Annotated in this window: 50 protein-coding genes and 2 tRNA genes (2 of these 52 running past the window's edge); 15 read left to right on the top strand and 37 right to left on the bottom strand. The window is 66.5% G+C overall.

Annotation, left to right across the window (positions count from 1 at the left end):
• On the bottom strand, positions 1-309 hold the 5' portion of the coding sequence (locus tag F3J15_RS10645; protein WP_166890564.1) for a putative glycolipid-binding domain-containing protein. The gene continues 276 nt to the left of window position 1, outside the view; the window shows 309 of its 585 coding nt (coding positions 1-309); it begins with the start codon at positions 307-309; its stop codon lies beyond the left edge, outside the window.
• A gap of 174 nt (positions 310-483) precedes the next feature.
• Between F3J15_RS10645 and F3J15_RS10640 the strand changes: the two genes are divergently transcribed.
• A complete protein-coding gene (locus F3J15_RS10640) occupies positions 484-1392 on the top strand; it encodes a LysR family transcriptional regulator (RefSeq protein WP_166890561.1) in 909 nt (302 codons plus the stop codon).
• A gap of 21 nt (positions 1393-1413) precedes the next feature.
• Here F3J15_RS10640 and F3J15_RS10635 read toward each other — a convergent pair whose 3' ends face one another.
• From F3J15_RS10635 to F3J15_RS10620, 4 genes are all read right to left on the bottom strand, one after another.
• Positions 1414-2034 carry an amino acid permease gene (locus tag F3J15_RS10635; RefSeq protein ID WP_345891567.1) on the bottom strand — a complete coding sequence of 207 codons (621 nt, stop codon included), beginning with the start codon at positions 2032-2034 and terminating at the stop codon, positions 1414-1416.
• A 41-nt stretch (positions 2035-2075) separates the two neighbouring features.
• Positions 2076-3233, bottom strand: coding sequence for an iron-containing alcohol dehydrogenase (locus F3J15_RS10630; protein ID WP_166890559.1), 1158 nt, complete (start codon positions 3231-3233; stop codon positions 2076-2078).
• The gene (locus F3J15_RS10625; RefSeq protein ID WP_166890557.1) at positions 3230-3565 is read right to left on the bottom strand and encodes a putative quinol monooxygenase; all 336 of its coding nucleotides are present in this window, start codon (positions 3563-3565) and stop codon (positions 3230-3232) included. The genes F3J15_RS10630 and F3J15_RS10625 overlap by 4 nt, the downstream gene beginning before the upstream one ends.
• Positions 3566-3772: 207 nt before the next feature.
• On the bottom strand, positions 3773-4489 hold the full coding sequence (locus F3J15_RS10620; RefSeq protein ID WP_166890554.1) for an SDR family oxidoreductase: 717 nt from the start codon (positions 4487-4489) through the stop codon (positions 3773-3775).
• Positions 4490-4622: 133 nt separating this feature from the next.
• Here F3J15_RS10620 and F3J15_RS10615 point away from each other — a divergent pair, with 133 nt between their 5' ends.
• The gene (locus F3J15_RS10615; protein ID WP_166890596.1) at positions 4623-5600 is read left to right on the top strand and encodes a LysR family transcriptional regulator; all 978 of its coding nucleotides are present in this window, start codon (positions 4623-4625) and stop codon (positions 5598-5600) included.
• A gap of 6 nt (positions 5601-5606) precedes the next feature.
• Here F3J15_RS10615 and F3J15_RS10610 read toward each other — a convergent pair whose 3' ends face one another.
• Positions 5607-6344: an SDR family oxidoreductase gene (locus F3J15_RS10610; RefSeq protein ID WP_166890552.1), complete on the bottom strand. Its 738-nt coding sequence runs from the start codon at positions 6342-6344 to the stop codon at positions 5607-5609.
• A gap of 103 nt (positions 6345-6447) precedes the next feature.
• Here F3J15_RS10610 and F3J15_RS10605 point away from each other — a divergent pair, with 103 nt between their 5' ends.
• The gene (locus F3J15_RS10605) at positions 6448-7404 is read left to right on the top strand and encodes a LysR family transcriptional regulator (protein ID WP_166890549.1); all 957 of its coding nucleotides are present in this window, start codon (positions 6448-6450) and stop codon (positions 7402-7404) included.
• Positions 7405-7546: 142 nt separating this feature from the next.
• Positions 7547-8935 (top strand): nucleobase:cation symporter-2 family protein, encoded by a 1389-nt coding sequence (locus F3J15_RS10600; protein WP_069251178.1) that lies wholly within the window; start codon positions 7547-7549, stop codon positions 8933-8935.
• Between the two features lie 131 nt (positions 8936-9066).
• On the opposite strand, the gene F3J15_RS10595 is transcribed toward F3J15_RS10600, so the two are convergent.
• Positions 9067-10029 (bottom strand): LysR family transcriptional regulator, encoded by a 963-nt coding sequence (locus F3J15_RS10595; protein WP_240159061.1) that lies wholly within the window; start codon positions 10027-10029, stop codon positions 9067-9069.
• A 53-nt stretch (positions 10030-10082) separates the two neighbouring features.
• Here F3J15_RS10595 and F3J15_RS10590 point away from each other — a divergent pair, with 53 nt between their 5' ends.
• From F3J15_RS10590 to F3J15_RS10580, 3 genes are all read left to right on the top strand, one after another.
• A complete protein-coding gene (locus F3J15_RS10590) occupies positions 10083-10802 on the top strand; it encodes an SDR family oxidoreductase (RefSeq protein WP_166890546.1) in 720 nt (239 codons plus the stop codon).
• Between the two features lie 158 nt (positions 10803-10960).
• Complete coding sequence (locus F3J15_RS10585; protein ID WP_166890543.1) at positions 10961-11368, top strand: VOC family protein; 408 nt, start codon at positions 10961-10963, stop codon at positions 11366-11368.
• A 211-nt stretch (positions 11369-11579) separates the two neighbouring features.
• The gene (locus F3J15_RS10580) at positions 11580-12005 is read left to right on the top strand and encodes an NUDIX hydrolase (protein WP_089447414.1); all 426 of its coding nucleotides are present in this window, start codon (positions 11580-11582) and stop codon (positions 12003-12005) included.
• Between the two features lie 76 nt (positions 12006-12081).
• Here the strand turns inward: F3J15_RS10580 and F3J15_RS10575 are convergent, their stop codons facing one another.
• The 10 genes from F3J15_RS10575 to fdnG all read right to left on the bottom strand — a co-directional run bounded on the left by F3J15_RS10575 (position 12082) and on the right by fdnG (position 23021).
• The gene (locus F3J15_RS10575) at positions 12082-12294 is read right to left on the bottom strand and encodes a hypothetical protein (protein ID WP_166890540.1); all 213 of its coding nucleotides are present in this window, start codon (positions 12292-12294) and stop codon (positions 12082-12084) included.
• Positions 12295-12494: 200 nt separating this feature from the next.
• A tRNA-Sec gene (locus tag F3J15_RS10570) sits at positions 12495-12590 on the bottom strand.
• A gap of 110 nt (positions 12591-12700) precedes the next feature.
• Positions 12701-13456 (bottom strand): Fic family protein, encoded by a 756-nt coding sequence (locus F3J15_RS10565; protein WP_166890537.1) that lies wholly within the window; start codon positions 13454-13456, stop codon positions 12701-12703.
• Between the two features lie 56 nt (positions 13457-13512).
• Positions 13513-13608, bottom strand: a tRNA-Sec gene (locus F3J15_RS10560).
• A gap of 32 nt (positions 13609-13640) precedes the next feature.
• Complete coding sequence (selB, locus tag F3J15_RS10555) at positions 13641-15566, bottom strand: selenocysteine-specific translation elongation factor (protein ID WP_166890534.1); 1926 nt, start codon at positions 15564-15566, stop codon at positions 13641-13643.
• Complete coding sequence (gene selA / locus F3J15_RS10550) at positions 15563-17002, bottom strand: L-seryl-tRNA(Sec) selenium transferase (protein ID WP_069251175.1); 1440 nt, start codon at positions 17000-17002, stop codon at positions 15563-15565. Before selA ends, selB begins: the two co-directional genes overlap by 4 nt.
• A 73-nt stretch (positions 17003-17075) precedes the next feature.
• Positions 17076-18011: a formate dehydrogenase accessory protein FdhE gene (gene fdhE / locus F3J15_RS10545; protein ID WP_174945113.1), complete on the bottom strand. Its 936-nt coding sequence runs from the start codon at positions 18009-18011 to the stop codon at positions 17076-17078.
• A gap of 390 nt (positions 18012-18401) precedes the next feature.
• A complete protein-coding gene (locus tag F3J15_RS10540) occupies positions 18402-19028 on the bottom strand; it encodes a formate dehydrogenase subunit gamma (RefSeq protein WP_021162866.1) in 627 nt (208 codons plus the stop codon).
• Positions 19025-19939, bottom strand: coding sequence for a formate dehydrogenase subunit beta (gene fdxH / locus F3J15_RS10535; RefSeq protein ID WP_166890531.1), 915 nt, complete (start codon positions 19937-19939; stop codon positions 19025-19027). The genes F3J15_RS10540 and fdxH overlap by 4 nt, the downstream gene beginning before the upstream one ends.
• Before the next feature lie 10 nt (positions 19940-19949).
• Complete coding sequence (gene fdnG, locus F3J15_RS10530) at positions 19950-23021, bottom strand: formate dehydrogenase-N subunit alpha (RefSeq protein WP_166890528.1); 3072 nt, start codon at positions 23019-23021, stop codon at positions 19950-19952.
• A gap of 142 nt (positions 23022-23163) precedes the next feature.
• Between fdnG and F3J15_RS10525 the strand changes: the two genes are divergently transcribed.
• The 3 genes from F3J15_RS10525 (at position 23164) to F3J15_RS10515 (ending at position 26556) form a co-directional block, all read left to right on the top strand.
• Positions 23164-24117: a YihY/virulence factor BrkB family protein gene (locus tag F3J15_RS10525; RefSeq protein ID WP_166890525.1), complete on the top strand. Its 954-nt coding sequence runs from the start codon at positions 23164-23166 to the stop codon at positions 24115-24117.
• A gap of 418 nt (positions 24118-24535) precedes the next feature.
• Positions 24536-25693, top strand: coding sequence for a porin (locus F3J15_RS10520; RefSeq protein ID WP_166890522.1), 1158 nt, complete (start codon positions 24536-24538; stop codon positions 25691-25693).
• A 389-nt stretch (positions 25694-26082) separates the two neighbouring features.
• On the top strand, positions 26083-26556 hold the full coding sequence (locus F3J15_RS10515; RefSeq protein ID WP_089447405.1) for a VOC family protein: 474 nt from the start codon (positions 26083-26085) through the stop codon (positions 26554-26556).
• Positions 26557-26704: 148 nt separating this feature from the next.
• On the opposite strand, the gene F3J15_RS10510 is transcribed toward F3J15_RS10515, so the two are convergent.
• Positions 26705-27496: an AadA family aminoglycoside 3''-O-nucleotidyltransferase gene (locus tag F3J15_RS10510; RefSeq protein WP_166890519.1), complete on the bottom strand. Its 792-nt coding sequence runs from the start codon at positions 27494-27496 to the stop codon at positions 26705-26707.
• 281 nt (positions 27497-27777) lie between these two features.
• The gene (locus tag F3J15_RS10505) at positions 27778-28227 is read right to left on the bottom strand and encodes an HU family DNA-binding protein (RefSeq protein WP_011355701.1); all 450 of its coding nucleotides are present in this window, start codon (positions 28225-28227) and stop codon (positions 27778-27780) included.
• A gap of 257 nt (positions 28228-28484) precedes the next feature.
• Between F3J15_RS10505 and F3J15_RS10500 the strand changes: the two genes are divergently transcribed.
• The gene (locus F3J15_RS10500; protein WP_166890515.1) at positions 28485-29603 is read left to right on the top strand and encodes an acyltransferase; all 1119 of its coding nucleotides are present in this window, start codon (positions 28485-28487) and stop codon (positions 29601-29603) included.
• 393 nt (positions 29604-29996) lie between these two features.
• Here the strand turns inward: F3J15_RS10500 and galU are convergent, their stop codons facing one another.
• Complete coding sequence (galU, locus tag F3J15_RS10495; RefSeq protein ID WP_011548079.1) at positions 29997-30884, bottom strand: UTP--glucose-1-phosphate uridylyltransferase GalU; 888 nt, start codon at positions 30882-30884, stop codon at positions 29997-29999.
• A 230-nt stretch (positions 30885-31114) separates the two neighbouring features.
• The gene (locus F3J15_RS10490; protein WP_006479318.1) at positions 31115-31258 is read right to left on the bottom strand and encodes a hypothetical protein; all 144 of its coding nucleotides are present in this window, start codon (positions 31256-31258) and stop codon (positions 31115-31117) included.
• A gap of 217 nt (positions 31259-31475) precedes the next feature.
• Here F3J15_RS10490 and F3J15_RS10485 point away from each other — a divergent pair, with 217 nt between their 5' ends.
• A complete protein-coding gene (locus F3J15_RS10485) occupies positions 31476-32651 on the top strand; it encodes an acyltransferase (protein WP_166890513.1) in 1176 nt (391 codons plus the stop codon).
• Positions 32652-33054: 403 nt separating this feature from the next.
• Here the strand turns inward: F3J15_RS10485 and F3J15_RS10480 are convergent, their stop codons facing one another.
• From F3J15_RS10480 to F3J15_RS10470, 3 genes are read right to left on the bottom strand one after another with little or no spacing between them, the layout of a single operon-like run.
• Positions 33055-35520, bottom strand: coding sequence for a glycosyltransferase family 4 protein (locus tag F3J15_RS10480; protein WP_166890511.1), 2466 nt, complete (start codon positions 35518-35520; stop codon positions 33055-33057).
• Positions 35517-36983 carry a flippase gene (locus F3J15_RS10475; protein WP_166890508.1) on the bottom strand — a complete coding sequence of 489 codons (1467 nt, stop codon included), beginning with the start codon at positions 36981-36983 and terminating at the stop codon, positions 35517-35519. Before F3J15_RS10475 ends, F3J15_RS10480 begins: the two co-directional genes overlap by 4 nt.
• Before the next feature lie 26 nt (positions 36984-37009).
• Positions 37010-39202, bottom strand: coding sequence for a hypothetical protein (locus F3J15_RS10470; RefSeq protein WP_166890594.1), 2193 nt, complete (start codon positions 39200-39202; stop codon positions 37010-37012).
• A gap of 499 nt (positions 39203-39701) precedes the next feature.
• On the opposite strand from F3J15_RS10470, the gene F3J15_RS10465 reads away from it, so the two are divergent.
• Genes F3J15_RS10465 through F3J15_RS10455 form a run of 3 tightly spaced genes read left to right on the top strand, consistent with a single transcriptional unit; the run spans position 39702 to position 42806 of the window.
• On the top strand, positions 39702-40766 hold the full coding sequence (locus tag F3J15_RS10465; protein ID WP_166890506.1) for an acyltransferase: 1065 nt from the start codon (positions 39702-39704) through the stop codon (positions 40764-40766).
• A 35-nt stretch (positions 40767-40801) separates the two neighbouring features.
• On the top strand, positions 40802-41848 hold the full coding sequence (gene gmd, locus F3J15_RS10460) for a GDP-mannose 4,6-dehydratase (protein ID WP_069251160.1): 1047 nt from the start codon (positions 40802-40804) through the stop codon (positions 41846-41848).
• Positions 41835-42806 (top strand): NAD-dependent epimerase/dehydratase family protein, encoded by a 972-nt coding sequence (locus tag F3J15_RS10455; RefSeq protein WP_166890503.1) that lies wholly within the window; start codon positions 41835-41837, stop codon positions 42804-42806. The genes gmd and F3J15_RS10455 overlap by 14 nt, the downstream gene beginning before the upstream one ends.
• A 119-nt stretch (positions 42807-42925) precedes the next feature.
• Here the strand turns inward: F3J15_RS10455 and F3J15_RS10450 are convergent, their stop codons facing one another.
• The 13 genes from F3J15_RS10450 to F3J15_RS10390 form a co-directional block, all read right to left on the bottom strand.
• A complete protein-coding gene (locus tag F3J15_RS10450) occupies positions 42926-44116 on the bottom strand; it encodes an O-succinylhomoserine sulfhydrylase (protein WP_166890500.1) in 1191 nt (396 codons plus the stop codon).
• Between the two features lie 245 nt (positions 44117-44361).
• Positions 44362-45894, bottom strand: coding sequence for an amidophosphoribosyltransferase (gene purF / locus F3J15_RS10445; RefSeq protein ID WP_166890497.1), 1533 nt, complete (start codon positions 45892-45894; stop codon positions 44362-44364).
• Positions 45895-45945: 51 nt separating this feature from the next.
• On the bottom strand, positions 45946-46440 hold the full coding sequence (locus tag F3J15_RS10440; protein ID WP_069251156.1) for a CvpA family protein: 495 nt from the start codon (positions 46438-46440) through the stop codon (positions 45946-45948).
• Between the two features lie 6 nt (positions 46441-46446).
• Positions 46447-47289, bottom strand: a complete 843-nt coding sequence (locus tag F3J15_RS10435) for an SPOR domain-containing protein (protein WP_069251155.1) — start codon at positions 47287-47289, stop codon at positions 46447-46449.
• Between the two features lie 29 nt (positions 47290-47318).
• Positions 47319-48629: a bifunctional tetrahydrofolate synthase/dihydrofolate synthase gene (gene folC, locus F3J15_RS10430; protein WP_089486192.1), complete on the bottom strand. Its 1311-nt coding sequence runs from the start codon at positions 48627-48629 to the stop codon at positions 47319-47321.
• A 100-nt stretch (positions 48630-48729) separates the two neighbouring features.
• Positions 48730-49602, bottom strand: coding sequence for an acetyl-CoA carboxylase, carboxyltransferase subunit beta (accD, locus tag F3J15_RS10425; RefSeq protein WP_069251153.1), 873 nt, complete (start codon positions 49600-49602; stop codon positions 48730-48732).
• A gap of 64 nt (positions 49603-49666) precedes the next feature.
• The gene (trpA, locus tag F3J15_RS10420) at positions 49667-50482 is read right to left on the bottom strand and encodes a tryptophan synthase subunit alpha (protein WP_089442926.1); all 816 of its coding nucleotides are present in this window, start codon (positions 50480-50482) and stop codon (positions 49667-49669) included.
• 41 nt (positions 50483-50523) lie between these two features.
• Positions 50524-51375, bottom strand: a complete 852-nt coding sequence (locus tag F3J15_RS10415; protein ID WP_166890494.1) for a site-specific DNA-methyltransferase — start codon at positions 51373-51375, stop codon at positions 50524-50526.
• Between the two features lie 9 nt (positions 51376-51384).
• The gene (gene trpB / locus F3J15_RS10410) at positions 51385-52578 is read right to left on the bottom strand and encodes a tryptophan synthase subunit beta (RefSeq protein ID WP_166890491.1); all 1194 of its coding nucleotides are present in this window, start codon (positions 52576-52578) and stop codon (positions 51385-51387) included.
• Between the two features lie 55 nt (positions 52579-52633).
• Positions 52634-53335, bottom strand: coding sequence for a phosphoribosylanthranilate isomerase (locus F3J15_RS10405; RefSeq protein ID WP_166890487.1), 702 nt, complete (start codon positions 53333-53335; stop codon positions 52634-52636).
• Positions 53332-54144 carry a tRNA pseudouridine(38-40) synthase TruA gene (truA, locus tag F3J15_RS10400; RefSeq protein ID WP_039358302.1) on the bottom strand — a complete coding sequence of 271 codons (813 nt, stop codon included), beginning with the start codon at positions 54142-54144 and terminating at the stop codon, positions 53332-53334. The genes F3J15_RS10405 and truA overlap by 4 nt, the downstream gene beginning before the upstream one ends.
• Positions 54144-56321: a FimV/HubP family polar landmark protein gene (locus F3J15_RS10395; protein WP_166890484.1), complete on the bottom strand. Its 2178-nt coding sequence runs from the start codon at positions 56319-56321 to the stop codon at positions 54144-54146. Before F3J15_RS10395 ends, truA begins: the two co-directional genes overlap by 1 nt.
• 603 nt (positions 56322-56924) lie before the next feature.
• A protein-coding gene (locus F3J15_RS10390) for a hypothetical protein (protein ID WP_156814624.1) crosses the window boundary here: on the bottom strand, positions 56925-57002 show its end. Its footprint extends 129 nt past the window's final position; 78 of the gene's 207 nt are visible here — the last part of the coding sequence; the start codon falls outside the window, past its right edge — the gene reads right to left on this strand; its stop codon occupies positions 56925-56927.

Below are 57002 nucleotides of genomic sequence, written 5' to 3'. Positions count from 1 at the left end.
GCCCGCGAGCGCCGGGACGTCGACGCCATCGATCGTCCATCGCCCTGCGTCACGGCGGATATCCCACTGCCGCGGCGGCTGCGTGCCGCCCCACTGCGTGATGCGTGCCGAGCGCGTGAGCCAGTCGGCACCGCATGCGATCGCATAATCGATGCGAAACGGCGAGCCGTCGATCGCACCCGACACCGATCCCGACAGGTCGACTCCCGTTCGCGACTCGCCGAGCCGGCACCATTCGGCCGCCTGCCACGTCTGCACGATCTGCCATGCGACGCAGCGCGTGCGCACCGCGTCATCCTGTTGCGTCATGTCTTCGTCTCCAGTCGATCGCACGGAAGCGAATTGTCCTCCATCGCACCGGCGAACACATGCGGCTTCGCCGACCGATGATCAGTATCGGTTCGCCGCGCACCTTCCGGCAGCCCTGCTTTGGTACCATCCGTCGATCGGCATCAACCGGAACCGGACAAGGGGCGCGACTTCATGGATTTGCTGGCGACGATGCGCATCTACGTGAGGGTCGTCGAGCGCGGCACGATGTCCGGCGCGGCGCGCGATCTCGACATGGGCCAGCCGGCCGTCAGCGAGCGCATCGAGCGACTCGAGAAGCATCTCGGCACACGGCTGCTGTTGCGCAGTGCGCGCACCCTCACGTGCACCGAAGAAGGCCGGATCTTCTACGAACGCAGCAAGGAACTGCTCGAAGCGGCCGACGATGCGGTCGCGTCAGTGTCGAAGACGGAAAACGCGCTCGACGGCACGATCCGGCTCGCGGCGCCGCAATGCGTCGGCGAAGTCGTGCTGCCGGGTGTGCTGATGCATGTCCGCACTGCGTATCCGAACCTGCACATCGATCTGGTCCTGAACGACGACATCGTCGATCCGGTCACGGAAGGCGTCGACATCTCGATCCGCGTCGGCGAGCTCGGCGACGGCGGGTTCGTCGCGCATCCGGTCGGCGCGGTCGGCCGCCGGCTCGTCGCCGCGCCGTCGTATCTCGGGCGGCACGGCCCGATCGATTCGACGGCCGATCTCGCGAACCATCCGTTCATCCGCGTGAAAGGCGTCTTCGCCAGCGAACGGCTGCCGCTGCAGCGCGACGGCGACGCGCTCGACTACGCGCGCATCCGCACGATCATGACGACGAGCCACTGGCGCCCGATGTTCGACACGATCGTGGCCGGCGGCGGCATCGGCGTGGTCCAGCAGCCGGCCTGCGCGGAGGCGCTCGCGGCCGGTGCGCTCGTCGAGCTCCTGCCGCAGTACGTGATTCCCGATTTCGCGCTCAACGTGCTGGTGCATGCGCAGCGGCCGCTGCCGCCGCGCGTGCGGGCCGTCGTCGAGCTGCTGAAGCAGGACATCCCGCCGCTGCTGGCCCGCCCTGCCCGATAACGGCGGCGCCCGCCGCCCCCGTCACGCCTGCAGCGACTTCCCCGGCTCCTTCACGTGGGCATCGACTTCCATCTGGTAGAAGCGCGCGCTGACGAAGCCGAACAGCGTCCAGCCGAGGAACACGCACAGGCCGCCGAGCATCAGCGCCTGCTCGCCCGAGCTGAACAGCGCATAGAAGCTGTACGCGGTGGCCACCATCGCGATCACGTTGGTCAGCAGCGCCTTCGCCGGCGGCACCTTCGCGACCCTCTGGATCGTGATCAGCGCGGCCATCGACATCACGTACGGCACGAGGTTCGTGACGACCGCGAGATCGACGATCTTCTGGAACTGGCTGCTCAGCTCCGGGCTGATCGTCATCAGCGCCAGCGCGACCTGCGCGACCAGCAGGATCACCATCCCGACGATCGGCGTGCCGGTGCGCGTCGCACGCGCGAACACCGGCAGGAAGTAGCCGACGTCCGCCGAGCTCTTGAACACCTGCGCGACCGTGAACTGCCAGCCGAGCAGCGAGCCGATGCACGCGATCACCATCAGCGCGGTGACGATCGTGCCGACCGTCGGGGTGAACATCGTCGCGAACGCGAGCGCGTGACGGCGGTCTGGCGGGCGGCCACGCGCCGCTCGCGGTCCTGAGCGCATCGCGGGACATGACGGGCGGCGCGACGCGCCCGCCCGCCGCATCACCACGCCTGCCGGTAGATCTCCAGCGCGTCGGTCTCTGTCACCTCGCGCGTATTGTTCACGAGCAGGCGCGTCTGCAGCATCGCATCCGACGCCATCCTCGGCAGGTCGCCTTCCCCGATGCCGACCTCGCGCAGCGTGCGCGGAATGCCCGTCGCGACGATCAGCCGGTCGATCTCGGCGATCAGCGCGTGCGTGCGCGCTTCATCGCTGCCCGTCGCCGACGGCGCGACGATCGCCGCGAGTTCCGCATACAGCGGCGCGGCGGCCGGCGCGTTGAAACGCAGCACGTGCGGCAGCACGAGCGCATTCGACAGCCCGTGCGGCACATGGAAGATCCCGCCGACCGGATAGGCCAGCGCATGCACGGCCGCGACCGGTGCATTCGCGAACGCCTGCCCCGCGAACATCGCGCCGACCAGCATCGCCTCGCGCGCGTGGCGGTTCTGGCCGTCGTCGCACGCCGTGAGCAGGTTGCGCGACAGCAGCGTCAGCGCGTGCACGGCCAGCATGTCGGATACCGGGTTCTTCAGCCGTGCGGACGTGTAGGCCTCGATCGCATGCACCATCGCGTCGATGCCCGTCGCGGCCGTGGCCGCACGCGGCAGGCCGAGCGTCAGTTCGGCGTCGAGGATCGCGACGTCCGCGAACAGGTGCGGCGACACGACGCCCATCTTGCGCGCCTCGCCGACCGTGACGATCGACACGGCCGTCACTTCGGAGCCGGTGCCGGCCGTCGTCGGCATCTGCACGAGCGGCAGCCGCGCGCTCGTGACCTTGTCGACGCCGTACATGTCGGCCAGCGCCTGCCGCCCCGGCGCGAGCACCGCGATCAGCTTCGCGACGTCCATCGACGATCCGCCGCCCAGGCCGAGCACGATCTCGGCATCGGCCGCGACGGCCCGTTCGGTCGCTTCCAGCACCACGTGCTCGGGCGGATCGGCGATCACGTCGTCGATCACGGTCACTTGCCAGCCGTGCTCGGCAAGGCTCTCCAGCGCGGGCGCGAGCACGCCGCTGCGATGCAGGAACGCGTCGGTGACGACACATAGCCGCACGAGTGCCGGAAAGCGTTCGCGCAACAATGCACCGAGCCGGCGCGCGGCGCCGAATTCGACGACCTGCGTTGGAACGGTACGGAATTGGAACGGGTTCATCGGGTGCCTCCCGGTGGCGTCGCCGTGCCGGCGCCCGGCTGCACCATGTAGCTGGACACTTCGCGGCGATCGAGCAACGGAATGATCGCGCCGAACCCGATCCGCTGGAAATGCGGCGTTTCCCGATGCACATCGAGGCCGTCCGCGTCGCGGTAGCGTTCGAGGATCACGATGTGGTCGGCGTCCTCCGGCGACCGGAAATACGCGTAGTCGAGATTCTTAGGCTCGGCGCGCGTCAGGGGCGCGAGCTCCGCGAGCAATTCGACCACGCGGTCGCCGTTGCCGGGCTTTGCGTAGAAATGCGCGATGACCTGCAGGTAAGGTTCGTTCATGTTGCGCTCCGTGTTCGACCGGGGGCCGTCACGACGGGGACGCACGCAATGCGCGGCGAACCGGAAGGATTCGAACGCGACGGCGCAACGCCGTGTCACTGGCGGGTCGTCGCATTGTATTGAATCAGCGCGGCCTTCGCAGCGCCGCCATCGCGCCACGAAAAACAGGGCGGATCGCCGTTGCCCTCTACTCGCGCGACGCGCCGACTACCACGGCACCGTCTTCCCCAGATAGTCGAGATAGTCGAGCCCGGGGCGCACCCGCTTGGCGATCAGCACGTCGACGAGACTCGGCACGCTTTCCTCGATCGTCAGGCGCGCATCCGGCCCACCGAGTTCCGTGCGAACCCAGCCGGGCGCCATCAGCACCATCGCACGCCGCGTATCGGCCTGACGCGCCGCGAAGCTGCGCATGAACTGATTCAGCGCGGCCTTGCTGCCGCGATAGACCTCGCGCATCCCGCTGACGTTGTTCGCGACGCTGCCCTGCCCCGACGACATCGCGCCGATCAGGCCATCCTCGGTCACGAGATCCTGCAACGTCTCGATCACACGCATCGGCGCCAGCGCATTCGTGATCATCACGCGCACGAACTCGTCGGTCGTCACTTCGCCGATCGTTTCGGTGGGGTCGTTCGTCGTGCCCGCATTCACGAACAGCATGTCGAAGCGCCGGCCCGACAGCCGCTCGCGCAGCGCGGCCAGTTGGGCCGGCTCGCAGATGTCGAGCGTCTCGATGTCGAGCCGGCCGTCGAACCGGTCAGCGAGATCGTGCAGCTTCGTGCGCCCCGATCCTGCGCGCACGGTGCCCGTTACGTGCCAGCCTTTGTCCAGGAACGTCTCGGCCATCGCGAGCCCGAGGCCGCGTGACGCCGCGACGAGCAGAATCGTGGGCCCATTCGCGTTCGATACCGTTGATTGCATGGTTTCCGCCTTTGCCGGGTTTGGTCATGCAGCCACTATAGGTGCGCATCACGACAGGCGCCAGACGCACTGGATTCAACTTATAGTTGCATCCAACGCCATATCAAATCGCACGGAGGCGTATCCTGTCGCCATGGAAGACATCGACCTGAACCTCGTCACCGCGCTCGACGTGCTGCTGTCGGAAGGTAGCGTGACCGGCGCCGCGCGCCGGCTTGGCCTGAGCACATCGGCAATGAGCCGCACGCTCACGCGGCTGCGGATGGCCACCGGCGATCAGTTGCTCGTGCGCGCCGGACGCAAGCTCGTGCCGACGCCGCACGCCGCCGCGTTGCGCGACCGCGTGCATGCGATCGCCAGCGATGCGCGCGCGGTGCTGCGACCGGCGACGGCCGACGTGGACATCGCGACGCACGCATCCACGTTCACCGTCCGCGCGGCCGCCTCGTTCATGGAAATGCTGTCCGGCCCGGTGGTCGCCGCACTCGGCGAAATCGCGCCGCATGTGCGCATCCGCTTCGTCCCGAAGCCCGACCGCGATCCGCAAGCGCTGCGCGACGGCGCCGTCGATCTGGAAATCGGCAAACGCGGCGACGATGCCCCCGAATTGCACACCCGCATGCTGTTTCACGACTGGCATGTCGCGGTGGCACGCGCCGGGCACCCGCTGTTCGCATCGGGCAGGATCACACCCGCGCGCTATGCGGCCTGCCGTCACGTGATCGCGTCTCAGCTCGGCGATTTCGGCGGGCCGGCTGACGACTCGACCGACAAGGCCGGCCCGAACCACACCGTCCAGGTCGTCGTACCGGGCTACCCCGATGCGATGCGCGTTGCGGCCAGTACCGACCTGATCGCGCTCGTGCCGCGCTCGAGCCTCGGCAACGCGTTCTCGCCGGGGCTCACGGAGGCCCTCGGGCTGCGCAGCTTCGAGATCCCGGCGCGCCTGCCCGAGATCCTCGTGTCCGCGCTGTGGCATCCGCGCATGCACGGCGACCCCGTACACCGCCGCCTGCGCGATGCGGTCATCGCCGTCTGCCAGTGCGCGTATCCGGATGCCCGCGCGCCGCGCCCGCCGGCACGCCGCGCCGGCACGCGCGCGGCAAGCTGACGCGGCTCAGACCAGCCGCCCGCCGCCGTCGATGTGCAGGATCTCGCCGTTCATGAAGCTGTTGCCCAGCAGAAACGCGATCGCGTCCCCCACTTCATCGGCGCGCCCGACACGGCCTCCGGGCAATGCCGCCGCCGCGCCCGCGAGGATCGTGTCGCGCGCTTCCGGACCAAACGCGTCGTAAAGCGGCGTCTCGACGAAGCCCGGCGCAACGACGTTCACGCGAATCGGCTTCAGCTCCAGCGCGAGCGACTGCGCCAGCGCCTCGACGCCGCGCACGGCGGCGGCAATGACGGACACGCCCTGGGCGGCCGGACGATCCGACAGTTGCCCGCCGGTCAGCACGATCGAACCGGTCGCGGGCATCAGCGGCAACGCAGCGCGGATCGCGTAGACCGGCCCGGCGATACGCTCCTGCAGCGCGGCGAGCAGGTGATCGGGATCGGTCTCGTTCAGCTTGCCGGCAATGAACCGGCCGGCCGTGACGACCAGGTGATCGACACGCGTGATCGTGTCGAATACGGCCTGCACGGCGTGGCGGTCCGCGATGTCGGCCACCGCGACGCGCGCGCCGCCGATCGCCTGCGCGGCCGATTCGAGTTTCGTGCGGGTCCGGCCGACCAGCGTGACACTGGCGCCTTTCGCCTTCGCGGCGGCCGCGGCCTCGAGTCCGATTCCGGAACTCCCGCCGAATACCACGACGTGCGCACCGTCCAGTGCCGAAGATTGCGTTGCCTCGTTCATGTCGACTCCTCATCAGGGATTGAAGGTTCGCGAACGTTAGGTCATTCTCCATTGCGCAGGAACGTGGGAGACTTGAATAAGGTTCATGCCATAAGGGAATAAGATGGATTCGCTGCGATCCATGCGCGTGTTCGTCCGCGCCATCGAGCTCGGCAATTTCTCGGCGGTCGCGCGCGAGGAAGGCACCGGCCAGCCGACGATCAGCAAGATCGTCGCCGCGTTCGAGAAGGAACTCGGCGTACGCCTGCTCGAACGCTCGACCACGAGCCTCGCGCCCACCGACGAAGGCCGCCGGTTCTACGATCGCTGCAAGCGCGTGATCGACGAATACGCGAGCGCGGTGGCCGAGGTGCGCGGGCAAACGGTGCGGCCGGTCGGCAAGCTGGTCGTCAATGCGCCGCTGGGGCTGGGCGAGCTGAGGCTGAACGCGCTCGTGCTCGAATTCCTCGCTGCGTGGCCGGAGATCGAGGTCGAGCTCCAATTGACCGACCGCGTGATCGATCTGGTCGAAGAAGGTGTCGATGTCGCCATTCGCCTCGGCCAGCTGCTGCCGCCGGATGCCGTGGCGCGCCACATCGCGTCGTCGCCGCGCCTGCTGGTCGCCACGCCGGCGTACGTGGCGCAGGCACCGAAGCTCCGCCGGCCGGACGACCTCGCGAAGCACGAATATGTCGGCTACGCGCGCGCGGACATCGGCAACGAACTGGCCTTCGCGCGCGGCGACGCGCAGGTCGTCGTGCCGGTGCACGGCCGGTATCGCGTGAACAGCTCGATGGCGCTGCGGGAATGCTTTCTTGCCGGAAACGCGGTGGGCAGCGGGCCCGCGTGGCTCGTTCAGGACCTGATCGACAGCGGGCAGCTCGTCCGGTTGCTGCCGAAGTGGGACATGGTGCCGCCGCATGCGCTGCACCTCGTCTATGCGTCGCGCCGGTATCTGCCGCTCCGGACCCGCACGTTCCTGCAGTTCATGGCGCGGCGGATTCCCGAACTGCCCGGGTTCCATGCGACCCCTGCCCCGACTGCCATCCCGGCCGCGCCCGCGTCGCGGCAGCCCCGCTGACCGACGGTCGCCGCGGCCGCGGCCGGCCCGGACACCGATCCGCCACCGTTTTCCCGATCCGCCGAATCCCCGCTATTGCAGCGGCGCCGGCGGGCCGTTCGGCTAAAATGCCGCACTTTCCACCTTGTCCGGCCCGCTCGCCATGCAACCCGCCTCCCCCGCCCAACCCGCCGCCCACGGCGCCGACGCCGCAGATTCGGCCCGCGACCTCGTCTACGGCCCGAACGACCGGCCGGCGCCGATGGTCGCCTTCGTCGCCGCGCTGCAGCACCTGCTGGCGATCATCGTGCCGATCGTCACGCCCGGCCTGCTGATCTGCCAGGCGCTCGGCGTGTCCAGCCGCGATACGACCCTGATCGTGTCGATGTCGCTGGTAATTTCCGGCATCGCGACCTTCGTCCAGTGCAAGCGCTTCGGCCCGCTCGGCGCCGGCCTGCTGATCGTCCAGGGCACGAGCTTCAACTTCGTCGGCCCGCTGATCGCCGGCGGCAGCCTGATGGTCAAGCAAGGCACGCCGGTCGAAACCGTGATGGCCGCGATCTTCGGCGTCGTGATTGCCGGGTCGTTCGTCGAGATGGGCGTGTCACGCATCCTGCCGTTCGTGAAGCGCCTGATCACGCCGCTCGTCACCGGCATCGTCGTGCTGCTGATCGGCCTCACGCTGATCAAGGTCGGCCTGATCAGCATGGGCGGCGGCTTTGGCGCGATGGCCAAGGGCACCTTCGCGAGCGCGGAGAACCTGACATTGTCCGGTCTCGTACTCGGCACGATCATCCTGCTGAACCGCGTACCGATCGTGTGGGTGCGCAGCACCGCGCTCGTCATCGCGCTCGTGATCGGCTATCTCGCGGCCGCGTTCCTCGGCCGCCTCGACTTCACCGGCATGCACCAGGCCGCGCTGTTCCAGGTTCCGACGCCACTGCACTTCGGCATCGGCTTCTCGTGGTCGCTGTTCGTGCCGATGCTGATCATCTACCTCGTCACGTCGCTCGAAGCGATCGGCGACGTCACGGCCACCAGCAAGATCTCGAACGAGCCGGTCGAAGGCCCGGTGTGGATGCAACGGATCAAGGGCGGCGTGCTCGTGAACGGCGCGAACTCGCTGCTGGCCGGCGTGTTCAACACGTTCCCGAGCTCGGTGTTCGCGCAGAACAACGGTGTGATCCAGATCACCGGCGTCGCCAGCCGCTACGTCGGCATCTGGATCGCGGGAATGCTCGTGGTGCTCGGCCTGTTCCCGGTCGTCGCCGGCGTGCTGCAGGCCGTGCCGGAGCCCGTGCTCGGCGGCGCGGCGATGGTGATGTTCGGCGCGGTGGCTGCATCGGGCATCAACATCCTCGCGGGCGTTCATCTCGATCGTCGCGCACTGCTGATCATCGCGGTGTCGCTCGCGCTCGGCCTCGGCGTGTCGCAAGTGCCGGATATCCTCAACAGCCTGCCGCACGCGCTGAAGAACGTGCTGGAATCGGGCGTGGCAACGGGCGGGATCTGTGCGCTCGTGATGAACTGGTTCCTGCCGGAAAAGAAGTAACGGCGCGACGCTTTACCCGCTCCCACTCAAGCCGCGTTCCCAGTGCATCGGGAGCGCGGTTTTTTTCATGGCGGACGCGTGAATCCCGCCCGCCTTGCCCCGGATCGGCGCGCAACGCGGGCGCCAATCACTCAGTTCATGCGGGCCGCCTGCTCCGTCAATCCGATGAGCCAGCGCAGGCCGCTGTCACCCTGATGCGCGGTCTTCCACAACGCACTGACCTGATGCATCGGCGTATCGAACGGCAATGGACTGATGCGCAAGCCCAGGCTACGGCTCCAGATCCGGGCGATATAGTCGGGCACCGTCACCAGCACCGGATTGTCGCGCGCAATGAAAGGCTGGGTAGCAAAGTGAGGATTGGAAAATATCACGCGCCGTTGCTTGCCCAGCGACTCCAGCCGCTCGTCGATGAATCCACGCAGTTCGCCCTGGAACGAAGTCAGCGCATGCGGATATGCCAGAAACTCGCGCAAGCTCAACGATTCGCCTCGCGGCCGGATCAGCTTCGGGTTGTAGAGGCAGACAAAGCGCCAGTCCAGCAAGACGCGCTGCTGTTGCCATGGCGCGCACTCGTTGAACACCCCCAACGCAATCTCGATCTCGTTTCGTTCAAACATGCTGGAGACGCGGTGGCAGTCGGTGTCCAGGGAGATGAGCTTCACGCCCGGCGCCTCGGCGGCAAGCATTTTCAACAAGGCGGGAAACAACGTGACCGCTATCGCTTCTGAAACACCGATGCGGAAGGTCCGGTTGGCGTTTCGGGCATCGAACGGCTGCCCGGCCCGCATGGTCTCGTGAAGACCGATCAGCAGCGCGTCGATCTGCCGGGAAAGCTCCAGCGCACGTGGGGTCGGCTCCATGCCCGACCGGCCGCGCACGAACAACTCGTCGCCAAACGCCGCCCGTAGTCGTTTCAGCGCCCCGCTCACGGCGGGCTGGCCGAGAAACAACCGCTCCGCCGCACGCGTGACATGGCGCTCCTGCATGAGTGCATGGAAGACGAGCAGCAGATTGAGATCGAATCGACGAAGATCATTCTCAATGATGGAAGTCATCATCGCAAACAATTGGAGTGATAGTCCGTCAAGCATGCATGCTATCTCCGGGCGCTGCAACAACCGCAGCGCAAACATCGGAGAAGGCAATGAACAACGACACGGGCAAGGTGGCGGTACTGGGCGGCTCGTCCGGCATCGGCCTCGCAACCGTCGCGCGACTGGCCGGCGCCGGCTACGACGTGATCGCCACGGGACGCGATGCGGACAAGTTGCAGGCCGCGACGGCATCGATCGACGGATCAGTGCGTATCGAAGCGTTTGACGGGGCACGGCGCGAGCAGTTGGAACGTTTCTTCGCGAGCGCCGGGAGCATCGACCACCTGGTGATCGCATTGAGTGGCGGCGACGGGGCCGGCCCTTTCAGGGAACTCGATCTGGGTATGCTGCGGCGCGGCTTCGACGCGAAATTCTGGCCGCATGTGCAGGCGGCCCAGGCTGCCCTGCCGACCTTGCGCAGCGGGGGCAGCATCACCTTCGTCACCGCCATTTCCGCGCGCGTCGCCAACCCGGGCACCAGCGGCCTGGCCGCGATCAATGCCGCCATCGAGGCGATGGTGCCGGTACTGGCCCGCGAACTGGCGCCGACCCGGGTCAACGCGGTCTCGCCCGGCGTGGTGAAGACGCCGTGGTGGAACGGCCTACCCGACGGCGCCCGGCAAGCCTTCTTCGAGCAGCATGCAAGCGCATTGCCCGTGGGACGCATCGGCGAGCCCGACGATGTCGCGCAGGCCATCGCCTTCCTGATCGGAAATGGCTACACCACGGGCAGCGTCATCGAGTGCGACGGCGGCCTGCATCTCCTGTGATCGGGAAAAGCGGGTGCGGGCGCCGGTGCCGCGACGTCATGAAAGGCACCCCGCCGTACGAACTGATTGAACGACATCCGGATTGCGACCTCCCACGCGACCGCAACCCGGGCACGTGATTCGTTGTTTCGACCACAACCCGAAGGAGAAAACCACCTATGTCCAGGCAACTGTTCATCAACCTGCCGGTTCGGGATCTGCCAAAGGCGACGGCGTTCTACATCGCGCTCGGCGCCAGCATGAATCCGCAGTTCAGTGACGACACGAGTTCCTGCATGGTGTTGTCGGACACGCTCTTCGTCATGCTCATGACGCATGAAAAATGGGCGCGCTTCACGAAGAAGCCGATCGTCGATTCCCGGCGCGAAAGCGAGGTCATGCTCGCGCTAAGCGCCGACGATCGCGAGAGCGTAGACAAGCTGACCGATATTGCGGGCGCGCATGGCGGCAAGGCAGACGTCAACGCCCGGCAGGATCTCGGCTTCATGTACGGTCGCAGCTTCGAAGACCCCGACGGACATATCTGGGAAGTGATGTTCGTCGACATGTCCCGCATCGAGGGATAACGTCGCCCGATTCGAAGCCAAGGGCGAGCCCATGGCGCACTTCATGCCGACGCCCAGCCCCCTGGGCGCGGACGACCGGGCGCCGGCCGGGCACGGATTCGAACCTGCGGAACGCCGCGCCGGCGTGGCCGGACACGCGACGGTGACGATCGATCGTCAAACCACGTCAGACCCGCTTTGCCGATCGATCCGCGATGGTTAGAATTGCTTCATGCCTCAAGCCCCCGCCCCCACCAACGCCCCCGAAGCGAGCGCCGTCCCGGTCAAGGAACGCGCGACCATCGTCTGCTACCGCGGCGAACAAGTCCTGCTCGTTGCCCGCGCAGCGTCGCGCTGGGCCCTTCCCGGCGGCACGATCAAGCGTGGGGAATCGCCGCTCGAAGCCGCGCATCGCGAGTTATCCGAAGAAACCGGCATGACCGGCCAGCATCTCGTCTACTCGATGCAGTTCACCGGCCTCGCCAAGATCCATCACGTGTTCTTCGCGGAAGTCGGCCCGGACCAGACGCCGCAAGCGAACAACGAGATCGAGAAATGCAAGTGGTTTCCGATCGACAACGTCGACGGGTTGCGCGCCAGCATTCCGACGAAGCGGATCGTCGAACTCGTTTACCAACACGAAATCAGCAAGGCGTAGCGCGCGACGGACGAGCGCACTCATGAGCCGGCGGTCGGCTCGGGTCGTTCTTCGTGGATTCGCGACGCGCGAGCGCTCAGTGCGCGCGCTTTCTGCGTAATTCGCGTGTGGAATAGACGACCAGGAAGATGCCCAGCATCGCGGCGCCGGACGCCATGAAGTCGTTCGCACTTCCCGAGCTTTGCAGGGATCTCGGGAAAATGCCGAGACTCAATCCTGCGGCAGCAAGAAGCAATCCTGCAGCCACGCCCCAGATCGGTCCGGCGGTCTTGTCGATTTTATTTTTCATACAGCACCCGTCTACAGTCATTACCTGAACGGTATCGGCAAGGGACGCCGCGTCTACCTTCAGTGATTCGACTATAGCCCGGAAAAAAATCGCAAACTTTTAGTGCTTTTCCCGATCAAGTTTTGGCGATTGCAACCGCTGGCGCTGTCGTGCAATTGCCAGTCGATCGAAGCGCGCCGGGTCGAAAAGATGAAACGGGGTGGCGGAAGGCAGCAGGAGTCGAACCTACCCGGGAGTGTCTGACATTCCCAACTGGATTTGAAGTCCAGCCGTACCACCGGATACGAATGCCTTCCGTGGGGAAAGGAACACCTGGCAGACGGCACATTTACCGACGTTGAAGTAACCGGCCCAGACAGGACGCCTCAGTGATTGAGCCAGCCTGACAAGCCCTCGGAATGGTCCGCTAAGTGCGCAACCCAAGCACGCCGAGGTAAGCATCGAGCGAGCGCTGCACAGACTCGGCCACCAGGCGCGTAATACCGCTGTAGTCGCCGGTTGTGCACGCCTCGTCCAGCGTATCGTAGTAAGCCCGCCGGTCTTCCTTGCGAAGGACCGCGGGCGGATAGCCAGACTTCATCAGTTCGAAATTCAGCAGCAGCCGCCCCGTTCTTCCATTGCCGTCGACAAACGGATGGATGTTCATAAACCGCGTATGCAGTTCGGCAGCCCGTGCCACGGGATGCATTGCTCCCGCCTGCGTATCCCAATCGATGAGCGTGGCCATTTCAGCCGGCAAATGCAGGAAATCCGGGGGCGTCGTGCTTGCGCCTGCGATCACGACGTTCTCCCGGCGATACCTGCCAGCCTCGCCGTCGTCGATCCTCTTCAATACCAGCCCGTGAATATTCCGGATCTGCCGCTCGGACGGCGTCTCCTGCTTGCCGACGATTTCTTCGACATAGAGAATCGCGTCGCGATGATTGGTGGCCTCGAAATGCTCGCGCAGCGACTTTCCGCCGACCGTAATACCTTCGAGTACAACCTTCGTTTCCCGCAGCGTCAGCGTATTGCCTTCGATCGCATTCGAATGGTAAGTCCACTCCAGCATCAGCTTTTCGCGCAAAGACGCCAGCGTGTGCGGCGGAAGCGGACGCGCCGCGTCCAGCTTTGCCTTGTCGGCATCGACGGCTTCCAGCAGAAGCGATATGGACGAATTCATGAAATCACCAAAATCGACCAATGCGCGCCATTTTGCTCCGCGTCGGGAATGGCGAATGGCGGAAGGCAGCAGGAGTCGAACCTACCCGGGAGTGTCTGACACCCCCAACTGGATTTGAAGTCCAGCCGTACCACCGGATACGAATGCCTTCCGTGGGGAAAAGAACCAAAAGAACAACGAGCGCCTACGCCTGAATACCCGCCCAACCGCTGTCAGGCCGCAGGAAGTGAAGATCGCGGTGGAAGCGAGTATACCCAACCCGGTCGAAGAACTCGAGAATCTGGATCGCGCGCTTGCGACCGAGCCCCGTCGCATCGCGGAACGTCGCGGCATCGAGCCCGCCGGCGCGCGACGGCGCAAGATGCGCGACCAGTTCCGCCAGCTCGCGCACCACGTCCGCGTGATAGAACAGGTCGCGCACGACCTGGTGCACGTCGCCGCGCCGCGCGAGCTTGCGCAGCAAGGCGCGCACCGCGTCCTCGGCCGCACCCGTGTCGCGGGCCAGGTCGCGCACCCAGGGCGGATCGAAGCGCCCCGCATGAAGCAGCGGCAGCAGGTACTGCGCCAGCGCCTCTTCACGCGGCTCGAGGTTCACCGAATGCGACGGCAGGTGCAGCCACGGCCCGCTTCGCGCGACTTCGCCGCCCGCCACCAGCGCATCGACGAGCGCGCGCCACAGCGCATCGCCGGCGAGCGGCGCTGACATCCGCCGCAACCGCGCGGCGTCGAGCCCCTGCTCGTCGGGCATACGCTCGTGATACGCGCGCAGCGTATCGATCGCCTGCGTCTGCAGCGCGCGCCAGTTCGCCTGGGCAATCACCGCGCCGTCGTTCGACGCGGCGTCGCGCTGCCCGATCGCCAGCACGTCTTCCGGCAGCGCCAGCGCATTCGGCGCGAAACCCGTCAGATGCGTGAGCATCGCGCGCGGGATGCCGAGCGGCGCCTGCGCGAGCAACGCATCGAGACGCGCTTCGTCGAGCCATTCGGCCAGCGCGTCGAGCCATGCGCGGCGCTGAGGCGTACGACGCTTGCGCGCCGGCCCGAACGGATCGAGCACGCGGCCGCCGCCGACCGTGCGCGTCGCCTGCGGATTGCGGACGATGAACCGGTCGCCCGGCAGCGCAAACACCGGCTCGTCGAATACCAGTTGCACGCGCATCCGCTGGCCGGCCGCGAGCGTATCGCCGTCGAGCAGAGCGACATGCGCAACGCGATGCAGCGTGCCGAGATGCACGTGCAGCGGCGCCCAGTGCGTCAGCGTGAGCCCCGCATCCTCGAACAGCGTCAGGTCGACGTCGAGACGCGGCGACGTCGCGACGAGCCGCGCATCGGCGACGGTGTCGCCTCGCTCGACATCGGCCTTGTCGATCCCGGCCAGATTCAGCGCGCAACGCTCGCCCGCGCGGCCGGCCTCGACCGGCCGGTTCTGCGCATGGATGCTGCGCACGCGCGCCGCGCCGCCCGTGCGCACGATCGCGAGCGTGTCGCCGGTCGCGACGCGGCCCGCGAACGCGGTGCCCGTCACGACGGTGCCTTGCCCCGCGAGCGTGAACACGCGATCGACCGCGAGCCGGAACAGCCCGTCATCGCGGCGGGCGCGCCACGCGATCGCCGCGTCCGCCAGATAACGCTTCAACGCGGCGACGCCGGAATCGTCCGCCGCCGTCGCACGCGTTTCGAAAATCGGCACGCCGGCCAGCGTCGAGTCGTTCAGCCACGTGGCGATCTCGTCGCGCACTTCGGCCACGCGCGCGACGTCGACGCGATCGCACTTCGTCAACGCGACGGCGCCATGCGTGACGCCGAGCAGCTGCAGGATCGCGAGATGCTCGCGCGTCTGCGGCATCACGCCGTCGTCGGCGGCGATCACGAGCAGCGCGAAGTCGATCCCGCATGCGCCGGCCGCCATCGTATGGATCAGCTTCTCATGGCCCGGCACGTCGATCAGGCCGAGCACGTCGCCGTTGTCGAGCGGCGTATACGCGTAACCGAGCTCGATCGAGATGCCGCGCGCCTTCTCTTCCTTCAGGCGATCGGTGTCGACGCCCGTCAGCGCACGCGCCAGCGTCGTCTTGCCGTGGTCGATGTGTCCAGCGGTACCGACGATCATGCAGCAGGCCCCGCGAGCGGCACGCATTGCGCGACGAATACCGCCTCGTCGGCGGCTTCGAGGCAGCGCAGGTCGAGCCGCAGTGCATTGTCGGCGACGCGACCGATCACCGGGCGCGGCCATTCGCGCAGCCGTTTCTCGAGCTGCGCCAGTGCACGGCCGCCGCGCTTGCCGTCCGCCGTGCGTACGACAAGCCCTGCGCTCGGCAACTGGTCGACCGGCAGCGCGCCGCTGCCGATCTGGCTGAACATCGGCTCGACCGTCACGCCGAAACCGCTGCCGAGCGCGGCCTGCAGCACCGGACGCACGCGTTCGGCGGCCTCGGCGATCTCGCGCTGTGGGCGCGTCAGCAGCCGCAGCGTCGTGAGCCGGTCACGCAGGAATTCGGGTGACTGGTAGAGGCGCAGCACCGGCTCGAGCGCCGCAAGCGTCAGCTTGCCGACGCGCAGCGCGCGCTTGAGCGGATGTTTCTTGATCTTCGCGATCAGCGCGCGATCGCCGACGATCAGGCCGGCCTGCGGCCCGCCGAGCAGCTTGTCGCCGCTGAACGTGACAACGTTTGCGCCGGCGGCGACGGTTTCCTGCACGGTCGTCTCGTGCGGCAGGCCCCATTGCGACAGGTCGGCGAGCGTGCCGCTGCCGAGATCGACGGCCACCGGCAGCCCGTGCTCGCGCGCGAGCGGCGCGAGTTCGGCGAGCGTCGCCTCCTTCGTGAAGCCGCTGATCGCGTAGTTGCTGCAGTGCACCTTCATCAGCAGCGCGGTGCGCGGGCCGATCGCCTCCGCGTAGTCGCGCAGATGGGTGCGGTTGGTGGTGCCGACCTCGCGCAGCCTGGCGCCCGCACGGCTCATGATGTCGGGAATGCGGAATGCACCGCCGATCTCGACCAGCTCGCCGCGCGACACGACGACTTCCCGTTTCGTCGCCAGCGCCGACAGCGCCAGCAGCACGGCCGCCGCGTTGTTGTTGACGACGGTCGCGGCTTCCGCGCCCGTCAGTTCGCACAGCAGATCGTCGATCAGGTCGTCGCGATCGCCGCGGCGGCCCGTGGCGAGATCGAATTCGAGGTTGACCGGCCGCGTCAGCACGTCGACCACCGCGCGCACCGCGTCGTCGGGCAACAGTGCGCGCCCGAGGTTCGTGTGCAGCACGGTGCCGGTCAGGTTGAACACGGCGCGCACCGCGCCCGCGCTCTGCGCGGCCAGCGTGCGCGCGACGGCCGCGGCAATGCGCGGCTCGTCGAGCGGCTCGGCCGCCGCCGGATCGTGTTGCGCGGCGGTACGCCAGCGTTCGAGCTCGGCACGCACGGCGTTCAGCACGCGCGTGCGGCCAAAGTCCGCGATGAGCGGTTGCAGCGGCGCCGACGACAGCACGCGCTCGACGGACGGCACGCGCGCCAGCACCGCATTCAGTTCATTCACACCCGGTTCGGTCACGTAGTGGTGGCTCCAGTCTCATGCTTCGCAGCGGGCCGGCGCCGATGCTCGCGCACCGCCCCGGCCCGTGCCGTCAATTCGCGTCCCGCGAAACATCCGGCCACAGCAGCGGGTTCGGTGAACTGCGCTGGTAGCCGGCTTCGTTCATCAGCAGGTCGAGCGTGAGACTCGCGAGATCGTCCGCCAGCGGCTCGAACTCGTAGTCCTTGTCCTGATAGCCGATTTTGCGATAGGTCTTGCACTCGTCGCACGATTCGGCCTTGACGGCTTCGCTGCCGCCCTCGATCCCGTGATACGCGATGCCTTTCGTCGAATCGCAGTGCGAGCACTTCGTGCGCACCATGTGCCACTCGGTCGTGCACAGCCCGCATTGCAGGAAACGGTAGCCCTGGTACTGGCCGCCGACCCGCACGACGCTCGCGACCGGATGCGTGCCGCACACGGGGCACAGGCCCGGCTGGTCGAGATACGGGACGTCGGCCGGCGCCACGCGGCTGGCGAGGTCCGTCCAGACGACCTGCAGCGCGGCCATCAGGAACGGCGCGGTAGCCGGGTCGACTTCGGCGAAACGCAGCGCGAGGATCGCGTCGGCTTGCGCGTCGAGTTCGGCGGGCGCCATCAGGCGCAGCCGGTCGAGCAGCTTCGCGAGTTGCGGGTTGACGAGCCCGGCGCCTTCGACGCGGTCGAGCAGTTCGTACAGCACGGCACGCCAGCGCGGATCGCGCTCGCCGTCGAGCGCCGGCACGAGCGGCATCGAATGCGCCTGCGCACGCGCAATCGCTTCCTTCGACGGCAGCGGCAGTTCGAGCGTCTGCAGCGTCGCGTGCTGCGCATCGGCGACGGTGGCCATCAGCCGCAGGTAGCCGCTGATCGGGTTCAGGTCGGCCAGCTTGCGCAGCCGCGCGGCGCGCGCCGAGAACGCGGTGGCGCGCTCCGGCAGGCGAAAGCGCGGGATGGCCGAATGATCGAGTGCCGAGATCTCGGTCGGTTCGAGAATGCGTTGTGTCACAAATATATCTTCCAAGGGGTCTGTTTGCGCATGGAACGCGCATGCGTTGCCACGAGACGGGCCGCTGGCAAGACGCGCGACGCCGCGAATACTGACGTATTCGCAAGGAGCGCAACGCAGCGAGCGGCCCGTCTCGTGGCAACCCCAAATTTAAAAATATAGTCCACGGGAATGCCCGAAATCGCCCACATGGCGGCGTCGTTCGTCTCTTGTTTGGCTCGGCCAAACGGCGCTCCTCACTCCTTGCCCTGCGAGCGATTTCGGGCATTCGCATGCGCGTTCCATGCGCAAACAGACCCCAAACAAGCGCCGACAGGTCGGCGCTTCAGGCGGTTCCGACGGCTGACGGGGCAACTCGCCTCGATCGGCGAGCCGCCCCGCTCCGGTGCGTCACTTCACGCTTTCACGGAACCACTTCGGGTGATGCTTGCGAGCCCAGCCCAGCGTGACGGTGCCGCGCACCATCGCGCCGATCGAGCCCTTCACCCACAACGCCGCGTAAATGTGCACGATGATGCTCGCGATCAGCACGAAGGCCGCCACGGCATGCACGACAGCGGCCGCGCGGATCACCCCGATCGGGAAGTAGAACGAGAAGTAACGCCGCCAGATCACGACTCCCGACAGCAGGAGCAGCAGCAGGCACGCGACCAACGTAAAGAATAGCAGCTTCTGCCCGGCGTTATAGCGCCCGACTGGCGGCAGCTTGTCTTCCTGGTTGGTCAGCACGTCGCCGATCTGCTTGAGCCACTGCCGATCGTCCGCGTCGAGCGCGTTGTGGTGCCAGAAGCGCACCACCAGGATCGCGAACGACACGAACATCACGAGGCCGACGAACGGATGCAGGATCCGCGTCCACTGGCCGCCGCCGAACAGCGCAGTCAGCCAGAACATCGACGGATGAAACAGCGCGAGCCCGGACAGCGCGAGCAGCACGAACGTGATCGCGGTGATCCAGTGGTTCGTGCGCTCGTTCGGCGTGTAGCGGACGATCAGGTTGGGGTCGTCGTGGTTCATTTCGCGTCCTCCTTGATGCGTCGCGCCTCGTCGCGCGCGGCTTGCTCCTCTTCGTCGCTCACCTCGTTCGGACCGACGCGGACGTAGTGGAAGAACCCGGCGAGCGCGGTCAGCGCGAGGCCGGCCACCGCGAGCGGCTTCGCGATGCCCTTCCACAGCTTCACCATCGGGCTGATCGACGGGTTGTCGGGCAGCCCGTGGTACAGCGACGGCTTGTCCGCGTGGTGCAGCACGTACATCACGTGCGTGCCGCCGACGCCCTGCGGGTCGTACAGCCCCGCATGCTCGAAGCCGCGCTCCTTCAGGTCCTCGATCCGCTCGGCCGCGTGCTGCTTCATGTCCTCCTTGGTGCCGAACACGATCGCGCCCGTCGGGCAGGTCTTCACGCAGGCCGGTTCCTGGCCGACCGCGACGCGGTCGGAACAGAGCGTGCACTTGTACGCGCGATGATCCTTCTTCGAGATCCGCGGAACGTTGAACGGGCAGCCGGTCACGCAATAGCCGCAACCGATGCAGTTCTCCTCGTGGAAATCGACGATCCCGTTGTTGTACTGCACGATCGCGCCCGGCGACGGACACGCCTTCAGGCACCCCGGATCCTCGCAGTGCATGCAGCCGTCCTTGCGGATCAGCCACTCGAGGTCACCGGCCGGGTTCTCGTATTCGGAGAACCGCATCACCGTCCACGAATGCTCGGTCAGGTCGGCCGGGTTGTCGTACACGCCGACGTTGGTGCCGACCTCGTCACGCAGGTCGTTCCACTCCATGCACGCCGTCTGGCATGCCTTGCAGCCGATGCACTTCGATACGTCGATCAGCTTCGCGACGCTCCCGGTCACCGGTTCGCGCACCGTGGGCGGTGGCGTCGTGGTGGCCGAGACGCGCTTGATATCCAGCGATTGCAATGCCATCTCTTTCCCCTTACGCCTTTTCGACCTTCACCAGGAACGACTTGAATTCCGGTGTATAGGAGTTGCCGTCACCCACGGACGGAGTCAGGGTATTGGCGAGATAGCCGGGCTTCGTCAGACCCTTGAAGCCCCAGTGCAACGGGACGCCGACCGTCTGGACCTTCTTGCCGTCGACCGTCAGCGGCTTGATCCGCTTCGTGACGAGGGCGACCGCGATGATGTAGCCGCGCTTGGACGACACCTTCACGCGCTCGCCATGCGCGACGCCGACTTCCTTCGCGAGGTCTTCGCCGATCTCGACGAATTGCTCGGGCTGGATGATCGAGTTCAGCCGCGCATGCTTGGTCCAGTAGTGGAAGTGCTCGGTCAGCCGGTACGTCGTCGCCACGTGCGGGAAATCCGCCACCTTGCCGAACGACGCGCGGTCGTCCGGGAACACGCGGGCAGCCGGGTTGTTCAGCGCCTGCGGGTTGTTCGGGTGCAGCGGGTTCGCGTCGAGCGGCGTCTCGAACGGCTCGTAGTGCTCGGGGAACGGACCTTCGTTCATCCCCGCGCGCGCGAAGAAGCGTGCGACACCTTCCGGGTTCATGATGAACGGCCCCATCCCGTTCTCGGGCGATTCGTCAGCCTTGAAGTCGGGAATGTCGGCCCCCTTCCACGCGCTGCCGTTCCAGCCGATCAGCTTGCGGGTCGGGTCGAACGGCTTGCCGGCGACGTCGCACGACGCGCGGTTGTACAGGATCCGCCGGTTCGCCGGCCACGCCCACGCCCAGTTCAGCGTCTGGCCGATGCCGGTCGGGTCGGAGTTGTCGCGCCGCCCCATCTGGTTGCCGGCCTGCGTCCAGGCACCGCAGAAGATCCAGCAGCCGCTCGCGGTCGTGCCGTCGTCCTTCAACTGTGCGAACGCGGCCAACTGCTCGCCCTTCTTCACGAGCGTCTTGGCCGGATCCTTCGGATCGGGCAGATCGGCGAGCGCCTTCCCGTTGAACTCCATCGCGAGCTCTTCGGGCGTCGGGCTTTCCGGGTTCGCGTACGGCCAGGTCAGGTTGACGATCGGATCCGGGTACTTGCCGCCGTCCGTCTGGTACATCTTGCGCATGCGCAGGAACAGCCCCGACATGATCTCGAGGTCGCTGCGCGCCTCGCCCGGCGGCTCCGCGCCCTTCCAGTGCCATTGCAGCACGCGGCTCGAACTCACGAGCGAGCCGTTTTCCTCCGCAAAGCACGTGGTCGGCAAACGGAACACCTCGGTCTGGATCTTCGACGAATCGACGTCGTTGTAGTCGCCGTGATGCTTCCAGAACTCGGAAGTTTCGGTCGCGAGCGGATCCATGATCACGAGCCACTTCAGCTTCGCGAGGCCGGCCGCCGTCTTCACCTTCGACGGCGACGCCGCAAGCGGGTTGAAGCCCTGGCAGATGTAGCCGTTCATCTTGCCGGCATTCATCAGCTCGATCACCTGCAGCAGGTCGTACTGCTTGTCGAGCTTCGGCAGGTAGTCGTAGCCCCAGTTGTTCTCGGCGGTCGCCGCGTCGCCCCACCAGGACTTCATGAAGCTCACGTGGAAGGCCTTGTAGTTCTTCCAGTAGCTCAACTGGTTCGGCCGCAGCGGCAGCTGCACGCGCTTCTTGATGTAGCCGTCGAAATCCTGCTCGGATTGCATCGGCAGCGTCATGTAGCCCGGCAGCAGGTTCGACATCAGCCCGAGGTCGGTCAACCCCTGGATGTTCGAGTGGCCGCGCAGCGCGTTCATCCCGCCGCCGGCGATACCGATGTTGCCGAGCAGCAACTGCACCATCGCGCCGGTGCGGATCATCTGCGCGCCGATCGAGTGGTGCGTCCAGCCGAGCGCGTACAGGATCGTGCCGGCGCGGCCGGGAACGGCGGTGGTCGCGAGCATCTCGCACACCTTCAGGAACTTCTCCTTCGGCGTGCCGCACGTCTGCTGGACCATGTCCGGCGTATAGCGCGCGTAGTGCTGCTTCAGCAGGTTGTACACGCAACGCGGATGCTGCAGCGTCGGATCGACCTTCACGAAGCCGTCGTCGCCGCGCTCGTAGTCCCAGCTCGATTTGTCCGGGTACGCGTGCTTCTCCGCGTCGTAGCCGGAATAGATGCCGTCGTTGAACGCGAAATCCTCGCGCACGATGAACGAGAAGTCCGTGTAGTTCTTCACGTACTCATGCTGGATCTTGTCGTTCGTCAGCAGATAGTTGATGACGCCGCCCAGGAAGACGATGTCGGTGCCGGTGCGGATCGGCGCGTAGTAGTCGGCCACCGAGGCCGTACGCGTAAAGCGCGGGTCGACGACGATCAGCCGCGCCTTGCGGTGCGCCTTCGCCTCCGTTACCCACTTGAAACCGCACGGATGGGCCTCGGCTGCATTGCCGCCCATCACGAGAATCACGTCCGCGTTCTTGATGTCGACCCAATGGTTCGTCATCGCTCCACGGCCAAACGTCGGGGCAAGACCTGCCACCGTCGGGCCATGTCAGACACGCGCCTGATTGTCGAATGCGAGCATCCCGAGACTGCGGATAGTCTTGTGCGTCAGGTAGCCGACCTCGTTGCTGCCCGCCGACGCCGCCAGCATGCCGGTGGTCAGCCATCGGTTGACCTTCGCACCGTCTTCCGCCGTCTCGACGAAGTTCGCGTCGCGGTCGGCCTTCATCAGCTTCGCGATGCGGTCGAGCGCGTCATTCCACGAAATCGGTTCCCACTTGTCCGAGCCGGGTGCACGATACTCGGGGTGCGTCAGACGGCTCGGGCTGTGGATGAAGTCGATCAGGCTCGCGCCCTTCGGGCACAGCGTGCCGCGATTGACGGGATGGTCGGGATCGCCTTCGATGTGGATGATGCTCGGCTGGGCGTTTTTCGCGCCGTCTCCGAGGCTGTACATCAGGATGCCGCAACCCACTGAGCAGTAAGGACAGGTGTTGCGCGTTTCGACGGTGCGCGCCAGCTTGTACTGTCGGACTTCGGCGAGCGCTTCGGATGGAGAGAAGCCCATCAGGGCTAGACTCGATCCGGCAAGCGACGTTGCCGTCACCTTCAGGAACTGGCGCCGTGACATTTGTAGCATGGCTGGTCTCGGCGTTATTGTGGGGGTGAGGAAACTGAAAGGAATTATAGACAGTTCGCGCAACTATGTTCGAATCTTCGGATCAATACTGAATTGTCTGATTACCCGCGATGATCCGCGTTCCCCGCGCCACCGAAACGTCATGAAACGACAGATCACCTCCGAAGCCACCCGTCTCGCGCAACAACAGGCCAACTGGGCCCTCACCGCGTTCAAGCGCTTCTCGTCCGACCGCTGCTCCGCGATGGCCGCGGGCATCGCCTTTTTCTCCGCGTTCTCGCTCGCGCCGATGCTCGTGATGGTGATTGCCGTGGCCGGCTGGTTCTACGGCGACGATGCCGCGCGCGGCCAGGTGTTCGAACAGGCGCACCAGCTGATCGGCGACGACGCGGCGGCCAGCATCCAGACGATCGTGCAGAACGCGCACCGCGCGGGCGAGCGCGGCGGCCTGGCAACCCTGATCTCGTTCGCCGCGCTCGCGATCGGCGCGTCGGCCACCTTCGCGTCGCTCAGCGCCGCGCTCAGCGTGATCTGGCCGGCCACCGAGAACCGCTGGTCGAGCATGCTCGGGCTCGTGCGCGTGCGGCTGATCTCGTTCGGGCTCGTGCTCGGCGTCGCGTTCCTGCTGATCGTGTCGCTCGTGCTCGACACCGCGATCACGTTCGTCGGCACCTGGCTGCTGGGCGATTCGCCGTACGTGGTCGTCACGAACCTCGTGCAGTTCTTCGTCGGCATCGCGGTGCTCGCGGGCGCGTTCGCGTCGTTGATGAAGTTCCTGCCCGATGCGCGCGTCGCATGGCGCGACGCCGCGATCGGCGGCATCGTGTCCGCGATCCTGTTCTCCGGCGGCAAGAAGCTGTTCGCGCTGTACCTCGCGCGTGCGGGCACCGCAAGTGCATTCGGCGCAGCCGGATCGTTCGCGGTCCTGCTGATGTGGCTGTACTTCTCCGCGATCGTGCTGCTGCTCGGCGCGGAATTCGCGGCAGCCCGCGGCAACGCGCATCGGCAGGCCACGAACCCGTCGCCTGCCACGTCCGGCGACGCAGCTCAACCCACCCAGCCCGGCCGCGCCGACAATCGCCCGCGCGAAGACTGAACGACCTGCCCGGCGCAGAACGCACCGCGCATCGATTCCACGCGCCCCGCACACCCCCTGTCCCTACGCAACCCCGTCGTCGGCCGCTCATTCGCGCGGCGTTGACGCGCGCTTTACACGTCGGCGTAGGCACACCTGCAATCGCAAACGTTTGCACACCCTCGTTTCCTTGCTGCCACGCGCCGAAACAGGGGATTTGCCGCACGGTGCGTCAACTACTGAAACAATCGCGGCGCAGCAAATGTCAACTATTTCAAAAACAGGAACAGTCGTTGATGTGCTTGATATATATGGACTTTTTCCCGCTGTTACCTTTTCGAGACACTTTATTTTTTAAGCTTTCTTGCGTGTATGGCACTGAGCTATTCTCCAATCCGCAACAAATAACGATGAATCACTTGCGTGGAGAATCTCAACGATGAAGAAACTTGCTCTCTCGACCCTCTCGCTCGCCCTGCTGGGCGCCGCTGGTGCCGCACAGGCCCAATCGAGCGTCACGCTGTACGGCGTGATCGACACGTCGATCACCTATGTTCACGGTAACAACGGTCAAGGTAACAACGCGTGGTCGATGGGTAGCGGCAACCTGCAAGGCAGCCGCTTCGGCCTCAAGGGCGCAGAAGACCTCGGTGGCGGCCTGAAGGCGATCTTCCAGTTGGAAAACGGTTTCGACTCGACGTCGGGCGCACTGGGCCAAGGCAAGCGGATGTTCGGTCGCCAGGCCTTCGTCGGCCTGCAAAGCGATCAGTACGGCACGCTGACGCTCGGCCGCCAATATGATCCGATCGTCGACCTGGTCCAGGGCGTGACGGCTGACAACTACTTCGGCAGCGTGTTCGCAACGCCGGGCGACGTCGACAACAACGACAACAGCCTGCGCGTCAGCAACGCAATCAAGTACACGTCGCCGGTGTTCGCTGGCTTCCAGGTCGAAGGCATGTACGCTCTCGGCGGCGTCGCTGGCAAGACGGGCGCTGGCCAAACCTGGTCGGTCGCGGCCGCTTACAACAACGGCCCGGTCGGCGTTGCTGCTGGCTACTTCTACGCGAACAACCCGACGCCGGCAGCCGGCGCGCGCGCAGGCTGGGGTTCGACGACGTCGGACAATATCGTCGACGGTCCGATCAACGCGGGTTACGTGTCGGCGAAGTCGATCGGCATCGCGCAAGTTGCAGGCCAGTACGCATTCGGCCCGGTGACGTTCGGCCTCGGTTACAGCAATGCACAGTACAAGCCGGACGCGTCGTCGGGTTTCGGTTCGACCGAAAAATACAACACGGGCCGCGGGTTCGTGACGTATCAGGTCACGCCGCCGCTGCTGCTGGGCCTCGGCTACTCGTACACGAAGGCGAGCGGCAACACGAACGCCAAGTACCATCAGGTTTCGCTGGGCGGCGACTACTCGCTGTCGAAGCGCACGGACATCTATCTGGTCGGCGCTTACCAGCACGCGAGCGGCACGCAACTCAACGCAGACGGCACGACGTCGGCAGCGCAAGCTTCGGTGGGCTCGTACGGCATCGCCGGCACGAAGTCCCAAGAACTGGTCGCTCTCGGCCTTCGTCACAAGTTCTAAAAACGAAGTATCCGGTGTGCACGGCGTCTCCGACGCCTTGCCGCCGACCTGGAAAGCCAGTCATCGGTTTCGGCCGTGGCTGGCTTTTTTTCGTCTGTCGCCAGCGGGCCGACATGGCCTGCACCGGCCGGCGGCCGATGCCCGGGCACCCGATGCACGTCGGTTGGCCAGCAGCGGCGCCTGGCGGCTGCAATGCGCCTGGAACGCGATTTCCTGACACCAGGTTCACTCGCTGTGCGCGCGCTGCACGACTACCATGCGCACTGTCGGTGCCACGGCTCCGATGCGACGGCCGTTCGCCCCCGCGTGTCGATTTCGACGCTCCTCATCCGTCGTATCGAGGTCGGCACGCGATTTGCGCCCCGACCCATACAGACAGGAGATACGCCATGACGATTCAGAAGATCACGCCTTTCCTCTGGTACGCGGCGGAAGCAGAAGAAGCCGCCGCCTTCTATGCGGGCATCTTTCCGGATTCGCGCATCGTGCGCGTCACGACGGTGCCCGGCACCGACGGCACGCGGATGGTCGAGTTCGAGCTGTTCGGGCAACCGTTCTTCGCGATGAGCCACCCGCGCACCGATACGTTCAACCATGCGATCTCGCTGCTGGTCAGTTGCGCCGACCAGGCGGAACTCGACCGCTACTGGAACGCCCTGCTCGACAACGGCGGCACGGCCGACGCCTGCGGCTGGCTGAGAGACCGCTACGGCGTGTCGTGGCAGATCGTTCCGGAAACGCTGATTCCGATGATGTCCGACCGGGACACGGTCAAGGCCACACGCGTGGCCGCGGCGATGATGCAGATGATCAAGCTCGACGACGCCGCGCTGAAAGCCGCCTACGCGGGTACGGCGGGCTGACGAAGCACGTCGCACGGCGCATGCGCGACGACGCGCCGGGTCGCCGACTGGCTTCCGGCTCGACCGCATGCGCGTGCGACTGCCGCGCCAATGCCGACGATCTTCATCGGCGTCGCCCCCAAGCCGGCCACGTGCGCGGCATCCGCCGCTACGTCGACAGCATCGATTCGACCGTTCGCCGCGCGTAGCCGATGAATGCGGCGAGGGGTTCGCCCGACAGGATCGCCGCATCCTCCTCGCCGCCGAGATAGGCGGCACGCGCCGCCGCGACAACCGGCCGGTAGGCTTCCGGCATGCGTTCCAGCACCCATGTCGCCGCGACGTCCTTCGGCGCGATCCTGCCGGTCGCGGCGCTGTACCAGATGCGCGCGAGCGCGAGCACCACGTTGCACGCGTCGCCGCGCCAGTCCGGTTCGGCATTCCACTGCGCAACCGTCGCCAGCAGCGCGGCGACAAAATCCCGTACGGGCACTTGCTCGAAAAGCGCCGCCGCGGGCGGGCCGGCCAGTACGACACTGTGCTGCCGCACCTTCGTCAACAGGATCGCCAGATCGTGATCGACGAGCGCCGGTTCGACGATGCCGGCCTCGAGGTCGTGACGCAGCCACTCGCCGAACTGCAGTTCGCGCCGCGCCGGGTGACGCCACGGCACGACTTCATCGTACGCGACGACGGTCACTTCCAGTGCACGCACGCCGTCGGCGCGACCGGGCGGCGCCGACACGGCGAGCAGGTCGAGCATCAGTGCGTGCCGCGTCGATTCGTCGGGCCGCGCCGACACCGTCACCAGTACGTCGACGTCGCTGCGCGGCTTCAATCCGCCGTCGAGCGCCGATCCGAACAGGTGGATTGCCTTCAGCGTCGCGCCGAGATGCCGCTCGATCGTGTCGCACGCGGCGGCGACCTGGGCGGCGATTTCGTCGGGAATGGTTTCAGTCACGATGCGTGTGCCTCGCAATGCGCACGCAACCCTCACAGCGAGCACGACGGGCAGCGGCGGATCTGCAAGCGCACAGAGGATTGCCGTTCGTCATCGCGCGTGCGCGGCGCGTCTTCCGTCGTGCGTCACGCGTCGAACCGTACCTTCCGCCATGTCGCTGCGTGGCTGCCGCGCGATTTGCGCAGCGCAATAAAAATCCCCGCACGCTTTCGCGTACGGGGATCGTCGGACATCGCAACGGCTGCCGACATGCATTCGCATTCGGCAACCGCTGCGCGGCATTACGCCGCCGCGTCCTTCAGCTTCTTCAGCGCACGTGCCTTCACGCGCACGCTGGCCGGCTTCGCCGGGAACCAACGCTCTTCGCCCGTGAACGGATCCTTGCCGAAGCGCTTCTTCTTCGCCGGCACGACTTGCGCCGTGATCTTCAGCAGACCCGGCAGCGTGAACTCGCCCGCGCCCTTCTTGTGGACCGAGCCCAGCACGACGTTCTCGAGTGCGACGAGCACTGCCTTGACAGCCTTCACTTCGACAGCTGCGCGCTCAGCGATGTGCGTTGCGAGCGATGCCTTCGTGAACTTGTCCTTCAGCGGCGTCGGAGCGGCCGGTGCCGCCTTCGCGACAACCTTCTTGGCCACTACTTTCTTCGCGGGCGCAGCCTTTTTGGCAGCCACTTTCTTGGTGGCGGGTGCGGCAGCCTTCTTGGCCACCTTTTTTGCGGAAGTCGCCATGTTTCTCCTACCAGGTGTGGTCGTTGGATACACGAAGCGTGCAACGCGCGCGCTTCAACGCCGGATTCTACAAGCGCCGTGACGCTTCGTGCAGTACTTTTATGCGTTTTCGCGGGGTTTCCCGCAGGTTTTTTTGCGTGTGACCGATTTCATCGACGCTCCAGCATCAAAAAACGCCTTCACGTAGGCACCCGAATGCGAATTACGTTCGATATTTGCGCACCTATACTGGGCTCGCTCAATGCCCGGATGCCTCCATGCGCGAAGCCAGATACGTCAAAGGACTCGACGGCCTGCGAGCCCTCGCCGTCATCCTCGTTTTCCTGTCCCACAAGGGCCACGTCCTTGCCGTCGACGTCGGCAAGCTTGGCGTGTGGACGTTTTTCCTCATCAGCGGATTCCTGATCGTCGGCGAGCTGCATCGCAACCGCCAGGCGGTCGAGCGCGGCACCATGACGCGCCGCCATGCGCTCGCGCTGTTCCTCGCGAAGCGCGCGCTGCGGATCTTTCCCGTGTATTACCTGCTGCTCGCCGCGCTCGCGATCGCGCACGCGCTGTTCTACCAGCGCGGCGTCAATCTCGGGCTCGCGTGGCACGCGGTGTTCCTGTCGAATTACTGGATCGGTGCCGTCAAGGACGGCTGGCCGGGCTCCACGTCGCACTTCTGGAGCCTCGCGGTTGAACAGCAGTTCTATCTGATCGCACCGCTCGCGTTGCTCGCGGTGCCCGCCGCGCGACACGTCGCGCTCGGCATCGCGGCCATCGTACTGTGCGCGCTCGCACATCTCGCGCTCTACCGGTACGACGCGTCGCCGGTGCTGATCTATGCGTTTTCCCCGTGGAATTTCGCGCTGATCGCGCTCGGCGGCGTCGGCGCGATGGCGCTCGCCGACCGCGGTGCGGCCGCCGTGCGCCGCGTGCCGCCCGGCTGGCTCGGCGCGGCCGGCGTTGCGTTCTTCCTCGTGCTGCCTGCATGCACGACCTTGCCCGACACGATCGCGGGGCTCGCGGATCTCGGCCTGTCCGCGTCGCTCGGCGCGCTGCTGCTGTGGATCGTCAGCGAACCCGAGCATCCGGTCGTGGCGCTGCTCGACTGGGCGCCGCTCGCCTATCTCGGCACGATCAGCTACGGCTTCTACCTGTTCCACAACCTGATTCCGGCGCGTTTCGGCGTGCTGCCCGCGCACGTCGCGCACGTGGCCATCCCTGAAATCGTCCGCGACACGCTACCCGAACTGCTGCAGTTCGCGCTCGCCGTGCTGCTCGCGCACCTGTCCTGGCGCTATCTCGAAAAGCGGCTGCTCGATTTCAAGAAGCCGGTCGCCGCGATGCTGGCCCGGCGTTTCGTCGCGCGGCCGACCCCGTCGGCGCGTTGAACGCGGCACGGACGCGGCAACGGTTGAACTGAAAACCGCGATTCCGGCCACGCCCGGAAGCCGACGCGCGGCGAGCGAGCCGTTGCGTCATCGACCGGCGCCGGCCGATCCGATGCGGTCACGAACGTCGATGTGCGTCGCGCAACCGAACCGCCGCCCCCGTCATCAGGGCCCTCGCCGCGGCACCGGTTTCAGCCGTGACGTCCGTCCTCGCAGGAGCGCCCCGCTCCGCACGCAGCGCCGACCCTGAAGCCGGTCCGCCACGACATACACGCCGACGGCGCGCACGCCGACCGTGCACTGGCGCCCCCACACACGCAAAAAAGCCCCGGCGCGCGAGCGGCCGGGGCCAACGGAACAACCACCACCTGAAACAACGGAGCGCGCGACTGCTTAGGCGACAGCAGCCAGCGCGGGCAAGCAGGTACGCAGGTAGGCCTCGAATTCGCGGCTCACTTCCGGATGCTGGAGCGCGAGCTCGACGGTGGCCTTGAGATAGCCGATCTTGCTGCCGCAGTCGAAGCGCGTGCCGTAGTAGCGATACGCGAGCACCTGCTCGTTCGCGAGCAGCGACTGGACGGCATCGGTCAGCTGCAGCTCGCCGCCGGCACCCGGCTTGAGCTTGCGCAGGTGATCGAAGATCGTCGGCATGAATACGTAGCGGCCGACCACGCCGAGATTCGACGGCGCATCTTCCGGCGCCGGCTTCTCGATGATGCCCGACAGCTTGATGATGTCCTCTTCCCATTCGCGGCCTTCGACGACGCCGTACGAGCGGCTGTCCTCGCGCGGGATCGTCTCGACCCCGATCACCGAGCTGTGATAGTGGTCGAACACGTCGACGAGCTGCTTGAGCACCGGCTGTTCGCCGTGCAGCAGGTCGTCGGCGAGAATCACCGCGAACGGCTCGCCGTGCACCAGCTTCTCCGCGCACAGCACCGCGTGGCCGAGGCCGAGCGCTTCCGGCTGGCGCACGTAGAAGCAGTTCACATGGCTCGGCTTGATGCCGCGCACCAGTTCGAGCAGCTTTTCCTTGCCGCGCGCCTCGAGTTCGGCCTCGATCTCGTACGACTTGTCGAAATGATCCTCGATCGCGCGCTTGCTGCGCCCGGTGACGAAGATCATCTCGGTGATACCTGCGTTGATCGCTTCCTCGACCGCGTACTGGATCAGCGGCTTGTCGACGACGGGCAACATTTCCTTCGGGCTCGCCTTCGTTGCCGGGAGGAACCGCGTGCCGAGACCGGCAACGGGGAACACGGCCTTGGTGACTTTCAACATGTTCGCATCCTGATTGCGTTGACTGCGCCGCGTCGACCAGCGACCCGGCGCGATTGTGTTCCGAACGGCATATCGAGAATCGACGGTACTGCCAATTCGACTCCGCTCATTTTCGATATGGACTGATTGCCCAATGATTCCAAAAAAAATATAATCGTTTCAACCCGGTCGATATTGCCGAACCGAGTGCCGGGGCAGAAACAAATTACCGATTTTCCGGATACAAATTCTTACGATTCGAATTCCTCGATATAGGGCACGCCGCCCCGTTCGAGACCCGGGCGAATCGGTTCGTTCTTCAGCGCCTCACGGTACGCCGACAGCACGGCCATGACCAGCAGTACTGCAGCGCTCGCGATCCAATGCATGTCCATCTTGCCGCTCCTTGCATCAATCAACTGGAGCTTCAAACTATCAGAAAAAAATCGGTAAATAATTGACCCGCCTCGCGGAACCGCTTTCCGAGCGCGATAAAACCATGATGTGGAATTCCGATATTTCCCGGCGAGATTTTTTTATTCATTGATCGAATTCTTGCGCATTACGATTGGATGAAACTTCCCGTCCATCCGTCGCAAGGAATCGAATCGCATGCAAGCTTTCAGCGGATCGTCTCTGACCGCGCCGCCCGTCGCCGATCACAAGGAACACGTGATCGACGCGATGCGCGGCTTCGCGGCGCTGCTCGTCGCCTATTTCCACTGCCGCCAGGTCGTCTGGGTCGGCATGCAAAGCTTCCATCAGGCTTACGGCCATGCGCTCACCCCGAGCGCGATCGCCGGCTACCTGACCTTCCCGTTCGCGTGGGGCTCCGCCGGCGTGCCGATCTTCTTCGTGATCAGCGGCTACTGCATCCACCGCAACGCGGCGCTCAAGCTCGCGGCCGATCCCGCGTACCGGCTCGACGCGCCGAACTTCTGGGTGCGCCGGTTCGCGCGCATCTACCCGGTGCTGCTGGCCGCGCTGCTGTTTACGCTCGCACTCGACTCGGTCAGCCTGCAGATCGAGCCCGTCAGCCACAAGATCCGCGACGTCGGCCTCGTCGCGTTCCTCGTGAACCTGTTCTCGCTGCAGGGCGTCGCCGGCTACACGTACGGGTCGAACGGCGCGCTGTGGACGCTGTCGCTCGAAGTGCAGTTCTACGCGATCTACCCGCTGCTGTTCGCGATCCGCCGGCGCATCGGCATGCCGGCTGTCGTGGCCGCGGTCGCGCTCGTCAACGTCGCGTCGGCGTGGCTGCTCGAACGGCACGACCTGCAGTTCTTCACGTCGTACTGGCTGTCCTGGACGATCGGCGCGTGGATCGCCGACGTGCGCGCGCAGCCGGCACGCGGCGCGGCCGCCGTGCCGTCGCGCGCGTGGTACGGTGCGGCCGCCGTGCTGCTGGCCGCCGGCTGCGGCGCGTTCCATTTCGGCCAGTACGGCGCATTCCAGCTGTGGTCGGCCGGCTTCGCGTGCTTCCTGTACCGCGCGCTCGCCCGTCCGCCACGCCCGACGCCGCCGCTGCGCGTGCTGAGCTGGTTCGGCGACTTCAGCTACTCGCTGTACCTGATCCACCTGCCGCTGTTCGTCTGCCTCGGCTCGGTGCTGTTCCATTCCGAGCTGCAGCTGTCGATCTGGCCTTCGTTCGCGTTCATGGCCGCCGCGATCCCGGTCGCGTATGTGTTCTACCGGATGTTCGAACGGCCCGCGATGACGTGGTCGGCCAGCTTCAAGCCGGCTCGCCCTGCCCGGGTCGTTTCGGCGGCACCCGAACGGGCCGTCTGACCCGGCCGGAACGCTTTCCCGAGCCCTCGCGCGGCGGTACGCTGCGCGGGGGCTTTTTCATGGCCTGAGCGCGCCGGCAAGCCGGGTTGGCGGGATGGGGTAGCCCTCCGGCGTGCGACGGCGCCACGACCCGCACAGGCCGTCTCCGACCGATTTTCTCCACGCAAGCTGCCTGGGTGTCGCCTTCTCGGGTCGCCCCCATGCGCCGCCGTCTTCTCCGACGTCTCGCACCGCCGTCCAGCACCGCCCGTCGTCGCCCCAGTCGACGATCGGTCAAGCCCACGCCCAACACCGCACGAGACAACCTGCCATCCCCCCGGACAAAGCCCCGGCGCTGAAAAACAAAGCCCCCACGCGGCGCACCGCCGCATGAGGGCCTATTTCCCGCCGGCTCGCGCCGCTTTTACCGCTTCTTCGCCTTCGCGGCCTTCGCCGTATCCGCGAGGATCTTCTCGACCCGCTCCACGTAGGTTTCGGTGCCGAACCGGCGCACCGCTGTCGCCCGCCCGCTCGCGACGAGCCGCTCGCGCAGCGCGCCGTCACGCTTCAACGTGGCCAGCGCATCGGCCAGCGCAGCCGCATCGCCCGGCGCGCAGAGCAGCCCGTTGTCGCCGTCCTCGATGATCTCGACGACGCCGCCCGCGCGGGCCGCGACGACCGGCCGGCGCGCGAGCATCCCCTCGACGATCACGCGCCCGAACGGCTCGGGCGTGATCGACGTGTGCGCGACGACATCGACCGCCGTCATACAGGCGGCCACGTCGCGCTGGAACCCGAGGAAATGCACGCGCCCGCCCATCCCGTGCCGTGCGACGTACTCGTGCAGCTGCGCGGCGTATTCGTCCTCGCCGAACAGCGGCGCGCCGACCAGCACCACGTGCATGTCGGGATGCCGCGCGGCGGCTTCCAGCAGCACGTGCTGCCCCTTCCAGCGTGCGAGCCGGCTGAACGAACCGACGAGCCATGCGTGCTCGGGCAACCCCAGCCGCGCGCGCAGCGCGGCCTGGCTGACGCCTTCCAGCGCATCGAACGGCTCGGCCGAAATGCCGTTGAACACGACATCGACGTGCTGCGGCGTGAAGCCCGTCAGCGTCCGGAACGCCTGCGCGGACGCATCGGAGTTCGCGATCACGCGCGTGATGCCGAGCCGCGCGCAGTACTTGATCGCCAGCAGTTGCTTGCTGCCGAAATGGTCGGTGCTGACGATGTCGCGCAGGTGCCACACAACCGGCTTGCGCGCGAGCCGCCCGGCGAGCGCGGCGACCACCATCGCGCGCTGCGTGTTCGCGTAGATCACCTCGGCACGGCGCGCGCGCCGCGCGACGTCGCGCACCAGCCGCACGAGCTGTTTCACCGCCCCGACCGACACGCCGCCCTGCTTGCGCACGCCCGCGAGCGCGCCCTGGTCGACCACGTCGACGCGCGCGCCGATCTCGTCGAGCGCCGCACGGAACGGGCCGTCGTCGAACAGCAGCACGTCGGCGTTCGCGCGCATGTGCTTCATGATCTCGAGCAGCGACAGCTCGGCGCCGCCGAGCACGCCGCTCTGGTCGAGCACGAGCGTCGCCGGGCCGCGCGCGGCCGGCATCGGCGCGATGGCCGTACCGCGCTGCGCGGTCGAGCCGGGCAGCGCGGCTTCCACATAGTCGAGAAAGCGCCGCCGGAACGTATCGGCCGAAAACCGCTCCGCGTTCGTGCGGCAGGCGGTCGGCGTGAAGCGCTGCGGCGCACGCTCGAAATCGTCGACGGCCGCGACGATCGCGTGCGGCGTCTGTTCGTCGAAAAAAAGCCCGGTCGGATTCAGGTTCGATTGCGGGTCGAGCACGGTTTCGAGCGCGCCGCCCTTGCCGTACGCGATCACCGGCGTGCCGCACGCCTGCGCCTCGACCACCGAGATCCCGAAATCCTCCTCGGCCGCGAACACGAACGCCTTCGCGCGCCGCATCCGGTCGTGCAGCACCGCGAACGGCTGGTAGCCCATGATTTCGACGTTCGGGCCGGCCTTCGCGCGGATCTTCTGCATCTCGGGGCCGTCGCCGATCACGACGAGCTTGCGCTCCGGCGTGCGCGAAAACGCTTCGACGATCAGGTCGATCTTCTTGTACGGCACCATTCGCGACGCGGTCAGGTAGAAATCCTCCTTCACCGCGTTCAGCGAGAACGCGTCGACGTCGACCGGCGGGAAGATCACCGCCGCATCGCGGTGGTAGACCTTTTTGATACGCCGCGCGATGAACGCGGAGTTCGCGACGAAGCCGTCCACCGCGTTCGCGGTGCGCGTGTCCCAGTTGCGGATGTAATGCAGGATCATCCGCGCGAGCAACGACTTCGGCCCGTGCGTGAGGTTCGACTGTTCCAGGTACTGGTGCTGCAGGTCCCACGCATAGCGGATCGGCGAATGCACGTAGCTGATGTGCACCTGGTCCGGCCCCGTCAGTACGCCCTTCGCGACCGCGTGGCTGCTGGAGATGACCAGATCGTACTCCGACACGTCGAGCTGCTCGATCGCGAGCGGCATCAGCGGCAGGTAGCTGCGGTACTTGGTGCGCGCGAACGGCAGCTTCTGGATGAACGACGTCGTCACCGGCTTGCCGCGCACGAACGCGCGATCGTCGAGAAAATCGACGAGGCTGAACAGGTCCGCGTCGGGAAAGCACGCGACGATCTGCTCGAGCACGCGCTCGGCGCCTGCATAGGTGACGAGCCAGTCGTGGACGATCGCCACGCGCAGCGCGCGCGCCGGATGGCGTGCGCTTGCGCGTTCGGCCGGCAGCGCCCGGCGCAGCGCGGTGGCGTCGCCCGCTTCGGCCACGGCCGCATCGGCGGTGGCGAGATTCAATACGGCGTGTTCCGCCAGATCGCGATTCATGCAGTTCTCCTCGCATTGAGACGGACAAACAGGTCGCGCACGAGTGCACGCAATCCCGGCGTCATCGTGAGCGACCACGCGACGTTCAGCACCAGCACGACCGCGCACATGCCGATCGACTGGACGAGCCCCGGCCACGCCTGCGCCAGGAACAGGCTCGCGAGCAGGAAGGCCAGGTGCGCGAGCATGTCGAGCACGATCGCGCGCATCCGGATCGCCGACAGGTACAGCAGCACGCCGTAGTCGACGAGCGCACGCGCCGCGACCACCACCGCCGCGCCGATCAGCCCGAAGTGGTGAATGCCGAACCACAGGCCGCCGACGAAGAACGGCATCTCGACGAGCCCGGCGAACGCCGCGCGGGCCGGGTTGACCTGCGACTGGATCAGGATCCGCGTGACGCTCGCCTGGCCGACGAGCCACACGCTGATCACCAGCACGCGGCCGACCGGCGCCGAATGCGCGGCGAGATCCGCGCCGACCCACAGCGTGAGGAACGGCGCGAGTGCGAAGATCGCGACGATGCCGACCGGCGTGAACACGCCGTTCAGGAATTCGAGCGACTGGCGCGCGAGCGTGTCCGCACGGTCGCGCCCCACCGCCGACAGGCGCGGAAACAGCGTGCGCACGAGCGCGTTCGGCAGCATGTTCAGGCGCGTGACGAGGTTCTGTGGCACCGTGTAGTAAGTGACGAACTTCGCGCCCATGCCGGCACCGAGCATCACGCGGTCGAGCGTGTCGGCGATCATGCTCGTCGTGCTCGCGATCAGCATCCAGCCGCCGAAGTTGAACAGCCCTTTCGCGGTGCCCCACTGCGGCGGATCGATGCGCCGGATCCCGAGCACCTTGATGCTCGCCTGGCCGAGCATCACCGCCGCGATCAGCCGCGCGACGACCGCCGCGGCGAGCACCGTCTGCAGGTTCGGCGCGATCCACCATGCGGCGCCGAGCGGCAGCAGCTGGAACAGGAACGTGCCGATCGTCTGGTTCGTGTTGAACACGCCGAAGCGTTCGGCGCCGTTGATCGCGCCGGCGAACACCCACGACACGTTCGCCAGCGGAATCGCGAGCGCGAGCCACGGCAGCGCGAGATACACCTCGTGCTGCATCGCTGCCGACACCTTCGTGAAGTACGCGGTGTAGACGAATGCGCCGAAATAGATCAGCAGCCCGCCCACGATGCCGGTGCCGAGGTTCAGCCAGAATGCGCTCCAGAATACGCGCGCGCTTTCGTCGGCGTTGCCGCTCGCGAGCGCCTTCGAGATGTGGTTCTGCGCGGCCATGCTCATCCCGAGATCGAGGATCCCGAAATAGCCGATCAGCGTCCACACGAGGCTGACGACGCCGTAGCGTTCGACGCCGAGCGCGTGGATATAGGCGGGCACCGTCACCAGCGACACGAAGGTCGGCAGGATCAGCCCGATGAAGTTGATCGAAACGTTCTTGAGTATGCCTTTGTCCATGCTTCTGCCTTGTGTGACGTCGCCCGTCACGGTTTCCAGCGATACATCAGCACCTTGCCGCGCGCGTCTTCCTCGACGAACACGAGGTACTCGCCGTTCTCGCGCCGGAACGCACTGATGCCGAACGGCACGTCGACCCAGCCGGAGGCCTTGCCGACCTCGGCGCCCGGGCTCATCACGCCCACTTCCTTGCCGGTTTCCTTGTCGTACACGTGGATCTTGCCGACCGGCTCCACCCCGAACAGGTAGCGGCCCTCGGCCGTGAGCCCGATCAGGTCGAAGATCGGCTTCGCGTCGAGCTGCCACGGCAGCGCGACCTGGTAACGCACGACCGGCGAGCCCGTCGACCACTTGTCGAAGCGGATCAATACACGGCCCACTTCCTTGTTGATGCCCGGCTGCGGCGGTGCGTCGGCCGTGTAGCCGGTCACGTACAGCGTGTCGGTCTGCGGCTCGTAGATCGCGCGGCGCAGCTGCGTGAACGGCTGCGGCATCGGATAGGTCGTGACCTTGTCGTACGAGTAGATCGGGTTGCCGGCCTTGTCGACGCCGCCGTACTGGAAGCGGTGGATGCCGCGCACGTCGCTGGTGCGCCAGATGTCGCCCTTCGTGTCGACCCACCAGCCCCAGCCGCCCGCTTTCGCCTTGCCCGTCGTGTTGATCTCGGCCTCGTCGGCATCGATCCGGCCGTTGCCGTTCGCGTCGCGCCACAGCCAGTCGCCGCCCGGCGGCTTGTTCGGCACCTTGTCGACCGGTCGCGCACGCCCCGCGATCAGGCCCGACGGAATCGCGACCTCGCCGTCGCGCTTCGCGTCGAAGCGGTAGATCTTCAGGTGGTCGGCGTACATGTCGGTCAGGTACAGGAACGTGCGGCCGTCGAGGCGCCGTGCGAACGGCATGCCGGGATACTGGTCCGTGTGGAACACGGGATCGTCCGGATACTTGAAGCGGTTCGACAGGAAGCCGACGTATTTCCAGTCCTGGCCCGGCGGCTTCGACAGGTCGAGTTCGAAGCGCTTGTTTCCCGTGTACACGCTGTTCGGCCGCGCCGGGTCGAGCCACGCACCGTCGACGAACAGCAGCCCCTGCACCTGCCAGCGCTGCTTACCGTCCGGCGTATAGCTTTCGAGCACCGCGCCGAGCCCGGCGCCGATCGTGTCGTGGCGTGGCCCGATGCCGTTCATCGACACATAGATGTTGCCCGCGCGGTCGACACCGACGCCCGTCAGCCCGTTGAAACGCTGCGGCCCCGGCCGGCCCGGCACCGGGCCCGCGAAGATACCGCCGCGCTCGCCGAGCGTGCCCGACGGCGCATAGCCCTTGCCGCCTTTCGAGAAGATCAGGATCTGCTGGCGCGGCCCGTTGTCCGCCACCAGCACGCGCCCTTTCGCGTCGACGGCCACGTCCACCGCATCGGTGCCTTCCGGCAGTGCGGGCGCGTCGTCGAGCTTGCGGCCGTCCGCGCGCACGTGCACGAGGTGCGCGGGTCCGTTGAGCGTATCCGTGAGCAGCCACAGCGTGCCGTCGCCCGCGAGTGCGATGCGGCCCGGCTCGTGGGCGCTCCACGTGCCCTTCTGCTGCATCGTCTCCGCGTCGTACACGTTCACCGCATCGCGCGATGGATTCGTCGCGAACAGCGTCTTGTCGTCGGCTGCAAGGCCGCCGACTTCCGCCTTCTGCTCGCCCACTTCCGAGCGCGCGGGCGCCGCGACCTCGTTCATCATCATGAAGCTCGCGGCCATCCGCGCGCGGCCGGTGTCCGCGCGGCCGCCCGGCGCGACCTGCGGCGCCGCGCGGAACGGCGCGGGCTGCTTCAGGTCGCCGATCGTGCGACGCGAGATGCCGAACCACTGCTTGCCCTTGTCCGGCCAGATGCCGGGCGACTGCAGGTGGCCGCGCTCGTTGCCGACACCGATCGCGACGTACGCGTACTTGCTGTTCACGGCGATCGCGCTGCCGCCGAGGTTGCCCCAGCCGTGCGTGCCGCCGGCGAAGCCGAGCATCTTCCCGTCCTGGTAGACGCTCGCCTCGGCCCCGCTCTCGTCCCACGGCGCATTCGTATACACCTTGCCTTCAGGCGTCACCGCGATCGCGCGGATGTCGATCTGCGTCCAGCTGCCGTCGCCATAGCCGAACGTATTGCCGATCCACGACGTCGTCGCGGGCAACACCGTTTCGGCCGGTGCCGCGCTCGTCAGCAGCGTCGCGCACACCGTCATGCCTACCAGAATCAGACGTCGCAATGCGCTTCTCCAGACTTGATGCAACAGCGACCGGGCCGCCGCAAGGACTGCCGCCGGCGCACCCTGTCGCTAAATGGGTTTCAAACGTCGCGATGCAGGTTACAAGCAAAAATAATCACAAGAAATTTGGAAATATTTGGGGATGTTTCCGCCTGAAATATCGAACCGGAACAGCGGCGAACAGGCGCTCGAAAGCGGCAATAACGACCGCCTTTCGTTTTCCGTCCTGTAGAAAATGCCGCTTTCCACCGCCTGACGGGGCTGTCCGGGTGCCGACCTTTCACCCCGCGACAGAAATAATCGGCATTTGAATATTTGTCGCCAGATAAATGACGCGCGTTTTTTTGCCGATTTCTTTTCCCTAGAATCGATTTCGATTCGATATTTCATTTAATGGCATGCATTACGTTCACGTTTACGCATCGGATGTGCGACACGCCCCGGCTCACGTCGCGCGTCGCGAAGGAGCGGCGCGATGACGGGCATCTCGCGACCGACTGACCTCACCCCGCAGCAACACGGCCGCATCGTGCAGCTCGACGGATTGCGCGCGATCGCGGTGGGCGCCGTGTTCCTGCAGCACGCGCTGAAGGCGCCGCTCTGGATGGGCGTCGACCTGTTCTTCGTGCTGAGCGGCCTGCTGATCACCGGCATCCTGCTCGATCGCAAGGCGCGCGGGCAGTCGTACTTCAGCCACTTCTACGCACGCCGCGTGCGTCGCATCCTGCCGCCGTACGTGATGCTGCTGGTGGTGTCGACGATCCTGTTCGGCGCGAGCTGGCTGCCGCACTGGCCGTGGTTCGCGTTCTTCTCGACCAACATCGGGCTGTCGCTCGGCAGCATCGGCCATGACAGCCTGAACGTGCTGTGGTCGCTCGCGGTCGAGGAGCAGTTTTATATCTTCTGGCCGTTCGTCGTGCTGTGGTGCTCGGAGCGCGCGCTGCTGTGGGTCGCCGCCGCGCTGATCGTCGCGGCCCCGGTGCTGCGCGCGATTGCGACGCCGTGGTTCGACTCGTTCTGGCCGATCTACTACCTGACGCCGTTCCGGATGGACCTGCTCGCCGCGGGTGCGCTGCTCGCGATCGTGCTGCGCCGCGACCGGCGCGCACTCGAGCCGTTCTATCCGCTCGCGATCGTCGGCGCGCTCGTGTCGCTCGCGATCCTCGGCTGGCTGCACCTGTCGTTCCCGCGCTTCCGCGCCGCGAACACGCCGCTGTCGAATGCGGCGCTCTACAGCATCTCGCTGCTGCTGTGCACGTCGATCGTCGTGATCGCCCTGCGCGGCCGCGGCCTCGTGCAGCGCGTGCTGACGAACCCGATGCTCGTCTACGTCGGCACCGTCAGCTACACCGTGTACCTGATCCACCTCAGCGTGCTGTACGCGCTGTGGCCGCTGCACCTGAACCGCTTCGTCACGGCCGCGCTGGCCCTCGCGATCACGCTCGCGTACGCGACGCTGAGCTGGTACGGCTTCGAACGGCGCCTGACGCGCGGCCCCGCACGCCGCGCGCTGCCGGCCGCCGCCGGCACGACCGCCTGAATTTCATCATCCATCGTTTCTACCAGGACAACGTCATGAGCCAAACTCGCAAGAAGGCCATCATCACCGGGATCTCGGGGCAAGACGGCGCCTACCTGACCAAGCTGCTGCTCGACAAGGGCTACGAAGTCACCGGTACCTACCGCCGCACCAGCTCGGTGAATTTCTGGCGCATCGCCGAGCTCGGCGTCGACACGCACCCGAACCTCACGCTCGTCGAGCACGACCTGACCGACGCCGGCTCGAGCCTGCGCCTGCTCGAACGCACGCAGCCCGACGAGTTGTACAACCTCGCCGCGCAGAGCTTCGTCGGCGTGTCGTTCGACCAGCCGGCGACGACCGCCGAAGTGACGGGCCTGGGTCCGCTGAACCTGCTCGAGGCGATCCGCGTCGTGAGCCCGAAGACGCGCTTCTACCAGGCGTCGACCTCCGAGATGTTCGGCAAGGTGCAGTCGATCCCGCAGACGGAAGCGACCTCGTTCTATCCGCGCAGCCCGTATGGCGTCGCGAAGCTGTACGCGCACTGGATGACGGTGAACTACCGCGAGTCGTACGGCCTGTTCGGCAGCAGCGGCATCCTGTTCAACCACGAATCGCCGCTGCGCGGCCGCGAGTTCGTCACGCGCAAGATCACCGACACCATCGCGAAGATCAAGCTCGGCAAGGCGACCCGCCTCGAGCTTGGCAACCTCGACGCGAAGCGCGACTGGGGCTTCGCACTCGAGTACGTCGAAGGCATGTGGCGCATGCTGCAGGCCGACGAACCCGATACCTATGTCCTGGCAACCAACCGCACCGAAACCGTGCGCGACTTCGTGCGGATGGCGTTCGCGGCGGCCGGTTACCAGATCGAATGGACCGGCAAGGGCGAGCAGGAACGCGGCCTCGACGCGGCGACCGGCAATGTGCTCGTGGAAGTGAATCCGAAGTTCTACCGCCCTGCCGAGGTCGACCTGCTGATCGGCTGCGCGGACAAGGCGAAAAGCAAACTCGGCTGGGAACCGAAGACGACGCTCGAACAACTTTGCCAGATGATGGTCGAAGCGGATTTGACGCGGAATCAACACCATGACACGTTCTGAAGCCGGACGCCCGTCGCGCCGTGCATTCGTCACCGGCCTGACGGGCTTCACCGGCCGCTACATGGCCGAACGCCTGCAGGCGGCCGGCTATGAGGTCTGGGGCACGGTCGCGCCCGGTACGGCACGGCCCGACGATCCGGCCTTCGCGCACTGCACGCTGTTGCCCGTCGACCTGCTCGACGCGGATGCGATGCGCGCAGCGGCCGCCGACGCGCGGCCCGATGCGGTCGTGCATCTCGCCGCCCGCGCGCACGTCGCGCAGGACGAGCCGTCGCAGACTTACGCGGTCAACATCGTCGGCACGCGCAACCTGCTGGCCGCGCTCGCGGGCCTCGACCGCCGCCCGTCGGCCGTGCTGCTCGCCAGCAGCGCGAACATCTACGGCAATTCGACGGCCGGCGTGCTCGACGAAACCGTCGCCCCGGCCCCGGCGAACGACTATGCGGTCAGCAAGCTCGCGATGGAATACGCGGCGAAGCTGTGGGCCGACCGGTTGCCGATCGTGATCGCGCGGCCGTTCAACTACACGGGTGTCGGCCAGAGCGATGCGTACCTGCTGCCGAAGCTCGTCGCCCACTACGCGCGCAGCGCACCGCGCATCTCGCTCGGCAATCTCGACGTGAGCCGCGATTTCTCCGACGTGCGCGACGTGACGGCCGCGTACCTGAAGCTGGTCGAGGCCGCGCCGGCGGGCGAGACGTTCAACGTCTGCTCCGAGCGCGCGTATTCGCTGAAGGAAGTACTGGCGATGCTGTCGCGCATCGCCGGTTACGTGATCGACGTGACGATCGATCCGCGTTTCGTGCGGCACAACGAAGTGAAAAGCCTGAGCGGGTCGCGGGACAAGCTGCGGCGCGCGGTGGGCGAGCTGCCCGTCACGCCGCTCGACGAAACGCTGCGATGGATGGTGGAGGCGATGCGCAACGACGCGCATGCGGGCGGGCATCCCGCCGGGTAAGCCGGGCGATTTGCATCGACACCAAAACGAAGGGCCGGTCGCGCAAGCGACCGGCCCTTCGTCCATGTACCACGTCAAATCACGTCAAATCACGTCACGACATGCGTGACGTGCCGCGTTCAGCCTTCCAGCCCGCGTGCGAGATCCTTGCGCAGGTCGCCCGCATCCTCCAGGCCGACCGACAAGCGGATCAACCCTTCGCTGATCCCCGCTGCCGCACGCGCTTCCGGCGTGATGCGGGCGTGCGTGGTCGTCGCCGGATGGGTGATCGTCGTGCGCGTGTCGCCGAGGTTGCCGGTGATCGAGATCAGCTTCGTGTTGTCGATCACGCGCCATGCATTCGCGCGCTGCTGCTCGGGCGTGTCGCCCTTCAGCTCGAACGACAGGATCGACCCGCCCGCCTTCTGCTGACGCTTCGCGAGTTCGTGCTGCGGGTGCGATTCGAGGCCCGGGTGAAACACGCGCGCGACGGCCGGATGCGAATCGAGCCAGCGTGCGATTTCCAGCGCGTTCGCCGATTGCTTCTCGACGCGCAGCGACAGCGTTTCCATCCCCTTCAGCAGGACCCACGCATTGAACGCCGACAGCGTCGGGCCCGCGCTGCGCACGAACGGGAACACCTTGCCCATGATGAATTCCTTCGTGCCGACCAGCGCGCCGCCGAGCACGCGGCCCTGGCCGTCGAGGAATTTCGTCGCCGAGTGCATCACGACGTCCGCGCCGAGCTTCAGCGGCTGCTGCAGCACCGGGCTGCAGAAACAGTTGTCGACGACGAACAGCGCGTTCGACGCCTTCGCGATCTTGCCGATCGCCTCGATGTCGGCGAGTTCGGTCAGCGGGTTCGACGGCGTCTCGAGGAAGAACATCTTCGTTTCCGGACGCACGGCTTCCTTCCACGCGTTCAAGTCGGTCGGGTCGACGAAGGTCGTCGTGATGCCGAACTTGCTGAAGATCTGCGAGAACATCCCGAGCGTCGAGCCGAACAGGCTGCGCGAGCTGACGAGATGGTCGCCGGCCTGCAGCGCGGCCATCACGACCGACATGATCGCGGCCATCCCCGACGCCGTCGCGATGCAGGCCTCGCCGCCCTCGAGCGCCGCGAGACGCTCCTGGAACATGGTGACGGTCGGGTTCGTGAAGCGCGAATAGGTGAAGTAGTCTTCCGAATTCGCGAAGCGCTGGGCCGCATCGGCCGCGCTCTGGAAGCAAAAGCTCGACGTGAGGAACAGCGCTTCCGAGTGCTCGTTGAAGTCGCTGCGCAGCGTGCCCGCGCGCACGGCAAGCGTGTCGAAGTTGAGGGAGTCGTCCATGTTCCGTTTTCCGTATTCGATGGTCGCGCGGGTGGCGCGAACCCAGTCAAAACCAGGGCAAAACAAAAAGCCCGCTATGCGTCGGCATCAGCGGGCTTCGGTGCGGTACGACAGCGATCGACTCGGGCCGGTTGCCACCGGCCTTCGCTTTAGCTGTTTTGGGAAGTCGCCCCGCGTCCGCAAGCTGATATCAAATCGACGCAAGGCCACATCCTATCACGCTTCGTCAAAAGCGTGCGCCGGTGTCACTCGACCGACAACTGCAGGTTCATCTGCGAGCGTTCGGTGTCGCCCGCCGTGTCGCGATCGGCCTGCGATGCCGGCGTGAGGCGCGCGCGCTCGATCGCATCGAGATACTCGGGCGTCACGGCGCCGGTGATGTAGTTGCCGTCGAAGCACGACGCCTCGAAGCGCTCGAGCTTCGGGTTGATGTCGCGCACCGCGCGGCGCAGATCGTCGACGTCCTGATAGATCAGGTGGTCGGCACCGATGATCTTCGCGACTTCTTCGTCGGTGCGGCCATGTGCGACCAGTTCGCCGCGCGTCGGCATGTCGATGCCGTACACGTTCGGGAACTTCACGGGCGGCGCCGCCGACGCGAAGATCACCGACTTCGCGCCCGCATCGCGCGCCATCTGCACGATTTCATGCGAGGTCGTGCCGCGCACGATCGAATCGTCGACGATCAGCACGTTCTTGTCCTTGAACTCGATGCTCATCGCATTGAGCTTCTGGCGCACCGACTTCTTGCGCACGGCCTGGCCCGGCATGATGAAGGTACGGCCGACGTAGCGGTTCTTGAAGAAGCCTTCGCGGTACTCGACGCCGAGCTTCGCGGCAACTTGCATCGCAGCCGGGCGCGACGAATCGGGAATCGGCATCACGACGTCGATCGGCACGTTCGGCAGTTCGCGCTTGATCTTCTCGGCGAGATAGTCGCCCATGCGCAGGCGCACGTTGTAGACCGGCACGCCGTCGAGGCACGAATCCGGACGGGCCAGATACACGTATTCGAACATGCACGGATTCAGCGTCGGGTTCTCCGCGCACTGCTGGCTGTGGAAGTTGCCGGCCTTGTCGATGAAGACCGCTTCGCCCGGCTCCAGGTCACGCACGAATTCGAAACCGATGCCTTCGACCGCCACCGACTCCGATGCAACCATCCATTCGGTGCCGTGCTCGGTTTCGAGCTTGCCGATGCACAGCGGACGGATGCCGAACGGGTCGCGGAATGCGAGCAGGCCGTAGCCGGCGATCAGCGACACGATCGCGTACGAGCCCTGCAGGCGGCGATGCACGCCCGAGACGGCCTTGAATACCGAGGCCGGATCGAGCTCGAGGCCCGTGGTCGACAGTTGCAGCTCGTGTGCGAACACGTTGAGCAGCACTTCGCTGTCGGAATTGGTGTTGATGTGCCGGCGGTCGATCCGGAACATCTCGTCCTTCAGTTGCTGCCAGTTCGTCAGGTTGCCGTTGTGCGCGAGGATGATCCCGAACGGCGCGTTCACGTAGAACGGTTGCGCCTCGGCTTCGCTCGACGCCGAGCCGGCGGTCGGGTAGCGCACCTGGCCGATGCCGTAGGTGCCGGGCAGGCTGCGCATGTTGCGCGTGCGGAACACGTCGCGCACCATGCCGTTCGCCTTGTACATGTGGAAATTGCTGCCGTCCGCCGTCGCGATGCCCGCCGCGTCCTGACCGCGATGCTGCAGCAGCAGCAGGCTGTCATAGATCAGCTGGTTGACCGGGGATTGGGAGATAACGCCTACGATGCCGCACATGGCATGTCCTTCAGAATGACAAAATCGGATACGTCCTGCCCGGCCGCGTCGTCACACGCGTACGTACTGGGCCATGCCGTCGGGCAGGAGCTGCTTCAGCTCGTGCACGCCCTGTTCGGCGAAAGGACGCAATAGCGCATTGCGCCAGAATTCCTGTTTGGGCAGTTCGGTCAGCCCCGCCGCCGCGACCAGCAGTACCACCAGCACGCAGCCGCGGACGAGCCCGAACATCATGCCCAGCGAGCGGTCGACGCCGCCCAGGCCACTCGCCTGCGCGATCCGCGACAGCAGCGCGTTCGCCACGCCGGCGACCAGCACCACGCCGATCACGACCAGCGCGAAGGCGATCACCCACTGCGTCAGCGCACCGCCCGGCCAGTTCGCCGGGATATACGGCACGACCAGTCCGACGTAGCGGCCCGCGATCACGATCGCCGCGATCCAGCCGATCAGCCCGAAAATCTCGGACACAAAGCCGCGCCACGCGCCACGCAGCGCAGACAACGCGATCACTGCCAATACAGCGTAGTCGAAAGCCGTCAGCATCGCGCGTTACTGCGTCAGACCGGCTTCGCGCACCTTCGCGATCGCGGCGGACGCCGCCGCACGATCCGCGAACGGGCCCGCACGCAACAGTGTAGCCGTGCTGCCGTCTGCCTGCTTGCGATGCTCGACATATGCGGGCACACCCGCCGATTTCAATTTGGTGGCCCACGAACGGGCCGTCGCGTCGTCCTTGAACGAACCGAGCTGCACCGCGAAACGCGCACCGGCCGGCGACGACGGCGACGAAGCGTCGCTGCTGTCCGGGCTGGCGGCGTCGGTATGCGCGACGGCCGCGGGCGCGGGTGCAGGCTTCGGCGCGGCCGGCTTCGCCACGGAGGCGGCCGGTTTCGGCGCGGGCTTCGGCGGCGTCACGCTCGCCGTGGTCGTGGTATCGGGTTTCGCGGCCGGCTTGTCGGCATCCTTCGGCGCGGGCGCCGGTGCAGCCGCAACGGCCACATCGGAAGCCGGCGGTTCGTCGTGCGCGACGCCCGCCTGTACGTCGGAGGCGTCATCGTCACGCGGTGCGACCGCCTGGTGCGCGGGCCGGTTCGGAATGTCGATGGCGATGTCGTCCGTGACCGGCTTCGGGTGCGAGTCGAGCACCATCGGCAGCACGATCACGGCGGCGACGACGAGCGCGATCGCGCCGACGAGGCGACGGCGCGCGCGTTGCTTTTCTGGAAGGGTCGGATCGAGGAGCAGTGCGTCCGATTCCGGACGCTCGGTGCGGCGCGAGCGTCGCTCGACGCGTTCAGTGCGCTCCGTGCGCACGTTCCGGGAGGTCCCGGTGCGACCGCCGCGCCGCGGGGGCGCGTCGTCGTCTTTTTTGCCGAACGAGAAAATTCCCATGAATGGCTGAGTCCGAAACTGCCCGTCAGTCAGTGTTGCTGCGATTTACGGTAGGCCAGCACGCCGGCAACCGTATGGAAACTGCCGAAAACCACGATTCTATCATTCTCGGATGCTCTTTTTAGTGCATCGCGAAACGCTTCGGCAGGCGACGTGTAACGCGTGACGCTCGAATCGGGCCCCTCCTCCACGCCAGCCTTGCGCAGCGCGGCTTCGAGCTGTTCCGCGGTGGCCGCGCGCGGCAGCGGCAGGTCGGTCACGCACCAGTGGTCGATCTCGCCCTTCAGGTGCTGCAGCACGCCGTCGATGTCCTTGTCGTGCATCGCGCCGAACACCGCGTACGTGTACGGGAAGAAGCCCATGTTGCCGAGGTTCTGCTCGAGCACGGCCGAGGCATGCGGGTTGTGCGCGACGTCGAGCACGATCGCCGGCTTGCCGGGCAGCACCTGGAAGCGCCCCGGCAGCTCGACGTTCGCGAGGCCGAGCCGGATGTCCTGCGCCGACACCGGCAGCACCGGGCGCAGCGCTTCGAGCGCGGCGAGCGCGGCCGATGCATTGATCAGCTGATTCGCGCCGCGCAGCGCCGGGTATGCAAGCGCCGGATAGCGCTTCTCACGGCCGAGGTAGCTCCACTGCTGGCGCTCCGCGCCTGCCTGCGCCTCGTAGCGGAAATCGCGGCCGACGAGCCACAGGTCGGCGCCGATCGCTTCGGCGTGGTCGATCAGCGTTTGCGGCGCGGCCGGATCGCCGCAGATCGCCGGCTTGCCTGAGCGGAAGATCCCGGCCTTCTCGAACGCGATCTTCTCGCGCGTATCGCCGAGGTATTCGGTGTGGTCGATGTCGATGCTCGTGACGATCGCGCAATCGGTATCGATGATGTTGACCGCATCGAGGCGGCCGCCGAGCCCGACTTCGAGGATCACCGCGTCGAGCCCGCGCGATGCGAACAGGTGCATGATCGCGAGCGTCGTGAATTCGAAGTACGTGAGCGACACCGGCTCGGGCAGCGACGTGCGCGCGGCTTCGACGGCCTCGAAGTGCGGCAGCAGCTCGTCATCGGTGACGTTCTGCCCGTTCACGCGCGCGCGCTCGTTGAATTCGAGCAGGTGCGGCGACGTGTGGCAGCCGACCTTGTAGCCGGCGCGCACGAGGATCGTCTCGAGGAACGCGCAGGTCGAGCCCTTGCCGTTCGTGCCGCCGACGGTGATGACGGGGCACGCGAATTCGAGCTGCAGCGCCGCCTTGACCTGCCCGATGCGGGTCAGGCCCATGTCGATGCCGACCGGGTGCGCGCGTTCGAGATGCGAAAGCCACGCGTCGAGAGTGGGAAAAGTGCTCATCGGTTCAAATCTGGATCGGGACCGCCACTACGCCAAAAAACGAAGCGCGCCGCCTGACGCTGAAGCCAGGCGACGCGCAGTGTTCACAACCTCGCGCCGGTCAGGCCAGCGCGTCGGCCGGTTGCCGCTGCAGCAGCGCGAGCAGCTGTGCGATCTCGTCGCGCAGCTTGCGGCGGTCGACGATCATGTCGATCGCGCCCGTCTTCAGCAGGAATTCGGCGCGCTGGAAGCCTTCCGGCAGCTTCTCGCGAACCGTCTGCTCGATCACGCGCGGGCCGGCGAAGCCGATCAGCGCCTTCGGTTCGGCGATCACGACGTCGCCGAGGAAGGCGAAGCTCGCCGACACGCCACCCATCGTCGGGTCGGTCAGCACCGAGATGAACGGCAGCTTGGCTTCGGCCAGCTTGGTCAGCATCGCGGTGGTTTTCGCCATCTGCATCAGCGACAGCAGGCTTTCCTGCATCCGCGCACCGCCCGAAGCGGTGAAGCAGATGAACGGCACTTGCTGTTCCAGCGCGTTCTGCGCGCCGCGTACAAAGCGCTCGCCGACCACCGAGCCCATCGAGCCGCCCATGAACGAGAACTCGAAGCAGGCCGCGACCACCGGCAGCGTGTGGATCGCACCGCCCATCACGACCATTGCGTCGGTTTCGCCCGTATCGTCCATCGCTTCCTTCAGACGATCGGGGTACTTGCGGCTGTCCTTGAACTTCAGCGTGTCGACCGGCACGATTTCCTGGCCGATCTCGTAACGGCCTTCCGGATCGAGCAGCCCGTCGAGGCGCTCACGCGCACCGATGCGCATGTGGTGATCGCACTTCGGGCACACGTGCAGGTTCGCGTCCACGTCGTTGCGATAGAGAACGGCCTCGCAGGACGGGCACTTGACCCACAGGCCTTCCGGAATGCCCTTGCGGCTTTTCGGATCGGTCTGCTTGATCTTCGGCGGCAACAGTTTGTCGAGCCAGCTCATCGTATGGTTTCCTGTTCCGTGGCGGGGCGAGCCAACCGGCCCGTTCCCGCTTCCTGTGTTGTGTTTATCGCGCCGCCTTGCCTGCGCCGTCCAGGGCGGCGCGCAGCTCGGCGATGAACGTCTTCAGCGCGGCGGCGGCACCCTCCGGCGCAGCGCTTTCGAGCAGCTGCACGAGGCGGCTGCCGATCACGACCGCGTCCGACACCTCGGCCACCGCGCGCGCCGTTTCGGCGTCGCGGATACCGAAGCCGACGCCGACCGGAACCGGCACGCGCGACTTGATGGCCGGGATTTTACCCGCAATGCTCGAAACATCCAGATTTCCTGCGCCGGTCACGCCCTTGAGCGACACGTAATACACGTAGCCGCTCGCGATCTTGCCGACGTCGGCGATGCGTTCATCGGTCGACGTGGGCGCGAGCAGGAAGATCGGATCGATCTGCGCGGCGCGCATTTTCTCGGCGAACACGCCCGCCTCTTCCGGCGGATAGTCGACGACGAGCACGCCGTCGACCCCGGCCGCCTGTGCTTCGGCCGCGAACGCGTCGACGCCCATCCGCTCGATCGGGTTCGCATAGCCCATCAGCACGACGGGGGTTTTGGGGTCGGTTTCGCGAAAGCGCTTCACGTCGGCGAGCACGCTCTTGAGCGTGACGCCACGCGCGAGGGCGCGTTCCGACGAGCGCTGGATCACGGGGCCGTCGGCCATCGGGTCCGAGAACGGCACGCCGAGTTCGATCACGTCCGCGCCGCCCTCGGCGAGCGCGTGCATGAATTCGACGGTTTTCGCGGGATCGGGGTCGCCGGCCGTGATGAACGGGATCAGGCCCTTACGGCCTTGTTCGGCGAGCGCGGCGAAGGTCTGCTGAATACGGGACATGGCAATTTTCCTAGATGCGTTCGGCGATGCGGCGGCGCGATTCACGCGCACGCCGGCACAGCGAGCGCGTTCACACGCTCGTGCGCGATCGCCCAATAGCTTTCGTTGATCTCGTAGCCGACGAAGTCGCGCCCCTGCCGTGCGCAGGCCACCGCGGTCGTGCCGCTGCCCATGAACGGATCGAGCACGCGGCCGCCCGGCGGGCAGCTTGCGAGCACCATCCGCTCGATGATTTCCAGCGGCTTCTGGGTCGGATGATCGACGCGCTCCGCGTGCTGCCGATGCAGGCGCGAGACCGACCAGACGTCCTTCGGGTTGTAGCCAATCTCCAGCCACTTGCTGCCTTCGAACAGCTTGCGCGAGCGGGCCTTCTTCGTGTCGGCGTCGTACGGGATGCGGACCGGATCGAGATCGAAGTAATACGCCCTGGAAACCGCGAAAAAGCCGATGTTGTCGTGCACCGACGTGAAACGGCGCGTCGTGCCGCCCATGCTCGGCACGCGTCGGTCCCAGATGATCTCGTTGACCATCGTGAGCTGCGTCTTCAGGAAACTGAAGATTTCCGGCGCGTACTGCCACGTGCAGAAGATGTACATCGACCCGCTCGGCTTCAGCTTCGGAATCGCGAGCTCGAGCCACTCGCGCGTCCACGCGAGAAAGTCGTCGCCCGAACGCTTGTCCGAGTCGTTGCCGTAGTCCTTGCCGAGCCCGTACGGCGGATCGGCGACGATCAGGTCGATCGACGCGTCCGGCAGGTGCGCGGCATGAGTCAGGAAATCGCGGTTATGCAGTTCGATACCGGACGGCAGCGCGCGCGGCACGGCAGCGGCGGGCTGAACCGCCCCCGCCTCGCTCGCGGCACCGCCGCCCGGTTCTTCGATCAGGTCACGCATCGGTCGGGGTCAGAGCTCGATGCCCGATCGCTCGGCGACCGTGTGCATGTCCTTGTCGCCACGGCCCGACAGGTTGACGAGCAGGATCTTGTCCTTCGGCAACGTCGGCGCGAGCTTCACGCCATACGCGATCGCGTGGCTCGACTCGAGCGCGGGAATGATCCCCTCGATCCGGCAACAGTCGTGGAATGCCTTCAGCGCTTCCTCGTCGGTGATGCCGACGTATTGCGCACGGCCGCTGTCCTTCAGCCACGCGTGCTCGGGGCCGACGCCCGGATAGTCGAGGCCCGCCGACACCGAATGCGTCTCGATGATCTGGCCGTTGTCGTCCTGCAGCAGGTAGGTACGGTTGCCGTGCAGCACGCCCGGGCTACCGGCGATCAGCGACGCCGCGTGATGGCCCGTGTCGAGGCCGTCGCCGGCTGCTTCGACGCCGATCAATTGCACCGAGGTATCGTCGATGTACGGGTAGAAGATGCCCATCGCGTTCGAACCGCCGCCCACGCAGGCGATCACCGCGTCAGGCTGCCGGCCTGCGAGCTCGGGCATCTGCACCTTGCACTCGTCGCCGATCACGCGCTGGAAGTCGCGCACCATCATCGGGTACGGGTGCGGGCCCGCGACCGTGCCGATGATGTAGAACGTGCTCTCGATGTTCGTGACCCAGTCGCGCATCGCTTCGTTCAGCGCGTCCTTCAACGTGCGCGAACCCGATTCGACCGGCACGACCGTCGCGCCGAGCAGCTTCATCCGGTAGACGTTCGCGGCCTGGCGGCGCACGTCTTCCGAACCCATGTAGACGACGCACTCCATCCCGAAGCGCGCGCAGATCGTCGCGGTCGCGACGCCGTGCTGGCCGGCGCCCGTCTCGGCGATCACGCGCTTCTTGCCCATGCGCTTCGCGAGCAGCGCCTGGCCGATCACGTTGTTGATCTTGTGCGCGCCGGTGTGGTTCAGGTCTTCGCGCTTCAGGTAGATCTGTGCGCCGCCGAGCGTCTCGCTCCAGCGCTGCGCGTGATAGATCGGCGACGGGCGGCCGACGAAATGCTTCAGCTCGCGCTCGAATTCGGCGACGAACTCGGGATCGTTCTGGAATTTTTCATATGCCGCGCGCAGTTCGTCCAGCGCGTGAATCAGCGTCTCGGCGACGAACGTGCCGCCATACGGGCCGAAATGGCCGCGATCATCAGGAAGGTTGTACATGGTGTCTCTCTCGATCGGTCGGCGCGCCCCGCTTTCGGAGCCGCACCGGCTTGCATCACCCGGCGTCCGCTTCGCGCACCGCGCGTACGAACGCCGCCATCCGGGCGTGATCCTTCACGCCCTTCGCGCCCTCCACTTCGATGCCACTCGAGACATCGACAGCAAACGGGCGCAACTGGCGAATCGCATCACCGACGTTTTGCGCGCTCAAGCCACCACTCAAAACGGCCCGATGCGCGAGCTCTGCGGGAATAAGAGACCAATCGAAGACCTTGCCGCTACCACCGTAATCCGGCACCAGGGTGTCGAACAGGAGGCCGCGCGCTTTCGAATAATGAAGCCCCGATTCTACCAAATCGGCCGATTGCGTCGAGGGGCCCACGCGCACCGCGCGCAACCACGGCAGGCGTGCCGCGCGGCCAAGTGCGTCGCACTGCTCGGGCGTCTCGTCGCCATGGAACTGCAGCAGCGTGAGCGGCACGTCGCGCACGACGGCCTCGATCTCGGCCTCGGTCGCATTCACGAACAGCCCGACCACCGACACGAACGGCGGCGCGAGGCGCGCCAGCTCTGCCGCCTGCGCGATCGACACCGCGCGCGGGCTCTTCGGATAGAACACGAGGCCGATCGCGTCGGCGCCGAGCGCCGCCGCGTGCAGCACGTCCTCGGGACGCGACAGCCCGCACAGCTTGATGCGGGTGCGCGGCGGCAGGACGGCCGCGGCGGGAATCGAGGAAGACACGGCGTGATCCGTCATGATTGCGGGTCCAGATCGGCCCAGACGCTGCTCCACGGCACACTGCCGAGCTGCGCGGGCGGGACGGCGAATTCCGCCGGGTAGCCGACGTGGGCGAGGTACAGCCCGTCGGCCATGAACGTGGGCGCTGCAAGCTTGCGGTCGCGCCCGGCCAGCACGTCGGCGAGCCAGTCGGCCGGATAGCGGCCGCGACCGACCGCGACGAGGCAGCCCATCAGGTTGCGCACCATGTGGTGCAGGAACGCGTTGGCGCGGAAGCGGAAATGGATGAAATGGCCCACGCGCCGCACGTCGATCTGATACAGGTGTTTGACCGGCGTCTTCGACTGGCATTCCGACGACCGGAATGACGAGAAGTCATGCTCGCCGATCAGGTGCGCGGCGGCGGCGCGCATCGCGTCGTCGTCGAGCGGCGTATGGATCCAGCCCGCGCGCCCCGCCAGCATCGGCGAGCGTACGGGATGCACGTACAGCGTGTAGTAATAGGTGCGCTCGAACGCCGAGAAGCGCGCGTGGAACGTGTCCGGCATCGGCTTCGCCCATTGCACCGCCACGGTCGGCGGCAGGAACGCGTTGGTGCCGCGCACCCACGAGAAAACCTCGCGATCGAGGTCGGTATCGAAGTGCACGACCTGCCCGAGCCCGTGCACACCCGTGTCGGTCCGCCCGGCCACCGTCGTATGCAGCGGCACACGCGCGAACTCGGCCAGTGCGTGCTCGAGCCGATCCTGCACGGTCTTGCCGTGCGGCTGCGCCTGCCAGCCGCAGAACGCCGCGCCGTCGTACTGAATGCCGAGCGCGATCCGCATCACGCCTCGTCCGCCAGTTTCGCGAGCAGCGCGCGCGCATCGTCGCGCGTCGCGGCGTCGTTCGCGTCGACCACTTCCTGCAGCAGCGTCCGCGCACCGGACAGGTCGCCCAGCTCGACGTACTCCGACGCGAGATCGAGCTTGTTGCGCGCGATGCGGGCAAGCTCGTCCGGCGTCAGCGCCGGCAACGCGGCGCCCGGTGCGGCCGGCAGGTCGAGATCGAAATCGAGCTTCAGCGCGCCGAACTGCGCGCCGCCAAGCGGCGGCAGCGACGACGTCGCGAACGGGCTGCCCGCCTGGCTCGCCGGCGTCGCTGCGTCCGGATCCCAATCGAACTCGTCGTCCTGGTCGGCCGGATGTTCCCGGGCTGGATCGATCGCGCCAATCGGGAGGGGCTGGGCGGCTTGACCGTTAGTTGCGATTTTATCGGTGTCGGACTGCCCTGCTTGCGCTGCCGGCTCATCCGCCCCCAGCGACGACTCGTCCGGCGTGCGCGGCGGCAGCGGCATGTCGAGGCTGCTGAGCGCGCTGATCGCGTTCTGCATCAGCGCCGCGTGCTGCGCTTCGGTGGCCGCGGGTGCGGCCGGCGTCTCGACCGGCATCGCTCCCCGTGCCTCCACCGACGTCTCGATTGGCGTCTCTGACGACGTTTCGGCCGGCTTTTCGGCTGCGACCTTTTCGATCGGCTCGGCATCGTGCGAAACCGGAGCCGTCTCGCTCGCAGGCTGCACCGCCGCGTGCGCGGTCGGCAATTCGGGCTGCTCGACATGCGCCGTTGCCACGTCCGGCGCCGGCGATACGTCCGTATCCGGCGTCTCGACCGGCTCCGCCGCTGCGGCAGTCGCCGCAGCAAGGCTCAGGTCGGAAGCGGCATCACGCGCGACCGGCATCTCGGGCCGAATCGGCAAGTCAGGTTCGACAGCAGGCGCGGCTTCGGCTTGCGCAGCGGCAGCCGCAGTCGCGACACCGCCCGCTGCCGTAGCGGTAGCCACTGTGTCTATACCCGCATCGTCGGTGCGTCGGCTCTTCCTGCGCTTGCGCCACGCGAACCCTGCCGCGAGGACGATCACGGCCGCACCAGCCACCGCGGCCGGACGCCAGTCGATCTGCTCGTTGCTGCGTGCAGGCGCCACCACTGGCGCGACCGGTTGCGCGGGCGCCGATACCGATGCCGGCTGCACCGCGCTGGCAGCAACGCCGGACGCCGCTTCGCCTGTCGTCGACGCGGCTGCGGACGCGCCTGCATCGTTCGCGGCCGGACGCGGCGCGACAGGTGCCGGCACCGGAGCCGGCTTGACCTCGTTCGTCGTGGCCGGCTTGCCGATACCGTGCTTCTGCAATTCCATCAGCACGCGGTTCTTCAGCGCCAGCAGTTGCTGCAGGCTCGACGGCCGCGGCTGCGACGCGCCTGTGACCGGTGCCGCGCCAGCCGGTTCGTTCATGCCCGGAACCTGGCTGCCCGACGCAGACGGGATCACGGCACCGCTCGCGGACGACGGCACCGACTGGATCGTGCCGCTCCATACATGCGGACCGCTTGCCCCGGCAACGGGTGCCGCCGGCTGCATGCTTTCGACAGCCGATGCGCCGTGGGCAGCCGAAGCACCGACCGATGCCGACGCGCCGGCGGCCGTCGCGACGCTCGCCCCGCTGACAGGCGCCGCATGCACGGCCGGCGCCACCGGCGCGGATTGCACGGTCGACCCCGGGTGCGGTGCGGACGCACCATGCTGCGCGACTGCCGTGCCGCCCGATGCGGCGGCGGGTGCGGACGCTGCTGCTGCACCGGACGCTGCGGATGCAGCGGATGCACCGGCCGGCACGAGTGCCGCGCCTGTCGCGTCGAGCGCCGGCACGGTCAGCGTCGCGCCGACTTTCAGGCGGCTCGCGTCGTGCTTCATGAACGCCTGCGGATTGGCGTCGAACAGCGCGCGGCCGGCGCGCGCGAGCACCCCGGGATCGCGCGACTGCGTGGCCGCTTTCGCGATGTCGTTCAGCGACTGGCCCGGCTGGACCGTCACGGTAAGCGGCACTGCGCCGTCGGCAGCGGACGCCGGCAGTTCGCCGGTGCCGGCCGCCCAGGCCGATGCGGTTGCGCCGAGCGCCAGGATCGCCAGCGCGCCACGCACGGCGCGCGACAGACGGGACTGACGCGGAAACAAGGAAATTCGGGACATCGTTGGCTCTATCGCCGCGCGCGGGCGCGGCTCGGATTCGCGGTTGAAGGCGTCAATAAAGTTGCCGCAGAAATGCAAAAGCGTCGCGTGGAACGCGACGCTTTCGGCGGCTCTGTGCGTCGTAACCGCGTAGTTTACTTCACGTGATCAGGTTCGGGCCGAATTCATCGCCGACAGGTGCAACCGATCGCGCGCACGCGTCGGCGCGTCCCGCGATCGGGCCGCGTGGATGTCCGGTTGCGCACGCTGCGACCCGCGCCCGCGATCGACCGGAGGCGCGCCTCTCTCGGATGAAAAACCGTCCGGCCGCATCGCTTGCCGAACGCATCCCACATGCCTTTGCTCTCTCAACTGTGCGGTTCGCACACCCCGGGCCCGACACAGAACCACGACCGGAAAATCAGGTACGTTTGCTCAATAATTCGCGCTGCCCGCCGTTAATGGATTAACAAGCGCCAATCAAAATAAATCCATCCGGCCATTACCTTATTCCAATAAATTTCAATTGATCGATAAGAGGCCAATTCCCCTCTCTGATCGACGAATTGAGCATTCCCACCGCAAAGCCCCCGTCCCACAAGGCTTCCCAGCCTCACCTCCGCCTCATTGCTCATACGAAATCAAACATTTCGACAGCAATTCAATTTCATTACACAAAATTACACAGATCGAATAATTGCC

Origin of the sequence: Burkholderia sp. Ap-955, from assembly GCF_011753045.1 — a bacterium.
GTDB lineage: Bacteria > Pseudomonadota > Gammaproteobacteria > Burkholderiales > Burkholderiaceae > Burkholderia > Burkholderia lata_D.
The sequence above is the reverse complement of the archived record's forward strand: the minus strand, read 5'-3'. Positions and strand labels throughout refer to the sequence as shown.

Bases quoted from the DNA above. Each gene is read 5' to 3' on its own strand.
- F3J15_RS10470 (WP_166890594.1), bottom strand. From the start codon at position 39,202: ATGACGGTGTGCGCGACGCTGCTGACGAGCGCGGCACCGGCCGAAACG.
- F3J15_RS10595 (WP_240159061.1), bottom strand. From the start codon at position 10,029: ATGCTTGACGGACTATCACTCCAATTGTTTGCGATGATGACTTCCATC.
- F3J15_RS10590 (WP_166890546.1), top strand. From the start codon at position 10,083: ATGAACAACGACACGGGCAAGGTGGCGGTACTGGGCGGCTCGTCCGGC.
- truA (WP_039358302.1), bottom strand. From the start codon at position 54,144: ATGCGGATCGCGCTCGGCATTCAGTACGACGGCGCGGCGTTCTGCGGC.
- F3J15_RS10465 (WP_166890506.1), top strand. From the start codon at position 39,702: ATGACGGGCATCTCGCGACCGACTGACCTCACCCCGCAGCAACACGGC.
- F3J15_RS10450 (WP_166890500.1), bottom strand. From the start codon at position 44,116: ATGGACGACTCCCTCAACTTCGACACGCTTGCCGTGCGCGCGGGCACG.
- trpB (WP_166890491.1), bottom strand. From the start codon at position 52,578: ATGTACAACCTTCCTGATGATCGCGGCCATTTCGGCCCGTATGGCGGC.
- F3J15_RS10480 (WP_166890511.1), bottom strand. From the start codon at position 35,520: ATGAATCGCGATCTGGCGGAACACGCCGTATTGAATCTCGCCACCGCC.
- F3J15_RS10525 (WP_166890525.1), top strand. From the start codon at position 23,164: ATGAAACGACAGATCACCTCCGAAGCCACCCGTCTCGCGCAACAACAG.
- F3J15_RS10585 (WP_166890543.1), top strand. From the start codon at position 10,961: ATGTCCAGGCAACTGTTCATCAACCTGCCGGTTCGGGATCTGCCAAAG.
- accD (WP_069251153.1), bottom strand. From the start codon at position 49,602: ATGAGCTGGCTCGACAAACTGTTGCCGCCGAAGATCAAGCAGACCGAT.
- F3J15_RS10575 (WP_166890540.1), bottom strand. From the start codon at position 12,294: ATGAAAAATAAAATCGACAAGACCGCCGGACCGATCTGGGGCGTGGCT.
- F3J15_RS10395 (WP_166890484.1), bottom strand. From the start codon at position 56,321: ATGTCCCGAATTTCCTTGTTTCCGCGTCAGTCCCGTCTGTCGCGCGCC.
- F3J15_RS10610 (WP_166890552.1), bottom strand. From the start codon at position 6,344: ATGAACGAGGCAACGCAATCTTCGGCACTGGACGGTGCGCACGTCGTG.
- F3J15_RS10505 (WP_011355701.1), bottom strand. From the start codon at position 28,227: ATGGCGACTTCCGCAAAAAAGGTGGCCAAGAAGGCTGCCGCACCCGCC.
- F3J15_RS10615 (WP_166890596.1), top strand. From the start codon at position 4,623: ATGGAAGACATCGACCTGAACCTCGTCACCGCGCTCGACGTGCTGCTG.
- F3J15_RS10405 (WP_166890487.1), bottom strand. From the start codon at position 53,335: ATGACGGATCACGCCGTGTCTTCCTCGATTCCCGCCGCGGCCGTCCTG.
- F3J15_RS10515 (WP_089447405.1), top strand. From the start codon at position 26,083: ATGACGATTCAGAAGATCACGCCTTTCCTCTGGTACGCGGCGGAAGCA.
- F3J15_RS10435 (WP_069251155.1), bottom strand. From the start codon at position 47,289: ATGGGAATTTTCTCGTTCGGCAAAAAAGACGACGACGCGCCCCCGCGG.
- F3J15_RS10490 (WP_006479318.1), bottom strand. From the start codon at position 31,258: ATGGACATGCATTGGATCGCGAGCGCTGCAGTACTGCTGGTCATGGCC.
- F3J15_RS10455 (WP_166890503.1), top strand. From the start codon at position 41,835: ATGACACGTTCTGAAGCCGGACGCCCGTCGCGCCGTGCATTCGTCACC.
- F3J15_RS10580 (WP_089447414.1), top strand. From the start codon at position 11,580: ATGCCTCAAGCCCCCGCCCCCACCAACGCCCCCGAAGCGAGCGCCGTC.
- F3J15_RS10630 (WP_166890559.1), bottom strand. From the start codon at position 3,233: ATGAACCCGTTCCAATTCCGTACCGTTCCAACGCAGGTCGTCGAATTC.
- F3J15_RS10415 (WP_166890494.1), bottom strand. From the start codon at position 51,375: ATGCGTGACCTGATCGAAGAACCGGGCGGCGGTGCCGCGAGCGAGGCG.
- F3J15_RS10475 (WP_166890508.1), bottom strand. From the start codon at position 36,983: ATGGACAAAGGCATACTCAAGAACGTTTCGATCAACTTCATCGGGCTG.
- galU (WP_011548079.1), bottom strand. From the start codon at position 30,884: ATGTTGAAAGTCACCAAGGCCGTGTTCCCCGTTGCCGGTCTCGGCACG.
- F3J15_RS10635 (WP_345891567.1), bottom strand. From the start codon at position 2,034: ATGCGCTCAGGACCGCGAGCGGCGCGTGGCCGCCCGCCAGACCGCCGT.
- gmd (WP_069251160.1), top strand. From the start codon at position 40,802: ATGAGCCAAACTCGCAAGAAGGCCATCATCACCGGGATCTCGGGGCAA.
- F3J15_RS10500 (WP_166890515.1), top strand. From the start codon at position 28,485: ATGCGCGAAGCCAGATACGTCAAAGGACTCGACGGCCTGCGAGCCCTC.
- F3J15_RS10565 (WP_166890537.1), bottom strand. From the start codon at position 13,456: ATGAATTCGTCCATATCGCTTCTGCTGGAAGCCGTCGATGCCGACAAG.
- F3J15_RS10485 (WP_166890513.1), top strand. From the start codon at position 31,476: ATGCAAGCTTTCAGCGGATCGTCTCTGACCGCGCCGCCCGTCGCCGAT.
- F3J15_RS10440 (WP_069251156.1), bottom strand. From the start codon at position 46,440: ATGCTGACGGCTTTCGACTACGCTGTATTGGCAGTGATCGCGTTGTCT.
- F3J15_RS10640 (WP_166890561.1), top strand. From the start codon at position 484: ATGGATTTGCTGGCGACGATGCGCATCTACGTGAGGGTCGTCGAGCGC.
- folC (WP_089486192.1), bottom strand. From the start codon at position 48,629: ATGAGCACTTTTCCCACTCTCGACGCGTGGCTTTCGCATCTCGAACGC.
- F3J15_RS10600 (WP_069251178.1), top strand. From the start codon at position 7,547: ATGCAACCCGCCTCCCCCGCCCAACCCGCCGCCCACGGCGCCGACGCC.
- F3J15_RS10540 (WP_021162866.1), bottom strand. From the start codon at position 19,028: ATGAACCACGACGACCCCAACCTGATCGTCCGCTACACGCCGAACGAG.
- selB (WP_166890534.1), bottom strand. From the start codon at position 15,566: ATGATCGTCGGTACCGCTGGACACATCGACCACGGCAAGACGACGCTG.
- F3J15_RS10625 (WP_166890557.1), bottom strand. From the start codon at position 3,565: ATGAACGAACCTTACCTGCAGGTCATCGCGCATTTCTACGCAAAGCCC.
- F3J15_RS10620 (WP_166890554.1), bottom strand. From the start codon at position 4,489: ATGCAATCAACGGTATCGAACGCGAATGGGCCCACGATTCTGCTCGTC.
- F3J15_RS10605 (WP_166890549.1), top strand. From the start codon at position 6,448: ATGGATTCGCTGCGATCCATGCGCGTGTTCGTCCGCGCCATCGAGCTC.
- F3J15_RS10520 (WP_166890522.1), top strand. From the start codon at position 24,536: ATGAAGAAACTTGCTCTCTCGACCCTCTCGCTCGCCCTGCTGGGCGCC.
- purF (WP_166890497.1), bottom strand. From the start codon at position 45,894: ATGTGCGGCATCGTAGGCGTTATCTCCCAATCCCCGGTCAACCAGCTG.
- fdxH (WP_166890531.1), bottom strand. From the start codon at position 19,939: ATGGCATTGCAATCGCTGGATATCAAGCGCGTCTCGGCCACCACGACG.
- trpA (WP_089442926.1), bottom strand. From the start codon at position 50,482: ATGTCCCGTATTCAGCAGACCTTCGCCGCGCTCGCCGAACAAGGCCGT.